Source organism: Shewanella sp. 30m-14 (assembly GCF_052977125.1).
This window is the reverse complement of the sequence record NZ_JBRILW010000035.1, coordinates 1-46,996: the sequence shown is the minus strand read 5'-3', so window position 1 is coordinate 46,996 and position 46,996 is coordinate 1. Positions and strand designations below refer to the sequence as shown.

The following is a 46,996-nucleotide window of genomic DNA, read 5'->3' as shown; positions in this document are numbered from 1 at the left end:
GTAATCCAGCTCCCGCAACCAATTCTTTTATTGAAGAGTGACGTGATATGTAGGCCAGCGAAAGCTGGTTTTTTTGTACCTACGATTTACCGTTCTTTATAAGGTTATGAATTTGGATGGTGCAGTTTACTTGCTCGTCGGACTCAACTCTTTATAAAAGAAGGGCGAAGGTCGTTGCCAAGCTTTTGTAAAAAGTAATCCAGCTCCCGCAACCAATTCTTTTATTGAAGAGTGACGTGATATGTAGGCCAGCGAAAGCTGGTTTTTTTGTGTCTGAAATTTGTAATTCCCGTCTTCTTTTACACGCGTGAGCCAATTTATATACCTGCACGTTTTCTTTTGTTGGTGCCTATCAGTATAAAGATATGTTCGCTTTACTGGCCGGTCATTAATAGCAGATCGGTTCTATCATCCTCGGTCTCTGTATCTGTATCTGTATCTGTATCTGCGTCACTGTACTTCAGGAATCGATTTATTCGTCTTGCATTAGTTTGCCAAAAATACTCTGATCAAATCACTTTCCCTATATTGATAGGAATTAGAGTAACTTCCTCAATAAAAGCGATAAGCTGAAGAGTGGCCGAATTAGACTGCAGTGCAGTCAATGCAGTGTTAATTAGCATAGGTTTGATGCATATTCTATGGCTTGTAACGCCTAGGTGCTTATAAGCATGTTTTACCTGATAAAACTTGCCCATAAAAAAACAGGCTAACTGCAATAGCGTTAGCCTGTTTCATTGTTATGGATAACCAGTGCTGGAACTTAATACTTAGCCATTAGGCTGATATTGTTGTCCTTCCGATTAGATCGCTGAGTGCACAACGCCCAATTTTTGAATGTATCTTAAGCGTGCGGCAAACATTATCGCTGCACTTGTAAGACCTGCAATAAGGCCTATCCAGAAACCTTGGGCACCCATATGCGGTACGATGATATCGGTACGCGCTAAGGTATAACCTAAAGTCATACCCACACCCCAGTACGAAACTAAGGTGATATAAAACGCGCTGCGAGTATCTTTATAGCCACGTAATGCACCTGCGGTAACGACTTGAACTGAGTCTGATAACTGATAGATGGCGGCATAGAACATTAAGCTACCAGCTAGTGCAACGACCTCAGGGTTATCATTATAGAGTAGGGCAATTTCATGTCTAAATAACACGGTAATGATTGCGGTACAGGCTGCTAAAGAAAACGAGATAATGAGTGCGAGTTTGGTCACTAGCGCTGCAATTTCTGGTTTATCTTGACCTAGGTAATAGCCGACACGAATTGATACCGCGATACCGAGAGAAAGCGGTAACATAAACACAATCGATGAGAAGTTAAGTGCTATTTGGTGTCCTGCAACGACTGTTGCGCCCAATGGTGCAAGTAAAAGGGCGATGATTGCAAATAAACTCACTTCAAAAAACAGCGCCATAGCAATTGGGAAGCCATGTTTTGTCATTTCAAACATGACTTTGAAGTCTGGTAAGTGAAAAGATTTGAACGGAGCCAGTTCTTTAAACTTATCATGGAACTGCATGTAGATGATCATGGCGATAAGCATTGCCCAGAATACTAATGCAGTGGCAACACCACAGCCAGCGCCGCCCATTGCTGGCACACCAAAGTGGCCATAGATAAAAATGTAGTTAGCAGGGATGTTTACCGCTAAACCGACAAAACCTATGACCATAGTGGGTAAAGTATAAGAGATCCCTTCGCTACAACCTCTTAATACTTGATAAAGCACAAATGCCGGAACGCCCCACATAAAGCCATTTAAATAGCCAATACCGAGCCTTGCCATTTCGGGTTCAAGCTCCATCATGGTGAAAATATTCTCTGCAAATGAGAGGATAAGCACCACACCCACACTGCCAATTATGGCAATATAAGCAGCTTGGTAAGCCAATGGTTGAATTGCCTTTTGATTGTCGGCACCGTGATGGTGAGCAAATACGGGTGTAAAGGCCATTAATAAGCCTTGTACAAACAGTAAAGCGGGTAACCAAAGACTTGCTGCAATGGCAACCGCGGCCATATCTACGGCACTAACGCGACCCGCCATGACGGTGTCAATAAAGCCCATCATGGTTTGTGTTACTTGAGCAATTAGCACCGGTAGTGCTAACTGGATTAAACGTTTGGCTTGAAAGCCAGAATGGTTCATGAATACAGCCCTTAATACTAACGAGAGATAAAATGTTTACAGGTATAGTTCAAGCAACATGCGAAGTGTTGGCGATAGATAAGAAATTAGGCTTAAGCACGCTACAAATCGCAATTGGGCCGGATTTGCGCGAGGGACTTTCACTAGGGGCAAGTGTCGCAAATAACGGTGTTTGTTTAACAGTCACAAGAATAGATGATGATAGGGTGTTTTTCGATGTAATGGAAGAGACCCTTAAGCTAACTAACCTATCAAAACTGAGAGTCGGATCACAGGTTAACATCGAGCGTTCATTAACCTTCGGTAGTGAGATTGGCGGGCACATATTATCGGGCCACGTGCACACTCAAGCCGAGGTCGAATTTGTTAGTGCAACGGATAAGCATTACGATATTTGTTTGAAGGTTGAACCTAAGTGGATGAACTACATTCTTTATAAGGGTTTCGTTGGTGTTAACGGCTGTAGTTTAACGGTGGGTGAAGTGAAAGACACGAGCTTTATGCTGCATCTAATTCCAGAAACATTAAAGCTAACCAACTTAGATGGCTATGTTAAAGGTGATAAAATTAACATCGAAATAGATAGCCAAACCCAAGCGATAGTCGATACCGTTGAACGAGTACTCGCTAAGCGTTTTGAAAACCAATAACTTGACTCGTTACTGATGCGTTGTTGACTCTTGAAAAGCGCTAGCAGATCTAGACTAATACCCTGTGATATGGCCATCTACTGCCATAAGCTTGCTGGTTTAGTAGATCTGCTCGTCGTCTGAATCAATAAAAAACTCAATTTTATGCTGGGCTTCATCCAGGTGCAGACGCATATGGATGGGGTTACAGCACACCCGGCAATCTTCATAGTAATCTTGGTCACCACACGTTGCGTCTATATTAATGTGTTGGTGATGCCCGCAATGGGGACAACTAATCGTTTTGTTGATGAATCTCATGTTTACGCTCCCATAAAACCTACTGCGCTTCGTCCTCCATCTACAGCAATGACTTGGCCTGAGATATAAGACGAACTGACTAAGTGAGAAATAAGCTTGGCGATATCCTCTGGTTGGCCAAGCTTTGCTAACGGGATTGCACTTAACACTGCTTGTTGTGACTGAGTATCTGATTGTTCTGGCCATAAAATTGCACCAGGTGAGACACCATTTACGCGTACATCGGGTGCCAATTCTTGCGCCAGTGATAACGTTGCCATCTCAAGTGCAGCCTTTGATATAGAGTATAGTCCATGATCTTTTAATGGGCGCCGGCCATGGATATCGAGTAGGTTAATTATGCAGCCGTTATTCTTACTTAATATGGGATTCAGTGCTTCGGCTAATAAATAGGGGGTAATAAGGTTTGTCGCAAGCAATTGTTGTGCTTGTGCAAAGGTCGCCTCGCCAGTGGGTGTGGGGATAAAACTAGAAGCATTATTGATTAAAACTGACAAAGGCAGTTGAGACGATTTAATTTGTAAGACTAGTTTATTGACAGCATCAGCTTGAGCTAAGTCGGCCTGCATGATAATCGCAGAGTCGGCGCGCTTAGTGTTTAGTTGAGTGCATAGAGCTTGGGCTTGTTTTGCTGATTGCCCATAGTGAATGACAATATTATGGCCTTCATCATGAAGATGAGTAGCGATAGTGCATCCAATCCGTTTTGAAGCGCCTGTGACTAATGCCCAAGTGGTCATATTTAATCCATCCATTGCTGAATAATGAGATGGCTATAACTTAACGAGCGTTAGCTATTAGCCTCTATCGTGACATGATAGCCACAGTAAATGGGTAATAGAAGACGAGCCTTAGTAATAAACTCAATAAAAGCCAACGGGATGCACATGCCAAGGTAACAAAGCTAAATTAATATCGGTCATAATTTTGTTCTCTATTTGTCAGTTTTGTACCATCGAGAGTGTTGATGTCAACTAACGCTTTTTGTCTCATTTGGTCATTTTGATACAAACTATCGGTAATGAGCGTTTTACTCATCAATAACAGTGCTTTGTTGAGCTCGATTTCAAGTTGTACGGCAACAGCCTGTTTATCAATAGAGTTTACCGCAACGTTATTGGGTTGGTTTATATCTGCTTGAAAAAGCACGGCTGCAAACATCAAAGTATTAATCATCACTAGCTCCTTATTAAGTTGTGCGTATGCTAACGGGCGAACGTGAATGAATTGTTACGGTAACCCTCTAGTTTTATTACACTTAACCTTAAATATTTTGCTCATTTAATAAGAAAAACTAATGTGATTGAAAACTTGCATCATACAGTGGCTATCACTTAGAATTAGCAGCTTGCGCGCTGGAAAACACAGACTCCAGTAAGGTCTAGTCCCAGTTGCGTAAACACATACTTAATTTTAAAACCAAGTGGCCCTACGTAGGGGTCACCACTGGAAAAGGAAAAATCATGCCTGTTATTACACTTCCTGACGGAAGCAAACGCGAGTTTGCTAACCCTGTTTCTACTTTAGATGTTGCTGCTGATATTGGTCCTGGTCTTGCTAAAGCGTGTATCGCTGGCCGCGTGAACGGTGAATTAAAAGACGCGTGTGACATGATTGACACAGATTCAGATCTGTCAATCATCACGGCTAAAGATGAAGAGGGTGTTGAAATTCTTCGTCACTCATGTGCTCACTTGCTCGGTCATGCAATCAAGCAATTGTTCCCTGAAACCAAAATGGCTATTGGCCCTGTTATCGATAATGGTTTCTACTATGACATCGACTTAGATCATAAGTTGACTCAGGAAGATATCGATGCGTTAGAAAAGCGCATGGCTGAACTTGCTAAAACTAATTACGCTGTTGATAAGCGTGTTGTTAGCTGGCAAGAAGCGCGTGATACTTTTGAATCACGTGGTGAAGTTTATAAGATGGCGATTTTGGATGAGAACATCCCGAAAGATTCAACGCCTGCGCTTTATCACCACCAAGAATATATCGACATGTGTCGTGGCCCACACGTACCAAACATGAAGTTCTGTCAGAATTTTAAGTTAATGAGTGTGGCGGGTGCATATTGGCGTGGTAACTCTGACAACAAGATGTTGCAGCGTGTATACGGAACAGCTTGGGCGGATAAGAAAGCACTTAAAGTGCACCTTAACCGTCTTGAAGAAGCGGCTAAGCGAGATCATCGTAAAATTGGTAAGCAGCTTGATCTTTACCATATGCAAGAAGAAGCGCCTGGTATGGTGTTTTGGCATAACGATGGTTGGAGTCTGTTCTTAGAGCTTGAGAAGTTTATTCGTCAAAAGCTAGGTCAGTACACTTACCAAGAAGTTAAAGGTCCATTAATGATGGACAGAGTGTTGTGGGAACGCAGTGGTCACTGGGACAAGTACTCAGAGGCTATGTTCACTACTAGCTCTGAAAACCGTGAATATGCGATTAAGCCAATGAACTGCCCTGGTCACGTTCAGATCTTTAACCAAGGCCTTAAGTCATATCGTGACTTGCCATTACGTATGGCTGAGTTTGGTTGTTGTCACCGTAATGAGCCATCAGGTTCATTACATGGCCTGATGCGCGTTCGTGGCTTTACTCAAGATGATGCACATATCTTCTGTACTGAAGAACAAGTACAGCAAGAAGTAAGCGCATGTATCAAAATGGTTTACGACACATACGAAACATTCGGATTTAGTAATATCGTTGTTAAGTTGTCGACTCGCCCTGAAAAGCGCATTGGTGATGACGATATGTGGGATCGTGCAGAAGAAGCGCTTAAACAAGCACTAACTGCAAATGATATCGAATTTGAAATTTTACCGGGCGAGGGCGCGTTTTACGGTCCTAAGATTGAATTTACATTGCATGATTGTCTAGACAGAGCGTGGCAATGTGGTACAGTGCAGCTCGATTACGCATTACCTGGTCGTTTGGGTGCAACTTATGTTGCTGAAGATAACAGCCGTCAAACCCCTGTTATGATCCACCGTGCGATTTTAGGTTCATTAGAGCGCTTCTTGGGTATTCTAATTGAAGAATATGCAGGCAAGTTCCCAGCTTGGTTATCGCCAGTTCAAGTTGTTGTAATGAATATTACCGATAAACAGTCCGATTATGTCGACAATGTCGTTAATTTATTCAAAGAACATGGAATTCGTGCAACTAAAGACTTGAGGAATGAGAAGATAGGCTTTAAAATACGTGAACATACTTTAAGGCGTGTGCCTTATTTACTGGTCGTTGGTGACCAGGAAATGGAAAATAATGAAGTAGCGGTGCGTACCCGTGAAGGCGTTGACTTAGGTAAGATGCAAATCGAAGAATTTGCTACTAAGCTCAAAAACCAGATTTCGCTCCGTAGTCTCAATTTGTTGGAGGATTAGGTCATAAAGATCAAAAAAACAGCAGGGCGCCAGGCGGCCCCGAACAGAATTAACGAGCTCATCGTTGGTGTATCTGAAGTCCGTCTAAACGGTTTAGATGGTGAGCAGTTAGGCATCTTAACAATTAAAGAAGCACAAGAAGTTGCTGATGAAGCCGGTGTTGATTTAGTAGAGATCAGTCCTAATGCTGAGCCGCCAGTTTGTCGTGTTATGGACTACGGTAAGTTCCTTTTTGACAAAGCAAAAGCTCAAAAAGAACAAAAGAAGAAGCAGAAAATTGTACAGGTGAAGGAAATTAAATTCCGTCCCGGTACAGACGAAAACGATTACCAGGTAAAACTACGCAACCTGACTCGTTTTCTAGAAGACGGCGACAAAGCGAAAGTAACGCTGCGTTTCCGTGGTCGTGAGATGGCTCACCAAAGCCTAGGTATGGATCTTTTGAACCGTATCAAAGCTGACTTGGAAGTTATAGCAGTAGTGGAGTCTTTCCCGAAAATGGAAGGTCGCCAAGCTGTTATGGTTCTCGCGCCGAAAAAGAAATAGTAAGGCAACCATAAAAGTAACAGGGGCCTATTAAGGTTTCCTGTTCGCCTTGCGTTTTATTAATTGTCCCAATGCGGAGTTTTAGCAATGCCTAAAATGAAAACAGACAAGGGTGTACAAAAGCGTTTTAAGAAGACCGCTAACGGTTTTAAGCGCAAGCAAGCCCATTTACGTCATATTTTGACAAAGAAGAGCACTAAGCGTAAACGTCACTTACGTGCAAAATGTCAAGTAGCTAAGTCTGATGTGCCAGCAATCGCACGTCAACTACCATACGCTTAATTAAAGGAGCAATGAACAATGCCTAGAGTTAAGCGTGGTGTAACCGCTCGTGCTCGTCACAAGAAAGTACTTAAATTAGCTAAAGGTTATTATGGCGCTCGTAGCCGTACTTACCGTGTTGCTGTTCAAGCAGTAACTAAAGCTGGTCAATATGCTTACCGTGACCGTCGTCAGAAGAAACGTCAATTCCGTCAACTATGGATTGCACGTATCAATGCGGCATCTCGTCAAAATGGTCTGTCTTACAGCCGTTTCATTAATGGTTTGAAAAAAGCATCAATCGAAATCGACCGTAAGATCCTGGCTGACATCGCTGTTTTCGATAAAGTTGTATTTGCAACTTTAGTTGAAAAAGCAAAAGACGCTTTAGCTAAGTAATTAGTTTAGAATCTTTTGAAAAAGGGAGCCTTAAGGCTCCCTTTTTTTATGCCCGTCATTTATTAAGGTATTCTCTAATACACTCTACGGATTAGTAAACCCTAGTTATCTAATCATAAGTCTGCAAACAAACTAAAAAGGATTTTCCAGCTAATGACAACCTTGACAACGGCCCGACTCATAATCTCACCCATGTCATTAGATGACGTTGATCTGCTATTTGAGTTAGATCAAGACCCACTCGTGATGAAATACATTAACGGTGGGCGAATAGTGACTCGTGAAGAAATAGAAAATGTATTTATTCCCCGATTTGCAAAGTTTTCAAACTTAGATAAAGGCTGGGGCTTATGGAAAGTGTTTGCAAAACCTACAACAGACAAGGGATCCAAACCGCTGCTGACTATAGCGCCGACGTTCGCTGGGTGGATTTTAATTAGACCCATGTATTATTTTACCGATGAGCCTTATTTTAATGATCTTGAGATTGGCTGGCGTTTTAAGCAAAGTACATGGGGAAAGGGTATTGCAACAGAAAGCGCTAACACCGTCGTTAAGCATCTAGCCGAGACGCAATTGAATATCGAAAGGTTCTCAGCTATTGCCGACGATAGAAATCTAGCTTCAATTAACATTATGACAAAGCTTGGTATGAGCTATGAGGGTAAGCTAGAACACCCTGATGCAGGCGATGATGTTGAGGTTGTTTTGTATTCTAAGCGTATAGCGCGTGACTAATTATTTGCTTATAGCGTATTCGAATGACCATAAATAAAGCATAAAACTATACTTATGCCAATGCTACTGGCTGAAGTAGTTGCTTTAGCGCTAATAGCTCAATCACTAGTACATTGAATTGTTTTTAAAGATTAAAGCTTGTGAAAGTTTGTAGCCTGTCATTACGTATCTATAAGTAAAAAAAGATAGGCAGTCTATACGAATTAATCCAATAAAAAAGCCAACTGATGCAGTTGGCTTATATTTTCTGATAAAGCGCGGGCTTTTTATCAGGTTATTAAAGTGCGTCTAAGTAACGCTCTGCATCTAAGGCAGCCATACAACCGGTGCCTGCAGAGGTAATGGCTTGGCGGTAATGTTGATCCATTACATCTCCAGCCGCAAACACGCCTTTAATGCTCGTTTGAGTTGCATTGCCGTTTAAGCCGCTTTCTACTTTGATATAGCCGTTGTTCATCTCTAATTGGCCTTCAAACATAGAAGTATTTGGCTTATGACCAATGGCAACAAATACACCAGCAACGTCTAGAACTGTGATTGCTCCGTCTTTAGTGCTCTTCATTTTTAGGCCTGTAACGCCCATCTGATCGCCAACGACTTCTTCAAGCGTGTTGTCTAAGTGAAGTACGATATTACCGTTCTCAACTTTATCCATAAGGCGCTTAGTTAAGATTTTTTCACTGCGGAATGTATCACGGCGGTGAATAAGGTGAACTTCAGATGCAATGTTACTTAAGTAAAGTGCTTCTTCAACAGCGGTATTACCACCACCAATAACGGCTACTTTTTGGTTACGGTAGAAGAAACCGTCACAGGTCGCACAAGCTGACACACCGCGGCCTTTAAAGGCTTCTTCAGACTCTAGGCCTAAATACATGGCTGATGCGCCAGTAGAGATAATTAGCGAGTCACAAGTGAATTCGCCATTATCGCCTTTAAGCTGGAAAGGGCGCACGTTTAAATTAACTTCATTAATGTGATCAAAGATAATTTCGGTTTCAAACTTCTCAGCATGCTTTTGCATACGTTCCATAAGTGCTGGACCTGTAAGATCTTCAGCATCGCCTGGCCAGTTTTCAACTTCAGTCGTGGTAGTTAATTGGCCACCTTGTTGAATACCTGTGATCAATACTGGCTTTAAATTTGCGCGAGCGGCATAAACTGCAGCTGTGTAGCCTGCTGGGCCAGAACCCAGAATAAGTAGTTCACAATGTCTAGCTTGGGTCATTAGTTTCTCCGTTCTTTAACGAATGCGGGACGACAAAGGGGAGCTGTTCCCTATTGTTTCAAGAATTGCTGCGATTGTATGGAATTTCCGGGGGCTGGTAAAGCTCTGTATTTGGGTTTAAGTACGGCGTTAGTTCACCTAGGCCGTGATATTTGGCGGTTTTTATTGGGTTTAAGCTGTTCCTTATCACATTTTGGTTTATTCTATAGCGCAAAGATTGGCATCAGGCTAATAAGCCGAGTCATAACGTAAAGCTAAAAGAAAAAGGAAGTGTTATGCGCATTACAGCGAATTTTGATAGTGGCAATATTGAAGTTATCAATCTAGATAACAAAGATGATGTTCAATTAGCGATCCGCCCTGATGAAGGTGGTGAATTTTTTCAGTGGTTTAACTTTAAACTTGAAGGGGTCGTTGGTAATCAATACACCCTTAACATCGTTAATGCCGGCAAAGCTTCATATACAAAAGGCTGGGAAGATTACCAAGCTGTTGCGACCTATGACAGACAAACCTGGTTTAGACTGCCTACTCAATACCAAGACGGTCAATTGAGTATTCAAGTTGATCTTGATTGTGACGCAATTCAAATTGCGTACTTTGCCCCTTATAGTTATGAACGCCATCAAGATCTGCTCGCTGCTGTACAAGTTCATCCACAAGTCAGCCTTGAGCATTTGGGTTTAACTCTTGATGGTCGCGACATGACGCTCGTTAAGATCGGTGATGGAGATGAAGATAAAGCTAATATTTGGATCACTGCACGTCAACACCCTGGTGAGACCATGGCTGAATGGCTAGTCGAAGGCTTGATGAATAACTTGCTTGATAGCGACTGCCCTACTGCGAAAGCACTTTTAGATAAAGCCAACTTCTACATAGTACCCAACATGAACCCTGATGGAAGTGCACGTGGACATCTACGTACTAACGCTGTGGGTACCAACTTAAACCGAGAGTGGAAAACCCCTTCACTAGAGAAAAGCCCTGAAGTGTTATACGTGGTCAATAAGATGAAAGAGACTGGCGTTGACCTTTTCTATGATGTGCATGGCGATGAAGGACTGCCATATGTATTCTTAGCAGGTTGTGAAGGCGTACCAGCATTTACAAATCAAGATGCTGAACGTCAGCAAGCGTTCGTTGATGCTTTATTGATGGCAAGTCCTGATTTTCAAAATGAATTTGGCTATGACAAAGATGAGCCAGGTCAAGCAAACTTAACCGTTGCATCAAATTGGGTTGCGCATACCTTTGGTTGCCTTTCAAATACACTTGAAATGCCGTTTAAAGATAATGCCAACATGCCAGATCTGATGGCGGGTTGGTCACCAGAGCGTTGTATTTATCTTGGTGAAGCGTCTTTGATTGCCATGAACGCAGTTATTGATAAGCTTAAGTAATAGCAATAGCAATAACTAAGAGGTAGCCAATGGCATTAGTTAACTGTCCTAGCTGTAACAAACGTATTTCGAGTATGGCTAAAAAGTGTAATCATTGTCAGGCGGCGATTTCGGCTGACAATGAAAGTCTTAAAGTCATCAGTCATATTAAGCGTTCAAATCAGTTAATGAATCAAAGCTTTTTAGCGTTAACTTTATTTATCGGTGGCGTGGTAACTTGGTTTTGGGGCGGTGAGCCCGCGGAAGGACTTAGAGCAAATATTGCACTGGGTGCATTTGCGCTGGGCTTTGTGGGCTACTTGATCACTAGAGTGCAAATTGTACTGCATAAACGGAAGAAAGTATGACAGATATAAATAAAGTCATCGACGAGATGCCTGATGAGGTCTATCAACGCTTACTTAGCGGTGTTGAGCTAGGTAAATGGCAAGATGGTACCGTTTTGACGCCTGAGCAACGGGCATCGACACAACAAGTTGTTATGCTTTATCAAGCAAGAAGGCTACAGCAAACTGATCATTTCACGATTAACAGTGAAGGTCAGGTTAATGAGTTGTCTAAGTCTGAACTTAAAAAGCAGTTTAAAGGCGAGTCGATTGCCGAGTTTAAACAAGACGAGCTTTAATTAACCGAGCTTAATTAAACATTCATGCATAAAAGAGCCCCAAGCATCACTGCTATGGGGCTTTTTTATTAAATACATCGTTGCTAGTCTGAGGTTAACTCGCCAGCGATAGAAATCTTCATTGCGGTGCGAATCTCTTCTGGTGACAGCTCGGTCGATAGTAAATAGTGCAACTTAGTCAGCGCCGCCTCAGTCGTCATATCATAGCCACTAATGACACCTGCCTCAGCTAAAGCATTACCCGTAGCGTAGCCGTCCATATTCACACGACCCTGCATACATTGGGTTAAGTTAACTAATACTATGCCACGCTCATGTGCATCTTTTAGCGTTTTAAGCAATGCAGGAGTTTGAGGCGCATTACCAACACCAAAAGTAAGTAGAATAAGTGCCTTTACCGGTTGCTGTAAAATATTGGCAAAGATTTCAGTATTAATTCCTGGGTAGAGTGTCACAACGCCAATGGGCTGTGGACTTATATTCGCCACATGTAATGGTATAGTGCTATCGATTTGAGCGCGCTTACCTGCATGCCAGCGGATCTTAATGCCTGCTTCGAGTAGAAGTGGGAAGTTAGGCGATGCAAACGCATTAAAGCCATCGGCATGAGCTTTAGTCGTGCGATTACCTCTAAACAATTTGTTGTTAAAGAATAAACAGACTTCGGCTACTGGATAGTTGGCTGCAATATACAGTGCGTTAAGCAGGTTTGTTTGACCATCAGATCTAAGCTGCGCCAAGGGGATCTGCGAGCCCGTAACGATTACAGGCTTTTGTAGGCCTTGCAACATAAAGGATAGGGCTGAAGCGGTGAACGCCATGGTGTCGGTGCCATGGAGGATCACAAAGCCATCATATTTATCATAATTGGCTTTAATATCATCAGCGATCATCTGCCAATCGGTTGGCGCCATATTTGATGAATCAATTAATGGTGTGTATTCACTAATCACAAAATCTGGCATTTCATCATGGTAAAACTCGGGCATAGCTTTGACACAGCCTGTGAGAAAATCTGCAACAGGTGCAAAGCCTTGTTCGGTCTTTTGCATGCCAATGGTACCGCCTGTATAGGCGACATAGATAGATCGTTTAGTCATTTGATTTTGTTTTTTAGTTTTGGATTAAATCACGATGCAGGGATTATATACCCAAAGTGGTTACAGATGCAGGGGATAAGGGCAATTAGCTGAGGTAAGTGGGGGTTATATGTCAGTAATGAGAGCTGTTACAAAAGTTGGTGGTGATAAGCTTAAAATGAATAAGCCCTGAATCTACAGGGCTTATTTATGGTCTATACCCATGCTAAGCGGTATTTAGTTATTACAGGTATCGCAATACAGGTAAACACCGTTTGGATCATCAAATGATTTAAATTCGTCAATCACAGTTGACCACTGCTTTAAAACGGATTCAAGCAAACTTGATTGAGCAAAACTTTGTGGCATATAGCTCGAAGCTGAGGCAAGCATTTCTTGGATGAACAGCTCTTGAGGAGAAAGCTCCTTTTCAATGATTTCGGTGTCATACTGCTCAAGTTTGGCCATTTGCGCTGCCTTTGTTACTGCATCTTGAAGATCACCCAACCCATCTACAAGGCCTAGTTCTAATGCCTTTCGTCCGGTCCACACGCGGCCCTGAGCAATGCTGTCTACATAGTCTAGGCTCATATCACGCTCTGATGCCACGAGAGAGATAAAGTCTTGATAACCCCGTTCTATGTGGCGTTGAATAATGGCTTCAATTTGAGGAGAGAGACCTTTGGTTACTGAAAACCCTGCCCATTCGGACGTGCCCACACCATCGGTGTGAACGCCAATGCTTGCCAATGAGTCCTCGAATGTCGTGATCATACCAAAAATCCCGATAGATCCTGTTAACGTGGTTGGGGTTGCATAGATATAATCGGCGCTCGCAGAGATCCAATAACCACCTGATGCGGCATAACTGCCCATGCTGACAATAATTGGTTTGTTTGCAGCCTTTATCGCTAACACTTCTTGTCTAATTTCTTCAGAAGCGAAAGCGCTACCACCAGGACTATCAACACGCAGTACTACGGCTTTAACTGAATCATCAAAGCGGGCTTCTCTTAACAGCTCAGAGGTACTCTTGCCGCCAATTTGACCAGCAGGTTGCGAGCCATTAAGAATATTTCCTTTCGCGACAATAATACCCACTTTGTCGTTAAGTGATAGAGTTGGGTGAGTTTGCGTGACTGATAAATAATCATAGAAGTCGACATGTTTATAAGAGTCACCGTCTGCAGATTTACCAACGGCATCAACCATGGATAACCTAAACTCATCATAAGTTTTAAGCTCATCAACCCACTTCATGTTCAGCGCCATTTCGGCCGATTTACCGTTTGCCTTATCGAGCTGGGTAAGATAATCATCAGCACTGAGTGACAAGTCATGACTATCAATGCCTCGATTCGCCGCAACAGTATCAGAGTAGCTTTGCCACAAATCGTTTAAAAGTACCAAATTGGCTTCTTTAGCTGCATCTGACATATCGTCACGGATAAAAGGCTCAACCGCTGACTTGAAGGTGCCGACTCTAAAAACATGTGCGTTGATCTTGAGTTTTTCTAACGCCGATTTAAAGTACAGGCGATAACGGCCTAAGCCTTCAATTTCAACACTACCTTGCGGGTTGAGATAAACTTTATCGGCAAAGCTGGCAAGAAAATATTGATTTTGACCATACCAATTACCGTTAGCAACGACGGTTTTACCCTCAGCTTTGAAAGACTCTATGGCATTACCGATAGACTGAAGCTTACTGATCCCGGTGCCGTGTAACATGGCCAGATCTAATACCATCAGTTTTATTCGTGTATCCGTTGTTGCGTTTTCAATAACGGTCAGTACATCAGACAATAAAATCTCGCCGCTTCCGTCTGCCTCATTGCCACTTTTCATGGCAGCTTCTAACGGGTCAACTTGACGTTTTTGATCAACGATCACTCCAGATAGATTAAGTACCAGTGCAGTACCATCTTCAACTTTTACACCGTCATCGGCACTCAGGCTTACGATGATAATAGCAATCACGCCAAAGAATATAAGATTAAGAAAAAGCTTTCTTAATCCATTGACGGTATTCCATATAAGTAGGAATATCCTTTTAAATATTGAGGGTTTAGTGGACATTATCCACTCCTATATAGCTTAGTTAGCATAATGCTAACTGAAATCTCATCGGAAAGGAAAACTCAATTGTAAAGGAATCTGTTGTTTGGCTTATTGAGCTTATTGTTTACACAGGGTATGCTGGATTAAATCACTTGTTTAAAAAGGATGTTTGAATGTCGTTTCCGCATTTATTAGAACCCTTAGATCTGGGTTTTACCCAGTTAAAAAACCGTGTATTGATGGGCTCAATGCATACAGGTTTAGAAGAAGAAAAGGGCGGCTTTGAGAAACTGGCAGCGTTTTACAAAGAACGTGCACTAGGTGGTGTGGGCCTTATCGTTACCGGCGGTATTTCGCCTAACTTGCGTGGCCGCTTAGCGCCAAATGCCTGTCAGCTTAGTTTTCCGTGGCAAGTAAAGAAACACACTAAGGTCACTCAAGCTGTCCATGAGGCTGGCGGCAAAATTTGTATGCAGTTATTGCATGCTGGTCGTTATGGTTATCATCCTTTCTCTAGTGCGCCGAGTAAAATCAAATCACCTATCACCCCCTTCACTCCCTCAGCGATGTCGATAAGACAGGTTGCTGGCACTATCAAAGATTACGCAACCAGCGCAGCCTTAGCTAAAAAAGCAGGTTATGACGGCGTTGAAGTGATGGGAAGTGAAGGTTACTTGATAAATCAGTTTATTAGTTCTCGTACTAATAAACGTACTGATAAGTGGGGCGGGGCGTTTGAAAACCGTGCACAGTTTCCAATAGAAATTGTAAAACAAATTCGCGCCAAAGTTGGCGCTGACTTTATTATTATCTTTAGATTATCGATGTTGGACCTTGTCGATAATGGCTCAACTTGGGAAGAGGTGGTCAAGCTTGCTAAGTGGTTAGAGCAAGCTGGTGTTACCATTATTAATACTGGGATAGGTTGGCATGAAGCCAGAGTTCCAACAATTGCGACCAGTGTGCCTCGCGGCGCATTTGCTTGGGTAACCGAGCGATTAATGAAAGAGATGTCAATTCCACTGATTGCGACGAACCGTATTAACACACCAGAAATTGCAGAGCATATTATTTCATCCGGTCAGGCTGACATGGTATCAATGGCGCGCCCTTTCTTGGCCGATCCGGACTTTGTTAACAAAGCTGCGGCGAATACGCCTGAACTTATCAATACCTGTATTGGCTGTAATCAGGCTTGCCTTGATCATACCTTTGCGCTTAAGCGTGCAACGTGTTTAGTGAACCCTAGAGCCTGTTATGAAACTGAGCTTAATTTTACACCCGCTCAAAATAAGAAACGCATTGCAGTGATGGGCGCAGGACCTGCTGGAATGGCATTTTCTATCTACGCAGCAAGTCGTGGTCACGAGGTTGTTCTGTTTGAAGCTAAATCTGAAGTCGGTGGTCAATTCAACTTAGCACGTAAGATCCCTGGAAAAGAGGAGTTTAATGAAACCATTCGTTACTTCCTTAATCAGATTAAGCTGCATAAGGTTGAATTACGCTTAAACACTCGACTCGATGCCAGTGTGGTACGTGATGAGAAGTTTGATGAAATTGTTATTTCTTCAGGCGTGAAGCCAAGACCAATCGAGTTACCCGGTTTTGATAGCCCTAAAGTGGTTGATTATCAGAAAGTACTCAATGGTGAAGTGCAGATTGGCCAGAAAGTCGCACTTATCGGTGCGGGTGGAATTGGCTTTGATATGGCGCATTACTTGTGTGAGTCAGAATCTTCAACCCTCGATTTAAACCGTTGGTTAAAACAATGGGGCATAGATAAAGACTATAAAGAGCCCGGTGGTTTGACAGAGCCCGTTCCTGAAACTGAGCATAGAGAAGTGTATTTACTGCAGCGTAAAGCGACCAAGATGGGCAAGGGGCTAGGTAAAACGACTGGTTGGATCCATCGCTCTGTACTTAAACAGCACGAGGTGTCGATGAAAACCGGTGTCAGTTATGAGAAGTTTGACGACCAAGGTCTACATATCAAAATTGATGGGCAAGACGAGGTGCTTGATGTCGATAATGTCATCTTATGTGCAGGGCAAGTGTCAAACACTGAACTCGTCGATGAGATGAAGTCCACCGGTATTCCCGTACACCTTATTGGTGGTGTAGATGTTGCTGCAGAACTGGATGCCAAGCGAGCTATTCGTCAAGGCGCAGAGCTTGCTATTGCGCTGTAATACCTAAGTCAATGGCTAATCAAAAAACCTGCTTACGCTTAATGCGTTAGCAGGTTTTTTATTACAGTTTCAACCACATGTCTTGGGGCGCCTTATCTTTGGTTATTAACTGATTGATATGTTGTTTAAAAATCCAGAACTCGCCGTTTACAGCCATAAATGTTTTTCTGCTGTATTTTGCTATAAATGAAATAAAAACAGTGAATTAGTCCTATTTTAAAGTCAGAATTCACACTTACTTCACGACCTCCAAGCTATGCTATTGAATAAAAGTCAGCAGTAGAAGTTACATGTACTATAGTATTGATTACTAATGATAACGATAGATATAGGCTAATGTTGCCAAATGAAAAGTGACCTTGTTTGTTTAAAAATCGTTTTGGCTATAAATCGCAGATCTTGAGTCTAGTTGAGTCTAGTTGAGTCGAGTTTTGAGACTAGCGTGCGCGATTTCGTCATTTTGAAGCACAACTAAGTAGACCTAATCAACTTACTTGCAAAAGGTTGAGTGCAAGGTAGTTCATCATGGACTTCGTTTGCGTGACTTAAAGCAATTCAATATAAAAGTGTTAATTACCGAACCATAGGGGAATTCTTTCATGAAAAAAGTACTACTAATGAGCGCACTGATATTTGCATCATCAAGTGTTTTCGCAGCCCAAACAAGTGATCCAAAGGGCGGATTTATTGGCCCGAGTAATGTCAGCGTGAAGACAGTCGCTGTTGCTTTAGGCGCCAAGGATGACACTCCAGTAATATTAACGGGTTATATCGTGGCAAGTTTGGGAGATGAAGCTTACAAATTTAAGGATGATACAGGGGAAGTCATCGTTGAGATTGACGATCGTGACTGGAATGGCGTTGAAGCGACGCCTGAAACTAAGGTTGTCCTTGAAGGTGAGGTTGACAGCAGTTGGTCTTACACACAAATTGATGTGGACTCGGTTAAATTAGCAAAATAGAGTTGAGTACAACGCTAACACCCAATTAGACCAGTAGTACTTACTACTGGTCTTTTTATTTTAAAGCTTGATGTGATCTAGTGAAGCTCATGTTCAATACTAGGTTTTTAGAAGTACTAGAGCAGCTGTTGCTCCGTAAAGAGCACTTGCTGACAGTATGCTAGTCGGTGCCTTATGGCATCTAAGTACTGAGATGCTTGATTATCAACTAAATACCAAAAAGAGTTTGCTTGCTCTGGGGTTTGGTTGAAGAACATGAGCTCACAATCGAGTAGTTTTTCTTGGCTTGAATGGTGTAACCAGGTTTCGATGGGGCTTGTTGCTAAGTAGTTCAGTAAACAGAGGTTATCTGGCGTCGAGTTTTCATCTGCCACACTTGATTTAGACTGTGCCTGGTTATGTATTTTTTTGAGCAATAGAAAAGGGCAGTGAGCTATGTGGCGCTCCTTATGCTGCTCGTCGTTAAGGACCTGAACGGGCAATAGCTCCGGCTTGGGCAACATCAATTCAGGCCAGTCAAAACTTGCAAGTAAACCTAATGCAATACGACGTTCCCCTAACCAGTTGTGGACCATACAAGCTAAGTGTTCTTCACTTTGCATGGTCAATTGACGTTTAAGACTTGGCAGTAACGACATACGTTTAACTGTTAATTGGCAAGAGAGCTTTGTCATTAGTACCGCGGTCACCAATCCTGTTGATGGCCAGCAGTGAAGCTCTTTTTCTAATGACTCTGCTGTTTCAATAAGCTGCTGTGTTAATAATGCCAGCTCAGTATCAGTAAAATGGCCTGAAACAACAAAGGGGCTCTTTGAGCCAACAAATGGACCGTTAGAGATATTGATCAGCGTACTGGTTATTGGATCTTGTTTGTCTTGAGGTGTTGTACCGTTAAAAATGAAGGTCGCTCCACTCGATGGGATCTCCCACTTTCCGTTTGCATTACCGATAATGGTGACTTTACTTAGTATGCTTAATAGCTTAGTAGGACTAACTGTCTGCATTCTCGCCTTCAGATTAAAATTTATTTGCGCCTATAATACCAGTCAATTTAACAAAATAACCCAGCTGACCTTGATTGTTTAGCATTTGTATCGCCGCTAGCATGTGGTTATATAGCATTTATGTTGAAAGTAGAATGCACTATAAGCTGACATTTACAAACAACCAGTGTTGGTAGCGCTGTTAAGGCAGATATTAAAAGCCAAAAGGTATGAAGGAAGCTGTGACGAAGTGAAAAAGTGTAATTAAATTGCTTTTGTTGTCGGGGATTGTTGAGCTGGTGCACGTACAACGACTTCAGCCCCTTCGGCAGAGAGTACTAAATCGATATCTTCCTCAGGGATGCAGCAGCAAGGAAGACACTCATCTTGTTCCAGTGTAACAAGTGGTTCACGAAAGTAGCTAACCTTACCGCTTTTTACTTTAGTTTTACACTGTCCACAAAAGCCACTGCGACATTCAGAGAAGATTTTGACTTTCTTTAGCTCTAATGCTTCAAGCAAGCTGATGTGTTGCTCAGTAAACAGCAACACAGGCATGCCTTGAAGGCTCACAATCGGAGCCTTCTTAAAGCGAGCTTGACTAAAGTTTTGTGACTTAAAGGTCAAAGTCAGAGAACTCATCATCATCGATAGAAGAATCGATTTGGCCAACAAGATAAGAAGAGACTTCTACTTCTTGTGGGGCTACTTGTACTGAATCACTTTCTAACCAGTTCTTCATCCATGGAAGAGGGTTGGTTTGCTCTGGATATGGCGATGCAAAATTAACGGCTTTCATGCGCTCGTTGGTGATGTATTCAACATACTGGCACAGAATATGTTCGTTTAGCCCAATCATTGAACCATCTTTGAATAGGTATTTAGCCCACTCTTTTTCTTGCTCAGCGGCTTTGATAAAGATATCGATAGCCGTCTGCTCGCACTCTTTAGCGATTTCAGCCATTTCAGGGTCGTCTTTACCAGCGTGCATGATCTTCAAGATATGCTGAGTGCTGTTTAGATGCAGGGCTTCATCACGAGCGATAAGACGAATGATTTTCGCATTACCTTCCATGACCTTACGCTCTGCAAATGCGAACGAGCAAGCAAAGCTGACATAAAAACGGATAGCTTCAAGTACGTTGACCGATACCATACATAGGTAAAGGGCTTTTTTGATTTCACGTTTAGTGACTTCAATGATCTCACCATCAATTTCGTGACTACCTTCGCCCAACAAATGATAAGCCTGGCTCAGCTTGATCAAGTGATCGTAGTAGTTAGCGATATCACTTGCGCGCTTTAAAATCTCATCATTTTCAACGATGTCATCAAACACAACTGAAGGATCGTTAACGATATTACGAATAATATGAGTGTAAGAGCGCGAGTGAATAGTCTCAGAAAATGACCAGGTTTCAATCCAAGTCTCTAGCTCAGGTAGTGATACCAATGGCAAGAAGGCAACGTTTGGCGAACGACCTTGGATTGAATCAAGTAGTGTTTGATACTTAAGGTTCGAGATGAAGATATGCTTTTCATGCTCTGGTAGTGCCGCGTAGTCGATTTTGTCACGGCTGACATCGACTTCTTCTGGACGCCAGAAGAACGAAAGCTGCTTTTCGATCAGCTTTTCAAAAACTTCATATTTCTGTTGATCATAACGCGCTACGTTAACTGACTGCCCAAGAAACATAGGCTCTAGCATTGCGTTGTTAGGAGTTTGACAAAATGTTGAATAGGCCATTTTTCTATCTTCCGATAATGGGGGCTAAGCCCCCTTAAATTAACGTTTAATACTAATGATTAACTCTTGGGTTAAATCTTACATGCGCCGCCAGCGCAACTGTCATCTTCTTTCTCAATGGCAGTGATATCGTCATGACTATCTGAAGCCCCATCACGAGTATTGTGATAGTAAAGTGTCTTCACACCATATTTGTAAGCGGTTAATAAGTCTTTCAATAGTACCTTCATGGGTACTCTGCCACCCTCAAATCGAGTCGGGTCGTAGTTAGTGTTAGCTGAAATAGACTGATCGACAAATTTCTGCATCAATCCTACCAACTGCAAATAACCATCGTTATTAGGCATTTGCCATAATAACTCGTAGCTATACTGATATTTTTCAAAGTCAGGTACAACTTGCTTTAGCTGGCCATCTTTACTCGCTTTAACACTAATTAAACCGCGTGGTGGCTCAATACCGTTAGTAGCGTTAGAGATCTGTGAAGAGGTCTCTGATGGCATTAGCGCTGACAGGGTAGAGTTACGTAGACCGTGTGTCTTGATCTCTTCACGTAATGTTTCCCAGTCTAGATGTAATGGCTCATCGCAGATCTTATCTAGATCACGCTTGTAGGTATCAATCGGTAAAATACCCTTAGCATAAGTTGTTTCATGGAACGAGGGACAAGCACCTTGTTCTTGAGCAAGCTTCATAGAGGCTTTCAATAAATAGAATTGAATCGCTTCAAAAGTCTTGTGGGTAATGCCGTTAGCAGAACCGTCTGAGTAACGTACGCCTTCTTTTGCTAGGTAATTAGCGAAGTTAATTACGCCAATACCCAGTGTGCGGCGGTTCATCGATGCTTTTTCAGCAGAGATGATTGGGTAGTCTTGATAATCAAGTAAGTTATCGAGTGCACGCACGGCAAGATCAGCTAGTGGCTCAAGCTCTTCTAACTTCTTAATAGCACCTAAGTTCAATGCTGATAGTGTACAAAGTGCAATCTCACCGTCTGGATCGTTAATGTTATTTAACGGTTTAGTTGGCAAGGCAATTTCAAGACACAAGTTAGACTGACGTACAGGCGCAACCTTAGAGTCAAATGGACTATGAGTATTGCAGTGGTCAACGTTTTGAATGTAGATCCGGCCAGTCGAAGCGCGCTCTTGCATCATTAATGAGAACAGCTCTACAGCTTTTATCTGTTTTTTACGAATGCTGCTATCAGCTTCATATTTAAGGTACAGACGTTCGAACTCTTCTTGATCTTCAAAGAATGCATCGTACATTCCAGGCACATCTGATGGGCTAAATAAGCTGATCATGCCGCCCTGAATTAGGCGCTGATACATCACCTTGTTGATTTGAACGCCGTAGTCTAAGTGACGAATACGGTTATCATCAACACCACGGTTATTCTTTAATACCAATAGTGATTCAACTTCAAGATGCCACATTGGATAGAATAGGGTCGCTGCACCACCACGTACGCCGCCTTGAGAACAAGACTTAACCGCTGTTTGGAAGTACTTATAAAATGGTAAGCAACCTGTGTGGAAAGCTTCACCACCGCGAATAGGGCTACCTAGTGCGCGAATACGGCCTGCATTGACACCAATACCAGCACGTTGAGATACATACTTAACAATTGACGATGAGGTCGCGTTAATTGAATCTAGGCTATCGCCACATTCAATTAGAACGCATGAACTGAACTGACGAGTTGGCGTACGTACACCTGCCATGATAGGTGTAGGTAGCGAAATTTTAAATAATGAAGTTGCATCATAAAAGTCTTTAACGTACTTAAGGCGCGTCTCTTTGGGATACTTTGCGAATAGGCAAGCTGCAACCAAGATATACAGGAACTGAGCACTTTCATAAATTTCGTGGCTAACACGGTTTTGTACAAGATACTTACCCTCAAGCTGCTTTACAGCGGCATAAGAGAAGTTCATGTCTCGCCAGTGATCGATATAGGTATCAAGAATTTCAATCTCTTCTTGAGAGTAATCTTCAAGAATGTGAGCATCGTACTTACCGAGCTCAACTAAATTGACCACGTGGTCATAAAGCTTAGGAGGTTCAAACTGGCCAAAGGCTTTCTTACGTAAATGGAACACAGCAAGACGTGCAGAAAGGAACTGATAATCAGGTGCTTCTGGTGAAATTAAGTCAGCTGCTGCTTTAATGATAGTCTCATGGATGGCTTCAGTTGCAATGCCGTCGAAAAATTGCAGGTGAGAACGGAGTTCTACTTCTGATACAGAGACATTATTAAGTCCCTTTGCCGCCCATTCAATAACGCGATGGATTTTGTCGAGATCGATAGTCTCACGTTCGCCACTACGCTTTGTGACTGTCATATTGCTATTCATTAAAGATAGACCTTGATTTTTATATTTATGAAAGTGACCAGTTCAGGTTCACCCTACGTTTCCCTGTAAACAAACAGTTTTTAACCGTAAAAACGGAGAGTTCCTTTTTGTTGACACAAACGACTAAATAGTGCCTGTTATTGTCACTCACACACAATATATGGTGTTTTGAGATTCAATAGCTACAAGATAGTGAGGTTATGGTATTTTTGCAAGTGGGAATTTATTGGACAAGTTGTGGATATCTTGGGGGTAATTGAACCTGTTAGTAATGGCTAACCCTTAAAGCTTGTTTTGATTTGATTTCCTCGGTGAAGAGTAATATTTGAGCAAATAAAAATGATCGATAAGATCGCTGCTAACTTGTGCGATCCTAACCGATCATTTGAGTACTTTTTTATGACGCTTAATAACTTAATTAACAAAGATTTTAAAGCAGCATATAAAGGGTGAATACGCTAGCGCTTATAGCAAAAAAAATCGGCTAAGCTGTCACCGTTTTCAAAACTTAAGTCAGCAGGCCAAAGACTCGGTTCGTCATCTGGTCCGATATACCCCCAGGCCGCTAAACCTGAGATCATATTCGCCGCCTTAGCAGCGATAAGATCACGTTCAGCATCGCCTAAATAAAGAATATGCTCAGGTAAAACCCTAAGCTGCTGTGCTGCTAACAGCATAGGAGCTGTATGGGGCTTTGAATGTTGAGTGGTATCGCCGCTGACCACAGCAGGCATTTTTGCTGTTAAACCGAGTTTATCTAGTAGAGGCCTTGCAAAGCGCGCTGGCTTGTTGGTGACGACCCCAAAGGGGATTGAAAGCTGGCTAAGCGTGTCCAGTAACCTATCTAACCCCTTAAATAAATCGCAATTATCTCCGTTGATCAGCTCATAATTGTCGAAAAGAGATTGCTGTAATGAAGGAATGCTAGCGTCATCAATGGCGGGGATGGCAGCTTTAATCATTGCGATACTGCCATGTGAGGCGCTCGCTCTAATGGCTTCAAATGGCACACGACTGTGACCATTCGCGGCTAAAGCCATATTAAGTGCCTCAATCATTTCTGGTGCCGTATCAGCGAGTGTGCCATCTAAATCAAATAGCACACCTTTAATAGTAAGTGCCTGTGCTTTAGTCATTTTTAACCGTAGCTATCATGTAGTTAACTTCAAGGCTCTTGGTGTATCTGAAGATGTCAGTAATAGGGTTATAGGTAATACCCACAGCATCTGTACAAAATAGCTCGGCGTTATCAGCCAAACCAATTAACTCTGATGGTTTGATAAATTTATTATGATCATGTGTGCCAACAGGCAACATCTTTAATAGGTATTCAGCACCTAGAATGGTTTCAACATAGGCACGGATGTTGCGGTTAATGGTTGAGAAAAACACAAAACCACCTGGTTTAACCATATCGGCGCAAGCTTGAATAACAGAGCTAGGGTCAGGAACATGCTCAAGCATTTCCATGCAAGTGACGACATCATAATGACCACGGTGTTGGTCTCTGTGTGCTTCAGCGGTATTTTTTACATAGTTAATCTCGACGCCTGTTTCTAGTGCGTGAAGTCTGGCGACATCAAGTGGTTCATCACCCATGTCTAGGCCAGTTACGTTAGCGCCAATTTTTGCCATGCTTTCAGACAAAATTCCGCCGCCACAGCCGACATCGAGAATTTGTTTACCAAAAATACCGCCTGCTGTTTGGTCAATATAGTTAAGGCGAAGTGGATTTAAGTTATGCAGTGGCTTAAATTCGCCGTTAGGGTCCCACCAAGTGGCGGCCATTTTCTCAAACTTCGCGATCTCTTGTGGATCAACATTATTATGTGTTTGCACTTAAATTACCTCAGAGCGAAAAATCTGTCTTTGGGCCACATTATAATGAATAGCACCAAGAAACAAAGCAGTTATGGAGCTGTTTGTTACTTATTGAACAAACTGAACAATTAATGCGCCTATGTCTTGATTTTAATCAAGTGAATTAGCTTTTTTGGCTTATTTAAAATGAATCGATATTTGGGTCTAGCGCCATAAAATAACTGTGTTAGAATGCCAAATCACGTTTTCAAGCATAGCTATTCTAGGAAATAGGAATAGCACGCTAAATTTCAGGGGATCGAGCAGTTTATGACTGATCTGGCTTCATCTATAACACCAATTAATATTGAAGACGAATTAAAAAATTCATACTTAGATTACGCTATGAGCGTAATTGTTGGCCGTGCACTGCCTGACGTTCGTGACGGTTTAAAACCGGTACATCGCCGCGTATTATTCGCCATGAGCGAATTGAAAAACGACTGGAATAAGCCTTATAAAAAGTCTGCCCGTGTCGTAGGTGATGTAATCGGTAAATATCACCCACATGGTGATACAGCGGTATATGACACAATCGTTCGTTTGGCCCAGCCTTTCTCTATGCGCTATCCACTTATTGACGGTCAAGGTAACTTCGGTTCAGTTGACGGCGATGCGGCGGCAGCAATGCGTTATACCGAAATCCGTATGGACAAGGTGGCACATCAGCTTTTAGCCGATCTAGAGAAAGAGACCGTTGACTTTGTGCCAAACTACGATGGCACCGAGTTTATTCCTGCTGTTTTACCTACACGGATCCCAACACTGCTGGTGAACGGTTCGTCAGGTATTGCTGTTGGTATGGCAACGAACATTCCTCCGCATAACATAAGCGAAGTGATTGCTGGTTGCTTAGCGCTAATCGAAGATCCTGCCTTATCTATTGAACAGCTGATGGACTACATTCCGGGTCCTGACTTCCCAACGGCTGCAATCATTAATGGCCGCAAGGGCATTATCGATGCATATAAGACAGGCCGTGGCCGCGCAGTGATGCGTGCACGTGCAGATATTGAAGAAGAGAATAGTCGTGAGCGTATTATTGTTCACGAAATTCCTTATCAAGTTAACAAAGCGCGTTTAATTGAAAAAATTGCCGAGCTTGTTAAAGATAAGAAAATTGAAGGTATCAGTGGCTTACGCGACGAGTCTGATAAAGACGGTATGCGTATTGTTATCGAAATCAAGCGTGGCGAAGTGGGTGAGGTTGTACTAAATAACCTTTATGCACAGACCCAAATGCAGTGCTCTTTTGGTATTAACATGGTTGCACTGACCAATGGTCAGCCTAAACTATTTAACCTTAAAGAGATGCTAGAGTGCTTTATTCTTCACCGTCGTGAAGTGGTAACGCGTCGTACGGTATTTGAACTGCGTAAAGCACGCGAACGCGCTCACATCCTTGAAGCGTTAGCAGTTGCATTAGCTAACATCGATCCAATTATTGCGTTGATTAAAGCCTCTCCAACGCCTGCTGAAGCAAAAGTTAAACTTGTTGCACAAGGCTGGGAGCTTGGACATGTTAAAGGCATGCTTGAAAAAGCAGGCGATGACGCAGCTCGTCCAGAATGGCTTGAACCTGAGTTCGGGATCCGTGACGACCAGTACTACCTGACTGAGCAGCAAGCTCAAGCGATCCTTGAACTACGTTTACACCGTTTAACCGGTCTAGAACATGACAAGATCATTGCTGAATATGAAGAGCTTCTAGAAATTATTGCTGCACTACTATTTATTCTTGGTAGTCCACAACGTTTGATGGAAGTGATTAAAGAAGAGCTTGAAGAAGTATTAACAAACTTTGGTGATGAGCGACGTACTGTTATTAACGCTAACGAAGTTGATATGAGTCTTGAAGATCTAATCAATGAAGAAGACGTTGTTGTGACGCTTTCTCACTTAGGTTATGCCAAATATCAAGTACTGTCTGATTACCAAGCCCAGCGTCGTGGTGGTAAAGGTAAAGCTGCAACTAAAGTGAAAGACGAAGATTTCGTTGAGAAACTATTGGTTGCTAACACCCATGATACCATCTTGTGCTTCTCTGATTTTGGTAAGATGTACTGGCTTAAAGTCTATCAATTACCATTGGCAAGCCGTACAGCTCGTGGTCGCCCAATCGTTAACCTATTGCCATTGGCTGAAGGTGAGCGTATTACTGCAATTCTACCTGTACGTGAATATGCTGAAGATAAGTACATTATCATGGCAACATCACACGGTACGGTTAAGAAAACTGCACTAACGGCTTACAGCAATCCTCGTGCAAACGGTATTATTGCGGTTAACCTAAAAGATGGCGATCAGCTGATTGGTGTTGATATTACCGATGGTAATGACGATATCATGCTGTTCTCTAACGAAGGTAAAGTTGTCCGTTTTAACGAGAAGGCTCGTAGCTCTGAAACTGGTGAAGTTAAGATTGATCCAGAAACAGGCGAAGAGGTTGTTGCGCTACGTGCTATGGGACGTACTGCAACGGGTGTGCGTGGTATTAAGCTGGAAGATGGCCAAACGGTTGTATCGCTAATCGTACCTAAAGGCGATGGCGCAATCTTAACGGTAACTGAAAACGGTTACGGTAAGCGTACTGATCTATCTGAGTACCCAGCGAAGAGCCGCGGTACTAAAGGTGTGGTTTCAATTAAAGTTAGCGAACGTAACGGCGCCGTAGTGGGTGCAGTACAAGTTGGCGGCAATGATGAAATCATGTTGATCAGTAACAAAGGTACCTTGGTAAGAACACCTGCTGAAGGTGTATCGACCATTGGCCGTAACACCCAGGGCGTTACTATCATCCGTACAGCGGAAGATGAAAAAGTCGTGGGCCTACAGCGTATCGATGAAATTCAAGTTCCTGAAGTTGAGCTAGATGAAGAGGGAAACCCAATCATCACTGAAGCGACTGCAGAAACTGAAGGTCAAGCTGATGTAAGCACTACTGATGTATCAGATGCAGCAGCGCAGAGCGATGAAACGCCAACAACTGAAGACTAATATCAATCAATTTGATTATTAATCTCAATAAAAAAGGATGCCATTGGCATCCTTTTTTGTTTTCGGCATCAACATAAATACAGGGGGACTTTTTAGAATCAAAGCTCTGCAATATACATCCCTTGAGTATTCTATATTGCTCTATTTATAGTATTAAATGAGGCGTCAATTACCTGCTTTATCGGCTTGCTTAAAAGCATCACGCCAAAACTCAGAGCTTAATTTCGCAATAACTCGTGACTCGCCATTTAATAACATAGCCATACCGATATTTAACTCTGGAGAGTAGGAAACTTCAGCGACATAACCAGCAACCCAGCCCGCATGATAAATAAGTGGTCGACCGTCAAACTCATATACGCGCCAGCCTTTGCCGTAATGGGCGCTATTAAGATACGCTCGCCAATCACGACGATGCAACTCTTTGGTGGTCTTGACCCCTGGGGTGGTTACATCTAGCAATACCGTTTCACTGAGCACCTCAGGATTTTGGCCTAAATTTGCTATAAGCCATTTTGATAGATCAGTAATACTGGCATTAACACCTGCGGCGGGAGCCAGTTGATAATAATTTGATTTTACCTTTACTTGTTTAAAGCCATATTTTGTTTTGATATGAGGCTCTGCGCGATTGCTGGTTTGTTGAAAAGCGTTAAAGCCAACCGATGCGGTGTCCATCGCTAACGGCGAGAAAATGCGTTGTTGCAGTAAGTCTGGGTAACTGGATGCAGATTGCTGCTCAATTGCGGTTTGGATAAAGGAGAACGCGACATTTTGGTAGCCATAACATACGCCGGGTTTACAGATAGGGGTTAGCTCATCAAACTTGCTGATGATTTTAGTCACCTTGACGTTACTATCGACTAGGTTGTCATAACTATTGGGCATTAAGCCTGTGCTGTGGCCGATCACGTGGCCGAGATTAATTTGCTTAGCCATCTGCTGTTTAGCTAAAGTGAATTCGGGTAAATAGTTCACTATAGGTTGTTGCCAGTCTAACTTATTTTCTTCAACCAATATGCTCGCTAACGTGCCTGCAAAGGTTTTAGAAACAGAAGCGAGTCTAAACACGGTATTAGCATTAACATTTTTGTTGCTGCCTTTGCTGCGCTTGCCATAACTGCTTAATTTGATCACTTTGTCAGCATCAACGATGACAAAAGCGCCGCCGGGCACTTTATTGACTTTTAACTCTCGATGGAAACGTTGTTTGAAGCTATCAGCAAGCGTCGTATATTGAGAGGGGGCGGCATAGGCATGCTGCAGAGTAAAAGTCGCACCGATTGATAATGTGCCGATAACCAACATCGATTTAAAAAACATGGACAGATCCAATATGCCGTTAAAACGGTCTGTTTAGTATATTCGTTGCAACTTAACCAACTAACAATGCATGTTTATGCTGATTGCTATCTGTTATTGTTAAGTACAAAATATTAGGCTACTCGTTGTGTGAGTAAGTGGTGTATCTAAGTGAGTGGTGTCATCAATACTCACAATTCGCTACTCACATCTAGCCTAGGTATTATTTTAACGATAATGCTAACAAAAGCAGTTATTAAATTTATAAATAGTGACTTGCTTACATCAACGTTAAGAGTGATTTTATTTTTATGTTAGCTTCTAAAGCGTTGGGATATAATGCTAAAAAGAATGCTAATACTCCACTATTTCTACTGATAATAATAGAAGGACAATACTGTGAGCGCGATTTTTAACTTCTGTGCAGGCCCTGCCATGTTACCCGCACCTGTAATGCAAAAGGCTCAGAAAGAGCTATTGAACTGGAATGACCAAGGTGTTTCCGTTATGGAGGTGAGTCATCGAAGTAAAGAATTTATCGCGTTAACTGAACAAGCTGACACTGATTTACGTCAGTTAATGGATATACCGGCCAATTATCACGTGTTGTTTATGCATGGTGGTGGTCGCGGCCAATTTTCGGCTGTTGTGAATAATTTTTTAGGCAACAATGGAAAAGCACTCTATTTAGTCGATGGTAGCTGGTCTCAGGCGGCGGTTGAAGAAGCAAAAAAAATAGCCGGTGAAGACAATGTTGATGTTATCGACATTGTCAGTGTTGTAGAGGGAAAGAAACAGATCTCGCTTCCTGACCTGACTCAAATTGATAAAGATTACCGATATGTACACTACTGTCCAAATGAGACCGTTGATGGTATCGAAATTTTTGAAAGCATTAACAGTCCTTGGCCTGTTATTGCTGATATGTCATCTAATATTTTGTCACGTACAATCGACGTGAGTCAGTTCGGGCTAATTTATGCTGGCGCGCAAAAGAACATTGGTCCATCGGGCTTAAGTATCGTTATTGTGCGTGATGATATGCTTTCTTTATCGAGCTTGCCGCAATCGTCAATTATGGATTATCGCTTAGCGGTTAAACATGACTCCATGTACAACACGCCACCGACGTTTGCTTGGTATTTGGCCGCAGAAGTCTTTAGCTGGTTGAAAAGTGTTGGTGGTGTTTCCCAGATGGAACAGATCAATATTGAAAAGGCTGCGCGCCTATATCAGTGTATTGATGAATTAGGTTTTTATGTCTGTGACGTTGCAAAACAAAATCGAAGCCGCATGAATGTCACTTTTAAACTGACAAATGCTGATTTAGATTCGAAGTTTCTAGAGGATGCAAAAGCTGCAGGCCTCGTAGCCTTAAAAGGTCATCGAAGCGTTGGTGGTATGCGGGCTAGTTTATACAATGCTATGCCATTGGCCGGTGTAGATGCGTTAGTTAACTTTATGAAAGCGTTTGCTGCGAAACATAGCTAGACATCGTTTAAAACTAAATCAAAAAAGCCGATAATAGCGATATTATCGGCTTTTTAGTTATTGTTCTAATGAGGTTCACGTTAAATTTAATCAAGCTTGAACGAATCGTTTACCTCTATACTAAGAAATCACTTTCGCAATTGATTCTGCGAGGTAATCAATATTCCCAGTTCCAATGCCTGCAATACTAATCCGGCTTGAGTCTACCATGTAGACGCTATAATGCTCTTGCAGTTCAGCAACCTCTGTTGGGGTTATCCCAAGAAAAGAGAACATGCCTTTTTGCTTGGCGATAAAGTCAAAGTTACGTTGAACGCCTTTCTCTTTAAGCTTATTAACCAGCATTACACGGTTACCGTTAATACGCTCACGCATTACGGTTAATTCGTTTAACCATTCTTGTTTTAGTGTGTCTGAACCTAAAATGGTTTCGACAATAGCAGCGCCATGAGCTGGCGGCATTGAGTAGATACAACGTACTACGTACAAAAGCACTGAAAATGCGATATCTGCGCGTATTGCATCACTGCCGATAATTGAGCAGGATCCAATTCGTTCACGGTATAAGCCAAAATTCTTAGAGCAAGAACTACACAGGATCATATTGTTAACCGCTGCAGCCATTTTACGCACGCCATAGGCATCTTCATCAACACCATCACCAAAACCCTGGTAAGCCATATCGATAAGAGGAGTGAAACCTTGTCGACTGGTGAGTGAAATAATCTCATCCCACTGTGATGGACTTAAGTCCATACCACTTGGGTTATGACAGCATGCATGCAGTAGCACAACATCTTCTTCGCTCACCTTGGCCAAGGCGGCTTTCATCTCGTCAAACTTGAGTGACTTTGTATCGTAGTTATAATAGGGATAGGTTTTAACTGTGATCCCCGCCGCTTCAAACAGGCCAGTATGATTTGCCCAAGTAGGATCGCTAACCCAGAGTATGGCATTTGGATTGCATCGCTTGATAAAATCAGCAGCAACTCGAAGTGCCCCAGTACCGCCAGGGGTCGACACTGTACGAACTCGGTTGGCTAAAATAACCGGGTTATCTAAACCAAAAGCGAGCTCAGTAATTAACCTGTTGAAATCACCTGAACCTGTAGGGCCGATGTAAACTTTAGTTGACTCTGTCTCTAATCTAAACTTTTCTGCTTTTTTAACACAAGACAAAATTGGGGTGTGACCCGACTCATCTTTATAGACTCCAACACCTAAGTCTACTTTTTGGCAATGGTCATCTTCACGATATTTAGTCAGTAACCCAAGGATTGGATCGGCAGGCATAGCGGTCAATTTGTTGAACATGGCTCCATTTACCTTCTCTGTTGTTGGCTGTTTTATTGATCATTATCTTTATTAACTTAGAGTAACGTATATAACCTAGCGATGAACAGTATTGCGGTATATTTTGATCCTGAAAGTTGTTGGAATATTATGATTCCACTTAAAGTTAATAGGTAATAATTGGCTGTTGTAAGCCGAGTGAAACTGTGAATTATTACTACTTGAGTATAATTTGTCTTGTAAAGGATGATTTTTATAAAAAAGTGTTGAATCCTGCGCAGCAATGAGTAACTTTATATCTACGAAGTTCAAACAAACGCGTAGACGGCTGTCATTTTGTCGTGATGACCTTAAATCCTATCAAATTAGGAGTAATGCTGTCTTGCATGAACATCTACTGTTAACCCGCAGGCGAGTTTGACTCCTGCAGTAATAATAAGAAGTACGCAATGAATCAATTACGTTTAGAGCCGATAAAAAAAGTATCAGGTACGGTTAATATTCCTGGTTCAAAGAGCATTTCAAATCGTGCTTTATTATTGGCGACTCTCGCTAGTGGAACCACGACACTCACCAATTTACTCGACTCAGACGATATTCGTTATATGTTGGCCTCACTTAAGCAACTCGGCGTCAACTATCGTTTATCGAATAACAATACCGTGTGTGAATTAGATGGCTTAGCCGGTACTTTAAACGCGAGTGAGCCGCAAAGCTTGTTTTTAGGAAACGCAGGTACAGCAATGCGCCCATTATGTGCTGCACTAACATTAGGCCAAGGTGAGTTTACGTTAACAGGTGAGCCGCGTATGGAAGAGCGTCCTATTGGCGATCTGGTCGATGCGCTGCGCCAACTCGGTGCCGAAGTGAGTTACCTTAAAAATGAGGGTTTTCCGCCACTGCATATTACCTCAACGGGGTTAAATGGTGGCAATGTTGAGATAGCTGGCGATCTGTCCAGCCAGTTTTTAACCGCACTGCTGATGGTTGCACCGCTAGCTCAAGACGATGTAAATATTCAAATTAAAGGTGAGCTAGTCTCAAAACCTTATATCGATATTACCTTAGCCTTAATGGAGCAGTTTGGCGTTAAGGTTACAAATAACGACTACGCTTCATTTGAGATCAAGACTGGTCAACGTTATGTCTCTCCAGGCAAAGTACTGGTTGAAGGTGACGCGTCATCGGCTTCTTATTTTCTTGCCGCCGGTGCGATTCAAGGTGGAGAAGTTAAGGTCACAGGTGTAGGCAAGCTCAGCATTCAAGGTGATGTTAAGTTTGCAGACGTACTCGAAAAAATGGGGGCTGAGATAGAGTGGGGCGATGATTATATTATTGCTCGTCAAGCTAAGCTAACAGCAGTTGATCTTGATATGAACCATATACCAGACGCAGCAATGACAATTGCGACGGCGGCACTGTTTGCGACCGGTACAACCCGTATTCGTAATATTTATAATTGGCGGATTAAAGAAACCGACCGTTTAGCGGCAATGGCAACTGAACTGCGAAAGGTCGGTGCTATAGTCGATGAAGGACATGACTATATCAGCGTAACGCCACCCGCTAAGCTAAATACTGCAGCAATTGATACCTATAATGATCACCGAATGGCGATGTGTTTCTCTATGATGGCGTTTGCGGATTGCGGGATCACCATTAATGAGCCTGAATGTACCTCTAAGACATTCCCAGATTATTTCAAACAATTTAACGCGCTTGCTAGATAAGCGTTACCCCAACAAGCAGTAATACGCTTCAGGTTAACCTTGGCTAACCTGAAGATTTGCTGAACCAAGTTCCCGAATATTTGAATTTTTTGCCGCTTTCTAAACTTACATGGTTTATAATGCGCGCGCTCATTTTTCGGTTATATCAAGGAAGATGGAATTTCTTGTGGAGGATTTTATGTCAGAAAGGGCGCCTGTTGTCACTGTTGACGGCCCAAGCGGTGCGGGAAAAGGTACTATTAGTCAGTTACTTGCTGAGCGATTAGGCTACAAGTTACTCGATAGTGGTGCGATTTACCGTGTATTAGCCTTAGCCGCTATTCATCACAACGTAGAACTAGATAATGAAGAGTCGTTAACCTTACTTGCCGCACATTTAGATGTGCAGTTTGTGACGGGTAATGAAGCTAAAGGGATTAAAGTCGTTTTAGAGGGTGAGGATGTATCAATAACCATCCGCAGCCAAGAATGCTCTAACGCGGCATCAAAAGTTGCGGCATTCCCACGAGTTAGGGAAGCGCTATTGCGTCGTCAGCGTGCATTTGCAGAAGCACCAGGCTTGATTGCTGACGGCCGTGATATGGGAACGATCGTATTTCCAGCTACGCCAGCTAAATTGTATTTGACAGCAACGGCGGAAGAAAGGGCGCAAAGGCGCTATAATCAGTTGCAGGACAAGGGCTTCGATGTTAATATCGATCAACTTTTGTCTGAGATAAAAGAGCGTGACGACCGCGATATGAATCGTAGTGTCGCTCCTTTGGTACCTGCCGAAGACGCACTGATTATCGATACGACTAACATTAATATTGAAGATGTGTTGGACTTAGCACTAACGCATATTCATCAAAAGCTCCAAGTACCAGCGTAAGCGGGTACTTAACTATTCGTCACATGGATGAGATGAATTATTATACTGACTCCACGTCCAGGATGGTCCGTGGTTTATTAAAGAAAGTAACTTAAACATGACTGAATCTTTTGCTGATCTATTTGAACAATCCCTTGAAACTCTAGAGTTCCGTCCAGGTTCTATCGTACGTGGTGTAGTTGTAGCCATCGAAAACGGTATGGTACTTGTTGACGCAGGTCTTAAGTCTGAAAGCCCAATCCCAGCTGAACAGTTCAAGAACGCTCAAGGCGCTCTAGAAATCGCAGTTGGCGACGAAGTTGACGTAGCACTTGACTCTGTAGAAGATGGTTTCGGTGAGACTCAACTTTCTCGTGAGAAAGCTAAGCGTCACGAAGCTTGGATCGTTCTAGAAAAAGCGTACGAAGATGCTGAAACTGTAATCGGTATCATCAATGGTAAGGTTAAAGGCGGTTTCACTGTTGAATTAAACGGTATCCGTGCATTCCTACCAGGTTCTCTAGTTGACGTTCGCCCAGTTCGCGATACAGCTCACCTAGAAAACAAAGAATTAGAATTCAAAGTTATCAAGCTTGACCAGAAGCGTAACAACGTTGTTGTTTCTCGTCGTGCAGTTATCGAATCAGAAAGCAGTGCAGAGCGTGATGCTCTTCTTGAGAACCTTCAAGAAGGTCAAGCAGTTAAGGGTATCGTTAAGAACCTTACTGACTACGGTGCATTCGTTGATCTTGGTGGTGTTGACGGTCTTCTACATATCACTGATATGGCTTGGAAGCGTGTTAAGCACCCATCTGAAATCGTTAATGTTGGTGACGAAATCAACGTTAAAGTTCTTAAGTATGACCGTGAGCGTACACGCGTATCACTAGGTCTTAAGCAACTTGGCGAAGATCCATGGTTAGAAATCAGCAAGCGCTACCCAGAAAACACACGTTTGACTGGTCGCGTAACTAACCTAACTGACTACGGTTGTTTCGTTGAAATTGAAGAAGGCGTTGAAGGTCTTGTTCACGTTTCTGAAATGGATTGGACTAACAAGAACATCCACCCATCTAAGGTTGTTAACCTAGGTGATGAAGTTGAAGTTCTAGTTCTTGACATCGATGAAGAGCGTCGTCGTATTTCTCTAGGTCTTAAGCAATGTAAAGTTAACCCATGGGATGATTTCGCTGAGCGTTTCAACAAAGGCGACAAGGTTTCTGGTAAGATCAAGTCAATCACTGACTTCGGTATCTTCATCGGTCTTGACGGCGGCATCGACGGTCTAGTTCACCTTTCTGACATTTCTTGGAACGGTACTGGCGAAGATGCAGTTTCTGAATACAAGAAAGGCGATGAAATCCACGCTGTAGTTCTTTCTGTAGACCCAGAGCGCGAGCGCATCAGTTTAGGCGTTAAGCAAACTGAAGACGATCCATTCAACGCATACCTTGCTGATAAGAAGAAAGGTGTTGTAGTAAATGGTGTTGTTACTGCAGTTGACGCAAAAGGTGTTACAATTGAACTAGCTGAGACTGTTGAAGGTTACCTTCGCGTTTCAGATATCTCTCGTGAGCGTATCGAAGATGCATCAACAGTTTACTCTGTAGGTGACAAAGTCGAGTCTAAGTTCATGGGTGTGGATCGTAAGAACCGCACTATCAGCCTATCTATCCGTGCGAAAGATGAAGCTGAAGAGAAAGAAGCAATGGCTAGCTTGAACAGCCAAGATGACGCTGTAATGAGCAGCGCTATGGCTGAAGCGTTCAAAGCAGCTCGTAAATAATCGCCTTGACGTTCAGGGGTGCTTGCACCCCTAAAAGGTGACTGTATTTGGCTTGATAATAGAGGGTATAGGATGACTAAGTCCGAGCTAATCGAAAAACTTGCCACTAGGCAGTCGCAGCTGTCTGCGAAAGAAGTGGAAGCCGCTATCAAAGAAATGTTGGAGCAAATGGCTGATACATTGGAAACTGGAGATCGTATAGAGATCCGTGGATTTGGTAGTTTCTCACTTCATTATCGTGCACCACGCACTGGCCGTAACCCAAAGACTGGTACTTCAGTCGAATTGGAAGGCAAGTATGTACCGCACTTTAAGCCAGGCAAAGAACTGCGCGAACGTGTTGATGCAATCAACGCGTAATTTACATCGTATTAAAAGCCTCCATTAGGAGGCTTTTTTATACCTAAAACTTAGGTATAACTAGCTAGTTTACTCATTTTCTTAGATAATCAAAGCTTACCAACGCGTTCATGGAGCTTAACGTGAAGTCATTTATCATTGCCTTTTTAGTCGCTGCATTTTTTTTCTTAGCGCTTATTTTTGGTGCTCGTAACGAACAAGTCGTGACAATTAGTTACTTTGTTGCTCAAGGTGAATTTAGATTACCTGTGGTTCTTGCATTTGTGTTTTTAGCTGGCTTTCTAGTGAGCTGGATATTTGCCATGTACCATATCGCGGGTCTTAAATTAGCCCTACGTCGTGCGAATAAAAAGTTGCACAACGCTCAAGAGAAACAAGAATTAAATCAAGCAACTGAATCTAAAGTTAAGACCATGGTTGTTAATCCAAGCGCAGACAAAGAAGTAGACGCTTAATATGTTAGAGATCCTCTTTCTGCTTCTTCCTATAGCTGCCGGGTATGGTTGGTATATGGGACGCAGAAGTGTCAGGCAAAAACAGACAAATCAAAGAAAGCAGCTAAGTCGTGACTACTTCACAGGGCTTAACTTTCTTTTGTCGAACGAATCAGATAAAGCGGTTGATTTGTTTATCAGCATGCTTGATGTAGACGATGACACTATTGATACCCATCTCTCCTTAGGTTCGCTATTTAGAAAGCGAGGCGAAGTAGATCGCTCGATCCGCATTCATCAAAACCTTATCGCAAGACCAAGCCTCACCACTGAGCAACGAGATCTAGCCATGATGGAACTGGGTAAGGATTATCTCGCTGCAGGTTTTTATGACAGAGCAGAAGAGATCTTTATCAATCTCGTTAATCAGGACGATCATAGTGAAGAAGCTGAAACTCAACTGATTGCTATCTATCAAGTGACCAAAGATTGGCAAAAAGCGATAGATATTATCAAGAAGTTGAAGCGTAAACGTCAGCACGACCTTAAACACGATACTGCGCATTTTTACTGTGAACTCGCCGACGAGACTGAAGATGTCGCATTAAAACTTAAGAACCTTCAGCTAGCGATTAAGCAAGATAGTCGATGTGCACGAGCCTTGTTAGCACTTGCGGAGCAATACTTAAAGCAAGAAGAGTTTAAGGCATGCAAGCAAAGCATAGAGAAATTGCTCACCACTGATATCGATTTTTTGCCTGATGCATTAGCAATAGCAAAACAAGCCTACTTAGTGACCAATGATAGCAGCGGTTATCAAGAGCTTCTAAGAGAAGCAATAGAGAATGGTGCTGGTGCCAGTATAACCATAACCCTTGCTCAGCACATGATTGAGCAAGGTCATCCCAAAGACGCAGAAAAATTAATCATGGAAGGCCTGATTAGGCATCCGACGATGAAAAGCTTTCAGCACCTTATGAAAATGCATCTACAGCAAGCTGAAGAAGGACAAGCCAAACAGAGTTTGACCATGCTTGAGCAGTTAGTAGAGCAACAGATTAAATATAGACCTGGATATCGCTGCAGAGAATGTGGCTTCCCATCCCATAGGCTATATTGGCATTGCCCCTCATGTAAGCATTGGGGGAGTATAAAAAGGATTAGAGGCCTAGACGGTGAATAACCGTTAGTGCTGCTGATTGACCAACAAAAAATAATACAACTTACACCGCAAAGCGATTGGAGAAACAATGACTGACAAGCCTATTTTAGTTGCCCTAGACTACGATAATAAAAATGATGCTTTGCAGCTTATCGATCAATTAGACCCGGACATGTGCAGACTGAAAGTCGGCAAAGAGATGTTTACGCTGTTTGGCCCACAATTAGTTACTGACATTCATAATCGTGGCTTTGATTTGTTCCTGGATCTTAAGTTTCACGACATACCAAACACAGTCGCTAAAGCGGTAACTGCAGCTGCAGAGCTTGGCGTTTGGATGACGAACATCCATGCATCAGGTGGACTCGCAATGATGCAAGCTGCTAAGCGTGCACTAGAACCCTACGGTGATAACGCGCCTTTGTTAATCGCTGTGACGGTATTAACATCAATGAGCGATGAAGAGCTGAAGCTACTTGGCATCAATGTACCGGCTTCAGAACATGTTTTACGCTTAGCGGCGTTGACTAAACAAGCTGGTCTTGATGGTGTAGTTTGTTCAGCACAGGAATCTAGCATATTAAAGGCTACGTTCGGTGATGACTTCAAACTCATCACACCGGGTATTCGCCCTGCGGGTTCTGACAAAGGCGATCAACATCGAGTGATGACACCCGCTGAAGCGCTTGCTGCAGGTTCTGATTATTTAGTGATTGGCCGTCCAATTACAAAAGCAGCAGATCCGCTTAAGGCATTGCAAGCAATCTATCAAACGATTGCATAATTAGCTTTCGCCTTGTAGGTTAGTTTCAAATTGTTATTTACTGGTTTGAAATAAACTTAATGAGGAGAAGTGACCATGTTTAGCTATCAAGGAAAGAATGTTGTCGTTGTTGGCGGTACCAGTGGCATAAACTTAGGTATCGCTATTCGCTTCTCTCAAGCCGGTGCAAATGTGGCAGTGGCGAGTCGCAGCGCAACTAAAGTCGATGCCGCTGTTGAGCAATTAAAACTCGCTAATCCAGAAGGAAAGCATTTCGGTGTTTGTTTTGACGTAAGAGATCTCGAAGCATTGAAACTGGGCTTTGCTGTAATTGCTGATACATTTGTTCATATTGATGTCTTAGTCAGTGGCGCTGCGGGTAACTTCCCATCATCGGCAGAGAACCTGTCAGAGAATGGTTTTAAGTCAGTCATGGACATAGACCTTTTAGGTAGCTTTCAGGTGCTTAAGCAAGGCTTTGCACTGATTAAAGAGCAGGGCGGCGCCATCATTCAGATCTCTGCACCACAAGCTTATGTACCCATGCCAATGCAGGTGCATGTTTGCGCGGCTAAAGCTGGGGTCGATATGCTGACCAAGACATTGGCGATAGAGTGGGGCTGCAAGGGCATTAGGATCAACTCAATTGTTCCTGGGCCGATTGCAGGAACGGAAGGCTTTGATAGGTTAGCCCCTACCGCCGAGTTACAAGCTCATGTTGCTAAAGGCGTGCCTTTAAGACGTAACGGCAGTTGTGATGATATTGCCAATGCGGCACTATTTCTAGCATCTGACATGGCGTCCTACATTACGGGTACTGTTTTACCTGTTGATGGTGGATGGTCTCTAGGTGGTGCGGGCGCGGCTATTGCCGAGATAGGGCAATTAGCTAAACGCAATTATGTAAAAGAATAAGTCGATTAAGAGTAATCGTTAAATTAGAGATTTATAGTTATGGCAAATCCATTTCAAGAGCAGTTGTTAAAAGCTGGCTTAGTCAGTAAGCAAAAAGTTAGAGATACTAAAACTCAGAAGCGTCGCGATAGAAAGGCTAAAGTCGACGATGGCTCTGATACACTGAAACAAGAAATAGCAGCTAAAAAACAAGCTCAGATTGATAAAGATAAGCAACTGAACGAGCAACGTTTTGCAGAAGCGTCTGAGAAAGGTTTAGTACGTGGATTGGTAACAGAATTTAGAAATTGTGTTATTAAGCCGCCAAAAGATGCTGAAATTAAGTTTAACTTCACTTTTGAAAATAAAATCTTCTCACTTTATGTAAATGAGAAAATGCAAAGTGAATTGCTTAACGGCCATTTAGGTATTGTCAGACACGAAGAGGTGAGTTACTTAGTACCGCATAAGCTGGCTGAACGAGTGAACCTTCTTGTACCTACTTGGATTGGCTACTTATGGTCTCAAGAAGATAATACAGAGATTGTAGAAGAAGATGATCCGTATGCAGATTATGTTATTCCAGACGATCTTATGTGGTAAGCATTACTGTATATTTACCCATTGACATAGCCTCGTTCATTTAAAGGTCGCAATTTTTCGTTGCGGCCTTTTTTATGTCTGATATTTGCCTATTTACTTCAATTCAAGTTGAAATTGTTTCACTTTGAATACTGTATATCATTTGTTACATTTTTGTTGCGTTAAGCATTTCAAATAGCTGAAAGGGTATTTCATCTATTCAAACAGCCATCAAAAAAATAAAAACAGTGTTAGGAGTGGATATGAACCATAGTTACCAAACAAGGAGTGTTAGCCGCACCCATATTTTAAAACCATTAAGTTTAGTGGTTGCACTTAGTTTATCAGCTTGCGGTAGTGATCCTAAAGACGAAGTGTTAGAACTCATTGAGCCAAGCCCGGCACCAGTTGAAACCATTATCGGCGAAGCGTTAACGTTAGATTCTGTAAAAGAGCATATTAATACCAACGAACCGCTTTCTTTTTATGTTGATGTTGAGACCGCAGCTCCAACATTGTTGATCAGCTTATTTAGCGGTATTGAAAATGAGAATTTAGGCGATCCAGATATTTATGTTCGTTACGAAAGCACTGCAACTACAGGTGAGAATGGCGAGTTTGACTGTGTTTCTTACAATGCTTCAGATTATAACGAAACGTGCATAATCGATGATATTCAACCTGGTCGTTATCATATTGTTGTTGATGCTAATTCAGATAAACCGACAGTCGATGCATCCATTCTTGCTACAGCATCATTATTTCAGCATAGCCTTTTGTGTAACGAGTCAGTCAGGATCCGCAGCCAAAAGTTAACAGCAACACAAGTACAAGAAGCATGTGAAATTGTGACTGAAACTAAGCAAAAATTCGACACTGTACTGGGCGCTAACATTGCCCCAGAGTTTGGTATACCGGTAGATAATGATTTGAATGAAGTCACTAACATTAATATATTTAGTAGCTTATCAAATTACGCCGCTTGGGCAGAGCATCTATTTGATACGAGTAACTCAAGCGGGATTTATTTCGAAACCTCTCCAACTGAGTGGTGGCATGACTCAACTATTCTCACTTTTAACGCGCTAGAGTGGAGCGGTGGACGTAATGTTATTCGCTCTTTAAGCCATGAGTACATTCATGCGTTAGATGCCCGGTATAACAAAGAAGGCGCATATAAATCAGATATGGCGTGGTGGAGCGAGGGCTTAGCTGAATACATAGGTACCTTCTATCAAAAACAATACCAAAGTATTGTAACTGCCAATGAAGACACGACTTACACTTTACAACAGATCTTTGACGGTGAGAGTAATAGCTATTCGTGGGGTAAATTAGCCGTAGCCTTTTTGATTGAAACCCAGCCTGCTCGTGTTACCTCTATGCTCACTGAAATGCGTGCGGGTAACTGGGAGGTATTTAATACTTTATTGCAAGAAATTGCCAGTAGTCACCAGCAAGAGTTCGTGACTTGGTACCAACAAACACTCACTGAACAATTTGCCGCCAGTGATACTGCATTATCACTAGGTGAATATGCCTCGATTAACGGTCGAGGAGGCTGGTTATACTCAGTTGAGGTTGCAGATGGAACAGACTCACTCAAGTTCAGCACCCAAGGCGGTTCGGGTAATGTTGATATGTGGGTTAACTATGCTTCTGCTGCACACCCAAGTTTAACTTCACAAGTCACTTGTCGTTCTGAAACGGCTGACTCGAATGAAGAAACTTGTATTATAGATTCCCCTGATGCCGGTCAGTATTTTATTACTATTGGTTCTGACTTTGTGGGCGGTGATATTGTTGACCTATATCTTTCAGCTTGTGCAGGAAATGATTGCAGTGTTTCGTTGCCGGAGCAGCAGCCTTTAAATGCAATTGAAGAACCTTATTTACCACATTGGCCAGAGAAGGGAATACTCGGCACTTGTAGTCTGGCAGAAACCTACCGTACTTCTTATGATTATGCTGAAGACGTGGCGATAACAAATACTACCGATACAGAAGTTAAAGTGTATTGGTTAAGTACCACAAAAGCTGATAAATCAGGTGGTTCATACATGACGCTAGCACAAGGTGATAGCTTTACACCTGAATACTGGTACATTGGCGAGAGGGTGATGTTAACCGATAAGACTGATAACTGCCTCAGTGTGGCGATTTTAAATGATGAAAATAACCAATTCGAAATTAAAGCTGAGCATGTGGTGGGAGCTGTTGATGAAGTCGAGATCCCAGCTGCTACTGCAGAGATAGGCAGTTGTGATCTTGCTGTGCCATATACTAGAGAGTCTGAATATGCTCCGGAGTTTATCGTAGCAAATACGTCAACAACGCCTTATAACTTATACTGGGTAGACTATGATTCTGGTCAACCAAACTTAAGTAATAACTATGCGACACTTGGCGAAAATGAAATGTACACAGCAGATTTCTGGACGATTGGTGACCGAATGATGGTAACGGATAGTGAAAATCAATGCATTGGCGTGCTTAGCTTAAATGACAGTAGCAACATCTTTGTTCTAGATTAATTATTGAAATCTAACTTTAAACGTTAAGCCCGGGTGTAACCGGGCTTTTTTATGTTCAAAACATGTAGGTTGCAGGAGCTTTACCTTCGCTTTTCAGTAGATTTAACAAATAAAGATTTACGTCTTAAATGCCTATCAGTAGAATGCGCCATCATTTTCAGTACCCCTCATCAGTGATGTCAATTGATGAGCCTATAGCGTGAGTCTAATCGGCCATGAACCCCATATTTATCAGTATCTCTTTGCTTGTTTGCAGCAATATTTTTATGACATTTGCCTGGTATGCTCACTTAAAAGAGCTGAACAATAAACCATGGATTATTGCTGCACTCATTAGCTGGGGAATTGCGCTGTTTGAATACTTACTTCAAGTTCCAGCTAATCGAATTGGCTATACGGAGTTAAATGTCGGACAGTTAAAAATTCTGCAAGAAGTGATTACCTTGATGGTATTTGTCCCGTTCTCGGTATTTTATTTAAGAGAGCCATTAAAGTTAGATTATCTATGGGCAGGGCTTTGTTTAGTCGGAGCCGTTTACTTTGCTTTCAGAAGTAAGTTTGCTTAATACTTGGAATAATTTGGCGATTTTCATCTCCAGTCATCGCTGCAGTTGTTACAATTCATGCCACTAGCTGATAACACTAGCCTTTAACGCCACCATTAAACGTGGCGTTTTTGCATCTAAAAACAATGATTTTAAACGTGATTCTTTACAATAAAGCGACAAAAATATTATAGCCAACGCTTTATCTTAAAAAACCAAAAGGTTGCAGCCGCACTGGCAAACATAAGCGCTATGGACCAGGGGTAGCCATAATGCCAATGTACCTCAGGCATATTGTCAAAATTCATACCATAGGTACTTGCTATCAATGTTGGCGGGAGAAACACTACCGCGGCAACGGAAAATATTTTACTGATTTTGTTTTGCTGCAAACCCGTAAAGCCCATAGCAGCATCCATCAAAAAGTTTAGCTTTTCAAAAAGAAACTGAGTATGCGGGATCAATGAAGATATATCAGACAGCATATTACCGATGTCTTTAGTTTCTTCACTAGACAGGTTTTGTTGGTAAACACGCAGCATGTAATTCAGTGCACGTTGAGTATCAAGTAAATTCAAACGAACTTTACCATTAGTGTCTTCTCTTATAGTGATCAGTTTAAACACCTCATCGATACGGTCTTTTTCGAAGACTTCATGGCCAATATTTTCCAAAGCGCTGTAAGTATCTTCAATGAGATCGGCTAAATGGTCGACTTTCATTTTAAATAACTGAATGAATAATTGCTGGGGTGTAACAGGGACGGAAGACTTTTGAAGGTTTGTGGCTAATGAGTCTATCAAACGCTGATCATCATCTCTGATGGTGATCAATAAGTCTGCTCTAAGGTTAAAATAAATATTAATAGAGCTTAGTGTCTGTGCAGACTTTTGACTAAATAATGAGTTAACGTGTAAACCATCTTTATTTTGGTAAAAACGTGAAGAGTCCTCAATTTCATTCCTATCTTCTCTATCTGGTACCTCGTCAGTAGAAAAGCTAGCCAACCAAAGTCTTTCTGCTTCAATGGGTCGATAAATGTCTAACCATATTGTTGTTTCTGGTAAAGGTTCGTCAATATTAAGAGTTGTTGTAGTGACTTGCTGTTGTTGGTAGCAATACGCTGTGATCATGTTGGCTCCATCGCAAAAAGTATGTATTAGTCGAAACCGATAATTAAATATTAGTCAATGATTGCAAAGATATAGTATTTAGATATGGAATGATATTTGTCTCATAAAAAGCTGAAGCAAATTGTACAGTCGCAATACAAGAGGTGAAATATGTCGACCTTTAATGTTTACTCTCAGTTGTCGATAAAACTAAGGTGACAAATAAGGTAAATACGAATGCAAGTAAGCTAAAAGATTTACGCTAAAAGGGTGTCATTTGCTGCGACTTCTGATAGATTTGAAACAACTGTTTAAATCCATTGTTTAAGAGTCCGATATGAACCCGTATAACGCCCCATTAGCAGAAATGCGTTTTCTTCTTGAGAAAGTCTTTGACGCCCCAAAAACGTGGTCTGAGATGCCAGCAATGGCCGAGACTGTCGATATGGATACTGCAGCAGCAATTTTAGATGAAGCAGATAAGATTAGCCGCGAATTAATCCATCCTATTAACCGTAGCGGTGATGAGCAAGGTGTTCGGCACGAAGCTGATAGGGTGATCACACCTGATGGCTATAAAGCGGTATATGACCAATACGCTGAAGGTGGCTGGGTAGGGCTATGTGGTGATCCTGAGCTAGGTGGCATGGGCATGCCTAAGATGCTCGGTGTACTAGTCGATGAAATGGCTTATAGCGCATGTAACGCGTTTACTCTATATGGTTCATTAACCGCTGGTGCAGCACTAGCTATTCATGCCCATGGCAGCGAAGAGATTAAGCAGCAGTATCTGCCTATGCTATACAGCGGCGAATGGTCTGGCGCCATGGATATGACAGAGCCTCAAGCGGGTTCAGATCTGCGGAACATTAGAACTAAGGCTGTTCCTAATGATGATGGCAGCTATCAGATCACGGGTAGCAAGATTTTCATTACTGGTGGAGATCATGATTTAACTGAAAACGTTATTCACTTAGTACTCGCCAAATTACCCAATACCAGTGGCATTTCATTGTTTTTAGTGCCAAAGATTAAAGTGAATGCGGACAATACTCTAGGTGAAGCCAATGGCGTGACTGTCGGTTCTATCGAACACAAGATGGGGCTTAAAGGTTCTGCAACGTGTGTGATGAATTTTGACGATGCAGAAGGTTACCTTATCGGCAGAGCTAATCGTGGTTTAGTATGCATGTTCACCATGATGAACTATGAACGTTTGGCTATTGGTATACAAGGTTTAGGGACGTCACAAGCGGCTTACCAAATGGCTGCTGAATACGCTAAAGAGCGCACCCAAGGTGTAGCGGCTGGTGGCTCGCCGACAGGCGCTGCAAGCGACCCTATTATTGTTCACGGTGATGTCAGGCGAATGTTGTTAACGATCCGTACGTTAACTGAAGCGGGACGTGCATTATCTGTATATACCGGGCAACAACTCGATTTAGCCAAGTATTCAGATGATAGTGATGCTAAGGCGAAGGCTAGTCGTTATGTTGGATTGTTAACACCAGTATCAAAAGCGTTTTTAAGTGATCGAGGTCTTGATGCTGCGATTATGGCGCAACAGGTATTTGGTGGCCATGGTTACATCCGTGAGACAGGCATTGAACAATTAGTGCGTGATACCCGAATTGCCCAGATCTACGAAGGCACCAACGGCATTCAAGCGATTGATTTCTTAGGTCGTAAAGTAACGGGTGATAACGTCGCCGCTTTATCTGAATTTGTTGCAGAGCAGATCGCTAAAATTAATGGGTATGCTCATGTTGCCGATGGCGATAAAGCAACACTATTGGCATTACTCGAACAGCTACTAGAGGTGGCGAATCAAGTTAATGACAATAAATTAAGTCAACCAGCTTTGATTAACTCATGTGCAGTCGATTACCTCGACGCATTTGGTTATGTCCTTTATGGCTGCTTCTGGTTAGCGATGAATGATGCGGCACATGATCATGAAGATGAAAACTTTAAGCTACAAAAAGCACATCTTGGGCGTTTTTACTTTGATAAGCTATTGGCTAAGGCCGAGTATCATTTATCACAGGTGAAGACAGGGGATGCGTCGATAATGCAAATAGATGAAAGCTTGTTCTAAATAAGACGATTTCTAACTTCGAATAAAAAACGCCACTTAACGTTAATGCCGTTCACTTAAGGTGAACGGCATTTTTATTTTTGGCATACCGTTGAGGCCTTGGTTTTACTGTTCTGGG

41 protein-coding genes are annotated in these 46,996 nt (G+C 42.3%); 25 read left to right on the top strand and 16 right to left on the bottom strand.

What is annotated here, in order from left to right; all coding sequences use genetic code 11:
* Positions 1-803: 803 nt before the first annotated feature.
* Entirely contained in the window at positions 804-2,162 is a 1,359-nt protein-coding gene (locus tag ACVBIU_RS19150; RefSeq protein WP_447159359.1) for an MATE family efflux transporter, read from the bottom strand.
* A gap of 32 nt (positions 2,163-2,194) precedes the next feature.
* On the opposite strand from ACVBIU_RS19150, the gene ACVBIU_RS19145 reads away from it, so the two are divergent.
* Positions 2,195-2,812, top strand: coding sequence for a riboflavin synthase subunit alpha (locus ACVBIU_RS19145; protein ID WP_447164541.1), 618 nt, complete (start codon positions 2,195-2,197; stop codon positions 2,810-2,812).
* Positions 2,813-2,911: 99 nt separating this feature from the next.
* On the opposite strand, the gene ACVBIU_RS19140 is transcribed toward ACVBIU_RS19145, so the two are convergent.
* The 3 genes from ACVBIU_RS19140 to ACVBIU_RS19130 all read right to left on the bottom strand — a co-directional run bounded on the left by ACVBIU_RS19140 (position 2,912) and on the right by ACVBIU_RS19130 (position 4,288).
* Positions 2,912-3,112, bottom strand: a complete 201-nt coding sequence (locus tag ACVBIU_RS19140) for a CPXCG motif-containing cysteine-rich protein (protein ID WP_447159357.1) — start codon at positions 3,110-3,112, stop codon at positions 2,912-2,914.
* Between the two features lie 2 nt (positions 3,113-3,114).
* Positions 3,115-3,852 (bottom strand): pteridine reductase, encoded by a 738-nt coding sequence (locus ACVBIU_RS19135; protein ID WP_447164540.1) that lies wholly within the window; start codon positions 3,850-3,852, stop codon positions 3,115-3,117.
* A gap of 169 nt (positions 3,853-4,021) precedes the next feature.
* Complete coding sequence (locus tag ACVBIU_RS19130) at positions 4,022-4,288, bottom strand: hypothetical protein (protein ID WP_447159355.1); 267 nt, start codon at positions 4,286-4,288, stop codon at positions 4,022-4,024.
* Between the two features lie 287 nt (positions 4,289-4,575).
* Between ACVBIU_RS19130 and thrS the strand changes: the two genes are divergently transcribed.
* From thrS to ACVBIU_RS19105, 5 genes are all read left to right on the top strand, one after another.
* Positions 4,576-6,504, top strand: coding sequence for a threonine--tRNA ligase (gene thrS, locus ACVBIU_RS19125; RefSeq protein ID WP_447159354.1), 1,929 nt, complete (start codon positions 4,576-4,578; stop codon positions 6,502-6,504).
* Positions 6,505-6,507: 3 nt separating this feature from the next.
* Entirely contained in the window at positions 6,508-7,050 is a 543-nt protein-coding gene (gene infC, locus ACVBIU_RS19120) for a translation initiation factor IF-3 (RefSeq protein WP_220764059.1), read from the top strand.
* A gap of 87 nt (positions 7,051-7,137) precedes the next feature.
* Positions 7,138-7,332: a 50S ribosomal protein L35 gene (gene rpmI / locus ACVBIU_RS19115; protein ID WP_012155497.1), complete on the top strand. Its 195-nt coding sequence runs from the start codon at positions 7,138-7,140 to the stop codon at positions 7,330-7,332.
* 18 nt (positions 7,333-7,350) lie between these two features.
* Positions 7,351-7,710 carry a 50S ribosomal protein L20 gene (rplT, locus tag ACVBIU_RS19110; protein WP_012155496.1) on the top strand — a complete coding sequence of 120 codons (360 nt, stop codon included), beginning with the start codon at positions 7,351-7,353 and terminating at the stop codon, positions 7,708-7,710.
* Between the two features lie 153 nt (positions 7,711-7,863).
* Positions 7,864-8,448 (top strand): GNAT family N-acetyltransferase, encoded by a 585-nt coding sequence (locus ACVBIU_RS19105; RefSeq protein WP_447159353.1) that lies wholly within the window; start codon positions 7,864-7,866, stop codon positions 8,446-8,448.
* 277 nt (positions 8,449-8,725) lie between these two features.
* Here the strand turns inward: ACVBIU_RS19105 and trxB are convergent, their stop codons facing one another.
* On the bottom strand, positions 8,726-9,676 hold the full coding sequence (gene trxB / locus ACVBIU_RS19100; protein ID WP_447164539.1) for a thioredoxin-disulfide reductase: 951 nt from the start codon (positions 9,674-9,676) through the stop codon (positions 8,726-8,728).
* Between the two features lie 275 nt (positions 9,677-9,951).
* On the opposite strand from trxB, the gene ACVBIU_RS19095 reads away from it, so the two are divergent.
* The 3 genes from ACVBIU_RS19095 to ACVBIU_RS19085 are packed head-to-tail and all read left to right on the top strand — an operon-like array spanning position 9,952 to position 11,704.
* Positions 9,952-11,079: a M14 family metallopeptidase gene (locus ACVBIU_RS19095; RefSeq protein ID WP_447164538.1), complete on the top strand. Its 1,128-nt coding sequence runs from the start codon at positions 9,952-9,954 to the stop codon at positions 11,077-11,079.
* 29 nt (positions 11,080-11,108) lie between these two features.
* The gene (locus ACVBIU_RS19090) at positions 11,109-11,426 is read left to right on the top strand and encodes a zinc ribbon domain-containing protein (RefSeq protein WP_442529584.1); all 318 of its coding nucleotides are present in this window, start codon (positions 11,109-11,111) and stop codon (positions 11,424-11,426) included.
* Positions 11,423-11,704 carry a YeaC family protein gene (locus tag ACVBIU_RS19085; RefSeq protein WP_447159350.1) on the top strand — a complete coding sequence of 94 codons (282 nt, stop codon included), beginning with the start codon at positions 11,423-11,425 and terminating at the stop codon, positions 11,702-11,704. Before ACVBIU_RS19090 ends, ACVBIU_RS19085 begins: the two co-directional genes overlap by 4 nt.
* A gap of 83 nt (positions 11,705-11,787) precedes the next feature.
* Here ACVBIU_RS19085 and ansA read toward each other — a convergent pair whose 3' ends face one another.
* Together ansA and sppA are read right to left on the bottom strand one after the other, a co-directional pair.
* Entirely contained in the window at positions 11,788-12,804 is a 1,017-nt protein-coding gene (ansA, locus tag ACVBIU_RS19080) for an asparaginase (RefSeq protein WP_447159349.1), read from the bottom strand.
* 216 nt (positions 12,805-13,020) lie between these two features.
* Positions 13,021-14,862 carry a signal peptide peptidase SppA gene (gene sppA, locus ACVBIU_RS19075; RefSeq protein ID WP_447164537.1) on the bottom strand — a complete coding sequence of 614 codons (1,842 nt, stop codon included), beginning with the start codon at positions 14,860-14,862 and terminating at the stop codon, positions 13,021-13,023.
* A gap of 155 nt (positions 14,863-15,017) precedes the next feature.
* Between sppA and ACVBIU_RS19070 the strand changes: the two genes are divergently transcribed.
* Positions 15,018-17,033 carry an oxidoreductase gene (locus ACVBIU_RS19070; RefSeq protein ID WP_447159347.1) on the top strand — a complete coding sequence of 672 codons (2,016 nt, stop codon included), beginning with the start codon at positions 15,018-15,020 and terminating at the stop codon, positions 17,031-17,033.
* Positions 17,034-17,632: 599 nt separating this feature from the next.
* Complete coding sequence (locus ACVBIU_RS19065; RefSeq protein WP_447164536.1) at positions 17,633-17,995, top strand: NirD/YgiW/YdeI family stress tolerance protein; 363 nt, start codon at positions 17,633-17,635, stop codon at positions 17,993-17,995.
* 116 nt (positions 17,996-18,111) lie between these two features.
* Here ACVBIU_RS19065 and ACVBIU_RS19060 read toward each other — a convergent pair whose 3' ends face one another.
* From ACVBIU_RS19060 to ubiG, 6 genes are all read right to left on the bottom strand, one after another.
* Entirely contained in the window at positions 18,112-18,999 is an 888-nt protein-coding gene (locus ACVBIU_RS19060; RefSeq protein ID WP_447159345.1) for a hypothetical protein, read from the bottom strand.
* A gap of 243 nt (positions 19,000-19,242) precedes the next feature.
* On the bottom strand, positions 19,243-19,626 hold the full coding sequence (yfaE, locus tag ACVBIU_RS19055; protein WP_447159344.1) for a class I ribonucleotide reductase maintenance protein YfaE: 384 nt from the start codon (positions 19,624-19,626) through the stop codon (positions 19,243-19,245).
* A complete protein-coding gene (nrdB, locus tag ACVBIU_RS19050) occupies positions 19,595-20,725 on the bottom strand; it encodes a class Ia ribonucleoside-diphosphate reductase subunit beta (RefSeq protein WP_447159343.1) in 1,131 nt (376 codons plus the stop codon). Before nrdB ends, yfaE begins: the two co-directional genes overlap by 32 nt.
* 71 nt (positions 20,726-20,796) lie before the next feature.
* The gene (gene nrdA / locus ACVBIU_RS19045) at positions 20,797-23,085 is read right to left on the bottom strand and encodes a class 1a ribonucleoside-diphosphate reductase subunit alpha (RefSeq protein ID WP_447159342.1); all 2,289 of its coding nucleotides are present in this window, start codon (positions 23,083-23,085) and stop codon (positions 20,797-20,799) included.
* 458 nt (positions 23,086-23,543) lie between these two features.
* The gene (locus tag ACVBIU_RS19040) at positions 23,544-24,221 is read right to left on the bottom strand and encodes an HAD family hydrolase (RefSeq protein WP_447159341.1); all 678 of its coding nucleotides are present in this window, start codon (positions 24,219-24,221) and stop codon (positions 23,544-23,546) included.
* Entirely contained in the window at positions 24,214-24,924 is a 711-nt protein-coding gene (gene ubiG, locus ACVBIU_RS19035) for a bifunctional 2-polyprenyl-6-hydroxyphenol methylase/3-demethylubiquinol 3-O-methyltransferase UbiG (RefSeq protein ID WP_447159340.1), read from the bottom strand. The genes ACVBIU_RS19040 and ubiG overlap by 8 nt, the downstream gene beginning before the upstream one ends.
* Positions 24,925-25,215: 291 nt before the next feature.
* Here ubiG and gyrA point away from each other — a divergent pair, with 291 nt between their 5' ends.
* The gene (gene gyrA, locus ACVBIU_RS19030) at positions 25,216-27,942 is read left to right on the top strand and encodes a DNA gyrase subunit A (protein ID WP_447164535.1); all 2,727 of its coding nucleotides are present in this window, start codon (positions 25,216-25,218) and stop codon (positions 27,940-27,942) included.
* Positions 27,943-28,107: 165 nt separating this feature from the next.
* Here the strand turns inward: gyrA and ACVBIU_RS19025 are convergent, their stop codons facing one another.
* A complete protein-coding gene (locus tag ACVBIU_RS19025) occupies positions 28,108-29,265 on the bottom strand; it encodes a serine hydrolase domain-containing protein (RefSeq protein WP_447164534.1) in 1,158 nt (385 codons plus the stop codon).
* A 378-nt stretch (positions 29,266-29,643) separates the two neighbouring features.
* Between ACVBIU_RS19025 and serC the strand changes: the two genes are divergently transcribed.
* A complete protein-coding gene (gene serC, locus ACVBIU_RS19020; protein WP_447164533.1) occupies positions 29,644-30,735 on the top strand; it encodes a 3-phosphoserine/phosphohydroxythreonine transaminase in 1,092 nt (363 codons plus the stop codon).
* A gap of 120 nt (positions 30,736-30,855) precedes the next feature.
* Here the strand turns inward: serC and ACVBIU_RS19015 are convergent, their stop codons facing one another.
* The gene (locus ACVBIU_RS19015) at positions 30,856-32,049 is read right to left on the bottom strand and encodes an amino acid aminotransferase (protein WP_447159336.1); all 1,194 of its coding nucleotides are present in this window, start codon (positions 32,047-32,049) and stop codon (positions 30,856-30,858) included.
* 428 nt (positions 32,050-32,477) lie between these two features.
* Between ACVBIU_RS19015 and aroA the strand changes: the two genes are divergently transcribed.
* The 11 genes from aroA (at position 32,478) to ACVBIU_RS18960 (ending at position 43,689) form a co-directional block, all read left to right on the top strand.
* Positions 32,478-33,758 (top strand): 3-phosphoshikimate 1-carboxyvinyltransferase, encoded by a 1,281-nt coding sequence (gene aroA / locus ACVBIU_RS19010; RefSeq protein WP_447159335.1) that lies wholly within the window; start codon positions 32,478-32,480, stop codon positions 33,756-33,758.
* Between the two features lie 178 nt (positions 33,759-33,936).
* Positions 33,937-34,629, top strand: coding sequence for a (d)CMP kinase (gene cmk / locus ACVBIU_RS19005; protein ID WP_447159334.1), 693 nt, complete (start codon positions 33,937-33,939; stop codon positions 34,627-34,629).
* Between the two features lie 97 nt (positions 34,630-34,726).
* Positions 34,727-36,394, top strand: coding sequence for a 30S ribosomal protein S1 (gene rpsA / locus ACVBIU_RS19000; RefSeq protein ID WP_447159333.1), 1,668 nt, complete (start codon positions 34,727-34,729; stop codon positions 36,392-36,394).
* A 72-nt stretch (positions 36,395-36,466) separates the two neighbouring features.
* Positions 36,467-36,754, top strand: coding sequence for an integration host factor subunit beta (ihfB, locus tag ACVBIU_RS18995; protein WP_447159332.1), 288 nt, complete (start codon positions 36,467-36,469; stop codon positions 36,752-36,754).
* Between the two features lie 122 nt (positions 36,755-36,876).
* Positions 36,877-37,209 carry a LapA family protein gene (locus tag ACVBIU_RS18990; RefSeq protein WP_447159331.1) on the top strand — a complete coding sequence of 111 codons (333 nt, stop codon included), beginning with the start codon at positions 36,877-36,879 and terminating at the stop codon, positions 37,207-37,209.
* Between the two features lies 1 nt (position 37,210).
* On the top strand, positions 37,211-38,371 hold the full coding sequence (gene lapB, locus ACVBIU_RS18985) for a lipopolysaccharide assembly protein LapB (RefSeq protein ID WP_447159330.1): 1,161 nt from the start codon (positions 37,211-37,213) through the stop codon (positions 38,369-38,371).
* Between the two features lie 67 nt (positions 38,372-38,438).
* Positions 38,439-39,134, top strand: a complete 696-nt coding sequence (gene pyrF / locus ACVBIU_RS18980; RefSeq protein WP_447159329.1) for an orotidine-5'-phosphate decarboxylase — start codon at positions 38,439-38,441, stop codon at positions 39,132-39,134.
* A 75-nt stretch (positions 39,135-39,209) separates the two neighbouring features.
* Complete coding sequence (locus ACVBIU_RS18975; RefSeq protein ID WP_447164532.1) at positions 39,210-40,028, top strand: SDR family oxidoreductase; 819 nt, start codon at positions 39,210-39,212, stop codon at positions 40,026-40,028.
* Between the two features lie 39 nt (positions 40,029-40,067).
* The gene (locus tag ACVBIU_RS18970) at positions 40,068-40,610 is read left to right on the top strand and encodes a DUF2058 domain-containing protein (protein WP_447159327.1); all 543 of its coding nucleotides are present in this window, start codon (positions 40,068-40,070) and stop codon (positions 40,608-40,610) included.
* 242 nt (positions 40,611-40,852) lie between these two features.
* The gene (locus ACVBIU_RS18965) at positions 40,853-43,123 is read left to right on the top strand and encodes a collagenase (protein WP_447164531.1); all 2,271 of its coding nucleotides are present in this window, start codon (positions 40,853-40,855) and stop codon (positions 43,121-43,123) included.
* A 215-nt stretch (positions 43,124-43,338) separates the two neighbouring features.
* A complete protein-coding gene (locus ACVBIU_RS18960) occupies positions 43,339-43,689 on the top strand; it encodes a DMT family protein (protein WP_202722221.1) in 351 nt (116 codons plus the stop codon).
* 167 nt (positions 43,690-43,856) lie between these two features.
* On the opposite strand, the gene corA is transcribed toward ACVBIU_RS18960, so the two are convergent.
* Positions 43,857-44,801 carry a magnesium/cobalt transporter CorA gene (corA, locus tag ACVBIU_RS18955; RefSeq protein WP_447159325.1) on the bottom strand — a complete coding sequence of 315 codons (945 nt, stop codon included), beginning with the start codon at positions 44,799-44,801 and terminating at the stop codon, positions 43,857-43,859.
* 316 nt (positions 44,802-45,117) lie between these two features.
* On the opposite strand from corA, the gene ACVBIU_RS18950 reads away from it, so the two are divergent.
* Entirely contained in the window at positions 45,118-46,878 is a 1,761-nt protein-coding gene (locus ACVBIU_RS18950) for an acyl-CoA dehydrogenase family protein (protein WP_447164530.1), read from the top strand.
* Positions 46,879-46,996 lie beyond the last annotated feature (118 nt).

Coding starts and splice junctions, on each gene's coding strand:
- ACVBIU_RS19150 (WP_447159359.1), bottom strand. CDS start 2,162: ATGAACCATTCTGGCTTTCAAGCCAAACGTTTAATCCAGTTAGCACTA.
- ACVBIU_RS19145 (WP_447164541.1), top strand. CDS start 2,195: ATGTTTACAGGTATAGTTCAAGCAACATGCGAAGTGTTGGCGATAGAT.
- ACVBIU_RS19140 (WP_447159357.1), bottom strand. CDS start 3,112: ATGAGATTCATCAACAAAACGATTAGTTGTCCCCATTGCGGGCATCAC.
- ACVBIU_RS19135 (WP_447164540.1), bottom strand. CDS start 3,852: ATGACCACTTGGGCATTAGTCACAGGCGCTTCAAAACGGATTGGATGC.
- ACVBIU_RS19130 (WP_447159355.1), bottom strand. CDS start 4,288: ATGATTAATACTTTGATGTTTGCAGCCGTGCTTTTTCAAGCAGATATA.
- thrS (WP_447159354.1), top strand. CDS start 4,576: ATGCCTGTTATTACACTTCCTGACGGAAGCAAACGCGAGTTTGCTAAC.
- rpmI (WP_012155497.1), top strand. CDS start 7,138: ATGCCTAAAATGAAAACAGACAAGGGTGTACAAAAGCGTTTTAAGAAG.
- rplT (WP_012155496.1), top strand. CDS start 7,351: ATGCCTAGAGTTAAGCGTGGTGTAACCGCTCGTGCTCGTCACAAGAAA.
- ACVBIU_RS19105 (WP_447159353.1), top strand. CDS start 7,864: ATGACAACCTTGACAACGGCCCGACTCATAATCTCACCCATGTCATTA.
- trxB (WP_447164539.1), bottom strand. CDS start 9,676: ATGACCCAAGCTAGACATTGTGAACTACTTATTCTGGGTTCTGGCCCA.
- ACVBIU_RS19095 (WP_447164538.1), top strand. CDS start 9,952: ATGCGCATTACAGCGAATTTTGATAGTGGCAATATTGAAGTTATCAAT.
- ACVBIU_RS19090 (WP_442529584.1), top strand. CDS start 11,109: ATGGCATTAGTTAACTGTCCTAGCTGTAACAAACGTATTTCGAGTATG.
- ACVBIU_RS19085 (WP_447159350.1), top strand. CDS start 11,423: ATGACAGATATAAATAAAGTCATCGACGAGATGCCTGATGAGGTCTAT.
- ansA (WP_447159349.1), bottom strand. CDS start 12,804: ATGACTAAACGATCTATCTATGTCGCCTATACAGGCGGTACCATTGGC.
- sppA (WP_447164537.1), bottom strand. CDS start 14,862: ATGTCCACTAAACCCTCAATATTTAAAAGGATATTCCTACTTATATGG.
- ACVBIU_RS19070 (WP_447159347.1), top strand. CDS start 15,018: ATGTCGTTTCCGCATTTATTAGAACCCTTAGATCTGGGTTTTACCCAG.
- ACVBIU_RS19065 (WP_447164536.1), top strand. CDS start 17,633: ATGAAAAAAGTACTACTAATGAGCGCACTGATATTTGCATCATCAAGT.
- ACVBIU_RS19060 (WP_447159345.1), bottom strand. CDS start 18,999: ATGCAGACAGTTAGTCCTACTAAGCTATTAAGCATACTAAGTAAAGTC.
- yfaE (WP_447159344.1), bottom strand. CDS start 19,626: ATGATGATGAGTTCTCTGACTTTGACCTTTAAGTCACAAAACTTTAGT.
- nrdB (WP_447159343.1), bottom strand. CDS start 20,725: ATGGCCTATTCAACATTTTGTCAAACTCCTAACAACGCAATGCTAGAG.
- nrdA (WP_447159342.1), bottom strand. CDS start 23,085: ATGAATAGCAATATGACAGTCACAAAGCGTAGTGGCGAACGTGAGACT.
- ACVBIU_RS19040 (WP_447159341.1), bottom strand. CDS start 24,221: ATGACTAAAGCACAGGCACTTACTATTAAAGGTGTGCTATTTGATTTA.
- gyrA (WP_447164535.1), top strand. CDS start 25,216: ATGACTGATCTGGCTTCATCTATAACACCAATTAATATTGAAGACGAA.
- ACVBIU_RS19025 (WP_447164534.1), bottom strand. CDS start 29,265: ATGTTTTTTAAATCGATGTTGGTTATCGGCACATTATCAATCGGTGCG.
- ACVBIU_RS19015 (WP_447159336.1), bottom strand. CDS start 32,049: ATGTTCAACAAATTGACCGCTATGCCTGCCGATCCAATCCTTGGGTTA.
- aroA (WP_447159335.1), top strand. CDS start 32,478: ATGAATCAATTACGTTTAGAGCCGATAAAAAAAGTATCAGGTACGGTT.
- cmk (WP_447159334.1), top strand. CDS start 33,937: ATGTCAGAAAGGGCGCCTGTTGTCACTGTTGACGGCCCAAGCGGTGCG.
- rpsA (WP_447159333.1), top strand. CDS start 34,727: ATGACTGAATCTTTTGCTGATCTATTTGAACAATCCCTTGAAACTCTA.
- ihfB (WP_447159332.1), top strand. CDS start 36,467: ATGACTAAGTCCGAGCTAATCGAAAAACTTGCCACTAGGCAGTCGCAG.
- lapB (WP_447159330.1), top strand. CDS start 37,211: ATGTTAGAGATCCTCTTTCTGCTTCTTCCTATAGCTGCCGGGTATGGT.
- pyrF (WP_447159329.1), top strand. CDS start 38,439: ATGACTGACAAGCCTATTTTAGTTGCCCTAGACTACGATAATAAAAAT.
- ACVBIU_RS18975 (WP_447164532.1), top strand. CDS start 39,210: ATGTTTAGCTATCAAGGAAAGAATGTTGTCGTTGTTGGCGGTACCAGT.
- ACVBIU_RS18970 (WP_447159327.1), top strand. CDS start 40,068: ATGGCAAATCCATTTCAAGAGCAGTTGTTAAAAGCTGGCTTAGTCAGT.
- ACVBIU_RS18965 (WP_447164531.1), top strand. CDS start 40,853: ATGAACCATAGTTACCAAACAAGGAGTGTTAGCCGCACCCATATTTTA.
- ACVBIU_RS18960 (WP_202722221.1), top strand. CDS start 43,339: ATGAACCCCATATTTATCAGTATCTCTTTGCTTGTTTGCAGCAATATT.
- corA (WP_447159325.1), bottom strand. CDS start 44,801: ATGATCACAGCGTATTGCTACCAACAACAGCAAGTCACTACAACAACT.
- ACVBIU_RS18950 (WP_447164530.1), top strand. CDS start 45,118: ATGAACCCGTATAACGCCCCATTAGCAGAAATGCGTTTTCTTCTTGAG.